At 49.5% G+C, this 57671-nt stretch carries 52 protein-coding genes, 1 tRNA gene and 4 pseudogenes; 23 read left to right on the forward strand and 34 right to left on the reverse strand.

The window, feature by feature from the left end; translation table 11 throughout:
* Together ACTHRE_RS05950 and ACTHRE_RS05955 are read left to right on the forward strand one after the other, a co-directional pair.
* Positions 1-1773: transferrin-binding protein-like solute binding protein (locus ACTHRE_RS05950; protein WP_440345062.1), on the forward strand; the 1773-nt coding region annotated here is incomplete at its 5' end.
* Positions 1774-1992: 219 nt separating this feature from the next.
* Positions 1993-3000 (forward strand): annotated as a pseudogene (locus ACTHRE_RS05955) (IS5 family transposase).
* Between the two features lie 211 nt (positions 3001-3211).
* On the opposite strand, the gene trxB reads toward ACTHRE_RS05955, so the two are convergent.
* From trxB to ACTHRE_RS05980, 5 genes are all read right to left on the reverse strand, one after another.
* Entirely contained in the window at positions 3212-4162 is a 951-nt protein-coding gene (gene trxB, locus ACTHRE_RS05960) for a thioredoxin-disulfide reductase (RefSeq protein WP_377072463.1), read from the reverse strand.
* 108 nt (positions 4163-4270) lie between these two features.
* Positions 4271-5566, reverse strand: coding sequence for an NAD(P)/FAD-dependent oxidoreductase (locus ACTHRE_RS05965; protein ID WP_440345063.1), 1296 nt, complete (start codon positions 5564-5566; stop codon positions 4271-4273).
* A 149-nt stretch (positions 5567-5715) separates the two neighbouring features.
* A complete protein-coding gene (locus ACTHRE_RS05970) occupies positions 5716-6603 on the reverse strand; it encodes an ABC transporter permease subunit (RefSeq protein WP_003679574.1) in 888 nt (295 codons plus the stop codon).
* Positions 6603-7568, reverse strand: a complete 966-nt coding sequence (locus ACTHRE_RS05975) for an ABC transporter permease subunit (protein ID WP_049335897.1) — start codon at positions 7566-7568, stop codon at positions 6603-6605. Before ACTHRE_RS05975 ends, ACTHRE_RS05970 begins: the two co-directional genes overlap by 1 nt.
* Positions 7569-7583: 15 nt before the next feature.
* Positions 7584-8708 (reverse strand): ABC transporter ATP-binding protein, encoded by a 1125-nt coding sequence (locus ACTHRE_RS05980; RefSeq protein WP_377072459.1) that lies wholly within the window; start codon positions 8706-8708, stop codon positions 7584-7586.
* A 476-nt stretch (positions 8709-9184) separates the two neighbouring features.
* Between ACTHRE_RS05980 and radC the strand changes: the two genes are divergently transcribed.
* Entirely contained in the window at positions 9185-9859 is a 675-nt protein-coding gene (gene radC / locus ACTHRE_RS05985; protein ID WP_070583317.1) for a RadC family protein, read from the forward strand.
* A gap of 59 nt (positions 9860-9918) precedes the next feature.
* Here the strand turns inward: radC and ACTHRE_RS05990 are convergent, their stop codons facing one another.
* The 4 genes from ACTHRE_RS05990 to ACTHRE_RS06005 all read right to left on the reverse strand — a co-directional run bounded on the left by ACTHRE_RS05990 (position 9919) and on the right by ACTHRE_RS06005 (position 14749).
* Positions 9919-10191, reverse strand: a complete 273-nt coding sequence (locus ACTHRE_RS05990) for an NF038104 family lipoprotein (protein WP_377072457.1) — start codon at positions 10189-10191, stop codon at positions 9919-9921.
* Positions 10179-10511: a hypothetical protein gene (locus tag ACTHRE_RS05995; RefSeq protein ID WP_004520787.1), complete on the reverse strand. Its 333-nt coding sequence runs from the start codon at positions 10509-10511 to the stop codon at positions 10179-10181. The genes ACTHRE_RS05990 and ACTHRE_RS05995 overlap by 13 nt, the downstream gene beginning before the upstream one ends.
* 147 nt (positions 10512-10658) lie before the next feature.
* A complete protein-coding gene (aqpZ, locus tag ACTHRE_RS06000) occupies positions 10659-11225 on the reverse strand; it encodes an aquaporin Z (protein ID WP_377072456.1) in 567 nt (188 codons plus the stop codon).
* Positions 11226-11695: 470 nt separating this feature from the next.
* Positions 11696-14749: a DNA translocase FtsK gene (locus tag ACTHRE_RS06005; RefSeq protein WP_440345064.1), complete on the reverse strand. Its 3054-nt coding sequence runs from the start codon at positions 14747-14749 to the stop codon at positions 11696-11698.
* Between the two features lie 164 nt (positions 14750-14913).
* Here ACTHRE_RS06005 and ACTHRE_RS06010 point away from each other — a divergent pair, with 164 nt between their 5' ends.
* Entirely contained in the window at positions 14914-15591 is a 678-nt protein-coding gene (locus ACTHRE_RS06010; RefSeq protein ID WP_377072472.1) for an energy-coupling factor ABC transporter permease, read from the forward strand.
* Positions 15592-15673: 82 nt separating this feature from the next.
* A complete protein-coding gene (locus tag ACTHRE_RS06015; protein ID WP_377072452.1) occupies positions 15674-16033 on the forward strand; it encodes a CrcB family protein in 360 nt (119 codons plus the stop codon).
* A 49-nt stretch (positions 16034-16082) separates the two neighbouring features.
* On the opposite strand, the gene ACTHRE_RS06020 is transcribed toward ACTHRE_RS06015, so the two are convergent.
* The 4 genes from ACTHRE_RS06020 to ppx form a co-directional block, all read right to left on the reverse strand.
* Positions 16083-16709 carry an NAD(P)H-hydrate epimerase gene (locus tag ACTHRE_RS06020; protein WP_377072450.1) on the reverse strand — a complete coding sequence of 209 codons (627 nt, stop codon included), beginning with the start codon at positions 16707-16709 and terminating at the stop codon, positions 16083-16085.
* A gap of 22 nt (positions 16710-16731) precedes the next feature.
* Entirely contained in the window at positions 16732-17646 is a 915-nt protein-coding gene (gene truB, locus ACTHRE_RS06025; RefSeq protein ID WP_107867618.1) for a tRNA pseudouridine(55) synthase TruB, read from the reverse strand.
* Positions 17647-17715: 69 nt separating this feature from the next.
* A complete protein-coding gene (gene rbfA, locus ACTHRE_RS06030) occupies positions 17716-18087 on the reverse strand; it encodes a 30S ribosome-binding factor RbfA (RefSeq protein WP_003685554.1) in 372 nt (123 codons plus the stop codon).
* Between the two features lie 87 nt (positions 18088-18174).
* Positions 18175-19683, reverse strand: coding sequence for an exopolyphosphatase (ppx, locus tag ACTHRE_RS06035; protein ID WP_377072448.1), 1509 nt, complete (start codon positions 19681-19683; stop codon positions 18175-18177).
* A gap of 173 nt (positions 19684-19856) precedes the next feature.
* Between ppx and ACTHRE_RS06040 the strand changes: the two genes are divergently transcribed.
* The 4 genes and pseudogenes from ACTHRE_RS06040 (at position 19857) to ACTHRE_RS06055 (ending at position 23712) form a co-directional block, all read left to right on the forward strand.
* Positions 19857-20480 carry a lytic transglycosylase domain-containing protein gene (locus tag ACTHRE_RS06040; RefSeq protein ID WP_107810815.1) on the forward strand — a complete coding sequence of 208 codons (624 nt, stop codon included), beginning with the start codon at positions 19857-19859 and terminating at the stop codon, positions 20478-20480.
* A 200-nt stretch (positions 20481-20680) separates the two neighbouring features.
* Positions 20681-22063 carry an MFS transporter gene (locus ACTHRE_RS06045; RefSeq protein ID WP_070461587.1) on the forward strand — a complete coding sequence of 461 codons (1383 nt, stop codon included), beginning with the start codon at positions 20681-20683 and terminating at the stop codon, positions 22061-22063.
* 1 nt (position 22064) lies between these two features.
* Entirely contained in the window at positions 22065-22592 is a 528-nt protein-coding gene (locus ACTHRE_RS06050; RefSeq protein WP_107792518.1) for a single-stranded DNA-binding protein, read from the forward strand.
* A 113-nt stretch (positions 22593-22705) separates the two neighbouring features.
* Positions 22706-23712 (forward strand): annotated as a pseudogene (locus ACTHRE_RS06055) (IS5 family transposase).
* A gap of 103 nt (positions 23713-23815) precedes the next feature.
* On the opposite strand, the gene ACTHRE_RS06060 reads toward ACTHRE_RS06055, so the two are convergent.
* Together ACTHRE_RS06060 and ACTHRE_RS06065 are read right to left on the reverse strand one after the other, a co-directional pair.
* A complete protein-coding gene (locus tag ACTHRE_RS06060; RefSeq protein WP_070461293.1) occupies positions 23816-24013 on the reverse strand; it encodes an ESPR domain-containing protein in 198 nt (65 codons plus the stop codon).
* 107 nt (positions 24014-24120) lie between these two features.
* Positions 24121-24270, reverse strand: a pseudogene (locus ACTHRE_RS06065) (RNA polymerase subunit sigma); the annotation flags it as partial.
* A gap of 358 nt (positions 24271-24628) precedes the next feature.
* Here ACTHRE_RS06065 and ACTHRE_RS06070 point away from each other — a divergent pair.
* A complete protein-coding gene (locus tag ACTHRE_RS06070) occupies positions 24629-24793 on the forward strand; it encodes a hypothetical protein (RefSeq protein WP_377072444.1) in 165 nt (54 codons plus the stop codon).
* A 54-nt stretch (positions 24794-24847) separates the two neighbouring features.
* Positions 24848-25339 carry a hypothetical protein gene (locus ACTHRE_RS06075; RefSeq protein ID WP_377072443.1) on the forward strand — a complete coding sequence of 164 codons (492 nt, stop codon included), beginning with the start codon at positions 24848-24850 and terminating at the stop codon, positions 25337-25339.
* Here the strand turns inward: ACTHRE_RS06075 and ACTHRE_RS06080 are convergent.
* The 12 genes and pseudogenes from ACTHRE_RS06080 to argB all read right to left on the reverse strand — a co-directional run bounded on the left by ACTHRE_RS06080 (position 25314) and on the right by argB (position 33960).
* A complete protein-coding gene (locus ACTHRE_RS06080) occupies positions 25314-25988 on the reverse strand; it encodes a hypothetical protein (protein ID WP_377072441.1) in 675 nt (224 codons plus the stop codon). The genes ACTHRE_RS06075 and ACTHRE_RS06080 overlap by 26 nt on opposite strands.
* Positions 25989-26271: 283 nt before the next feature.
* Complete coding sequence (locus tag ACTHRE_RS06085) at positions 26272-26808, reverse strand: hemagglutinin repeat-containing protein (RefSeq protein ID WP_440345268.1); 537 nt, start codon at positions 26806-26808, stop codon at positions 26272-26274.
* Between the two features lie 138 nt (positions 26809-26946).
* Positions 26947-27411, reverse strand: coding sequence for a hypothetical protein (locus ACTHRE_RS06090; RefSeq protein ID WP_377072431.1), 465 nt, complete (start codon positions 27409-27411; stop codon positions 26947-26949).
* 104 nt (positions 27412-27515) lie between these two features.
* Positions 27516-27926: a hypothetical protein gene (locus tag ACTHRE_RS06095; protein ID WP_377072429.1), complete on the reverse strand. Its 411-nt coding sequence runs from the start codon at positions 27924-27926 to the stop codon at positions 27516-27518.
* 80 nt (positions 27927-28006) lie between these two features.
* Positions 28007-28462, reverse strand: a pseudogene (locus ACTHRE_RS06100) (IS1595 family transposase); the annotation flags it as partial.
* A 46-nt stretch (positions 28463-28508) separates the two neighbouring features.
* Positions 28509-28934 carry a hypothetical protein gene (locus ACTHRE_RS06105; RefSeq protein ID WP_002231633.1) on the reverse strand — a complete coding sequence of 142 codons (426 nt, stop codon included), beginning with the start codon at positions 28932-28934 and terminating at the stop codon, positions 28509-28511.
* The gene (locus tag ACTHRE_RS06110; RefSeq protein ID WP_377072428.1) at positions 28931-29734 is read right to left on the reverse strand and encodes a hypothetical protein; all 804 of its coding nucleotides are present in this window, start codon (positions 29732-29734) and stop codon (positions 28931-28933) included. The genes ACTHRE_RS06105 and ACTHRE_RS06110 overlap by 4 nt, the downstream gene beginning before the upstream one ends.
* Positions 29735-29812: 78 nt before the next feature.
* Positions 29813-30520: an SIMPL domain-containing protein gene (locus ACTHRE_RS06115; protein ID WP_377072426.1), complete on the reverse strand. Its 708-nt coding sequence runs from the start codon at positions 30518-30520 to the stop codon at positions 29813-29815.
* 112 nt (positions 30521-30632) lie between these two features.
* The gene (locus ACTHRE_RS06120) at positions 30633-31124 is read right to left on the reverse strand and encodes a DUF1841 family protein (RefSeq protein WP_049335876.1); all 492 of its coding nucleotides are present in this window, start codon (positions 31122-31124) and stop codon (positions 30633-30635) included.
* A 101-nt stretch (positions 31125-31225) separates the two neighbouring features.
* Positions 31226-31501: a cell division protein FtsB gene (ftsB, locus tag ACTHRE_RS06125; protein WP_003679613.1), complete on the reverse strand. Its 276-nt coding sequence runs from the start codon at positions 31499-31501 to the stop codon at positions 31226-31228.
* Positions 31502-31524: 23 nt separating this feature from the next.
* Positions 31525-32811, reverse strand: a complete 1287-nt coding sequence (eno, locus tag ACTHRE_RS06130; protein ID WP_377072424.1) for a phosphopyruvate hydratase — start codon at positions 32809-32811, stop codon at positions 31525-31527.
* A 261-nt stretch (positions 32812-33072) separates the two neighbouring features.
* A complete protein-coding gene (gene argB / locus ACTHRE_RS06135; RefSeq protein WP_377072422.1) occupies positions 33073-33960 on the reverse strand; it encodes an acetylglutamate kinase in 888 nt (295 codons plus the stop codon).
* 174 nt (positions 33961-34134) lie between these two features.
* On the opposite strand from argB, the gene ACTHRE_RS06140 reads away from it, so the two are divergent.
* Both ACTHRE_RS06140 and lgt read left to right on the forward strand, forming a co-directional pair.
* The gene (locus ACTHRE_RS06140; RefSeq protein WP_377072420.1) at positions 34135-35265 is read left to right on the forward strand and encodes a M14 family metallopeptidase; all 1131 of its coding nucleotides are present in this window, start codon (positions 34135-34137) and stop codon (positions 35263-35265) included.
* A gap of 74 nt (positions 35266-35339) precedes the next feature.
* Positions 35340-36200 carry a prolipoprotein diacylglyceryl transferase gene (gene lgt, locus ACTHRE_RS06145; RefSeq protein ID WP_377072418.1) on the forward strand — a complete coding sequence of 287 codons (861 nt, stop codon included), beginning with the start codon at positions 35340-35342 and terminating at the stop codon, positions 36198-36200.
* A gap of 77 nt (positions 36201-36277) precedes the next feature.
* On the opposite strand, the gene trkA is transcribed toward lgt, so the two are convergent.
* The 5 genes from trkA to ACTHRE_RS06170 all read right to left on the reverse strand — a co-directional run bounded on the left by trkA (position 36278) and on the right by ACTHRE_RS06170 (position 42965).
* Positions 36278-37690 carry a Trk system potassium transporter TrkA gene (gene trkA, locus ACTHRE_RS06150; protein ID WP_377072416.1) on the reverse strand — a complete coding sequence of 471 codons (1413 nt, stop codon included), beginning with the start codon at positions 37688-37690 and terminating at the stop codon, positions 36278-36280.
* Positions 37691-37784: 94 nt separating this feature from the next.
* Entirely contained in the window at positions 37785-39236 is a 1452-nt protein-coding gene (locus ACTHRE_RS06155) for a DASS family sodium-coupled anion symporter (RefSeq protein ID WP_285071431.1), read from the reverse strand.
* 212 nt (positions 39237-39448) lie between these two features.
* Entirely contained in the window at positions 39449-40702 is a 1254-nt protein-coding gene (locus ACTHRE_RS06160) for a complex I 51 kDa subunit family protein (protein WP_070585536.1), read from the reverse strand.
* On the reverse strand, positions 40699-42327 hold the full coding sequence (locus ACTHRE_RS06165; protein ID WP_070585538.1) for an FAD-binding protein: 1629 nt from the start codon (positions 42325-42327) through the stop codon (positions 40699-40701). Before ACTHRE_RS06165 ends, ACTHRE_RS06160 begins: the two co-directional genes overlap by 4 nt.
* Positions 42327-42965 (reverse strand): 2Fe-2S iron-sulfur cluster-binding protein, encoded by a 639-nt coding sequence (locus tag ACTHRE_RS06170; RefSeq protein WP_070460283.1) that lies wholly within the window; start codon positions 42963-42965, stop codon positions 42327-42329. The genes ACTHRE_RS06165 and ACTHRE_RS06170 overlap by 1 nt, the downstream gene beginning before the upstream one ends.
* A gap of 852 nt (positions 42966-43817) precedes the next feature.
* On the opposite strand from ACTHRE_RS06170, the gene ACTHRE_RS06175 reads away from it, so the two are divergent.
* Positions 43818-45341 carry a fumarate hydratase gene (locus ACTHRE_RS06175; protein ID WP_003746217.1) on the forward strand — a complete coding sequence of 508 codons (1524 nt, stop codon included), beginning with the start codon at positions 43818-43820 and terminating at the stop codon, positions 45339-45341.
* 154 nt (positions 45342-45495) lie between these two features.
* Positions 45496-45572 (forward strand) — tRNA-Pro (locus tag ACTHRE_RS06180).
* Positions 45573-45725: 153 nt separating this feature from the next.
* On the opposite strand, the gene ACTHRE_RS06185 is transcribed toward ACTHRE_RS06180, so the two are convergent.
* Together ACTHRE_RS06185 and yciA are read right to left on the reverse strand one after the other, a co-directional pair.
* Positions 45726-46517 (reverse strand): formate/nitrite transporter family protein, encoded by a 792-nt coding sequence (locus ACTHRE_RS06185; protein ID WP_377072414.1) that lies wholly within the window; start codon positions 46515-46517, stop codon positions 45726-45728.
* A 245-nt stretch (positions 46518-46762) separates the two neighbouring features.
* The gene (gene yciA, locus ACTHRE_RS06190) at positions 46763-47197 is read right to left on the reverse strand and encodes an acyl-CoA thioester hydrolase YciA (protein WP_128582490.1); all 435 of its coding nucleotides are present in this window, start codon (positions 47195-47197) and stop codon (positions 46763-46765) included.
* A gap of 124 nt (positions 47198-47321) precedes the next feature.
* On the opposite strand from yciA, the gene pip reads away from it, so the two are divergent.
* The 8 genes from pip to ACTHRE_RS06230 all read left to right on the forward strand — a co-directional run bounded on the left by pip (position 47322) and on the right by ACTHRE_RS06230 (position 57507).
* Positions 47322-48251: a prolyl aminopeptidase gene (gene pip, locus ACTHRE_RS06195; protein ID WP_377072412.1), complete on the forward strand. Its 930-nt coding sequence runs from the start codon at positions 47322-47324 to the stop codon at positions 48249-48251.
* A 122-nt stretch (positions 48252-48373) separates the two neighbouring features.
* Entirely contained in the window at positions 48374-50662 is a 2289-nt protein-coding gene (gene cas3, locus ACTHRE_RS06200; RefSeq protein WP_377072410.1) for a CRISPR-associated helicase Cas3', read from the forward strand.
* A gap of 79 nt (positions 50663-50741) precedes the next feature.
* Positions 50742-52496, forward strand: a complete 1755-nt coding sequence (locus tag ACTHRE_RS06205) for a hypothetical protein (RefSeq protein WP_377072408.1) — start codon at positions 50742-50744, stop codon at positions 52494-52496.
* An 89-nt stretch (positions 52497-52585) separates the two neighbouring features.
* On the forward strand, positions 52586-53260 hold the full coding sequence (gene cas5c / locus ACTHRE_RS06210; RefSeq protein ID WP_440345012.1) for a type I-C CRISPR-associated protein Cas5c: 675 nt from the start codon (positions 52586-52588) through the stop codon (positions 53258-53260).
* Positions 53257-55035 (forward strand): type I-C CRISPR-associated protein Cas8c/Csd1, encoded by a 1779-nt coding sequence (gene cas8c, locus ACTHRE_RS06215; RefSeq protein ID WP_440345011.1) that lies wholly within the window; start codon positions 53257-53259, stop codon positions 55033-55035. The genes cas5c and cas8c overlap by 4 nt, the downstream gene beginning before the upstream one ends.
* 11 nt (positions 55036-55046) lie before the next feature.
* Entirely contained in the window at positions 55047-55913 is an 867-nt protein-coding gene (gene cas7c / locus ACTHRE_RS06220) for a type I-C CRISPR-associated protein Cas7/Csd2 (protein ID WP_440345010.1), read from the forward strand.
* 14 nt (positions 55914-55927) lie between these two features.
* Complete coding sequence (gene cas4, locus ACTHRE_RS06225; RefSeq protein ID WP_440345009.1) at positions 55928-56581, forward strand: CRISPR-associated protein Cas4; 654 nt, start codon at positions 55928-55930, stop codon at positions 56579-56581.
* Between the two features lie 17 nt (positions 56582-56598).
* Complete coding sequence (locus ACTHRE_RS06230; RefSeq protein ID WP_440345008.1) at positions 56599-57507, forward strand: hypothetical protein; 909 nt, start codon at positions 56599-56601, stop codon at positions 57505-57507.
* Positions 57508-57671: the final 164 nt, after the last annotated feature.

Here is a 57671-nt window from a genome sequence, read left to right on the forward strand (position 1 = left end):
GCTGAAGAAGCCAAGAAAGCTGAAGAAGCCAAGAAAGCTGAAGAAGCCAAGAAAGCTGAAGAAGCCAAGAAAGCTGAGGAAGCCAAGAAAGCTGAGGAAGCCAAGAAAGCTGAGGAAGCTAAGAAAGCTGAGGAAGCTAAGAAAGCTGAGGAAGCTAAGAAAGCTGAGGAAGCTAAGAAAGCTGAGGAAGCTAAGAAAGCCAATGAGGCCAATTCAGGTCAAGGTTTTGGCGGCGAAGGCAAAGTAATGGGCAAGGCTTTGGATGGCGGTGTCTTGGTAGCGAAAAAACGTGAAACCGGCGATTTGGAATATGCCAAAACCGAAGCTCCGACTGCCTCGGATAAAAACAGCGTCGTACTTGATGGTGTCGCCATTAATACCAAAGACGTTAAAGCGGGTGAGTTTACGTTGGGCGAAAAAAGTATGAACGGCGGTAAAACCGATGCAGCACAATATGCGGTACACAGCGGCGACCTGTTGCCTGACGTTCGTTACGGCGGTGTTGCCGATGTCAGTGATCTGCGTGATGTGAAACAGGCGTTGTTTGTCCAAGGCACGCCATCAGGCAGTGATACCGTTGCAGCCCAAAGAGGGGATGCAACCTATAAAGGCATCGGCCTGCATTTCCAAAACGGACTGCCGATCAATACAAGAGGTCTGCAAGAAATTTTTGAAACCGGTTCGCAAGCCAAGCTGGCCAATCTGTATCCTGCCGCCAAAGCAACCGATGTTACCGCAAAAGTCAATTTCGACCAAAAAACCATCAATGTCAGCATCAACCGCTATTCCGATCAAACGGTTGGCGGTGGTAGTGGTGGCAACAGGATTGCAGGTGTCGTCAAATCCAATGCGCGCGATATGGCGGAAAATCTGTCTTTCAATGGCGATTTGCACGGCAACACCTTCTCCAACAAGCAAGGTACGATGCAAGGCGGATTCTTTGGCGCGAAGGCAGACCAACTTGCCGGTACATATAGTGCGGCAGGCAAAAACCAACGTGATGAAGACGTAGTGGCGCGCGGTGTGTTTGGTGCAAAACGCCAAGATGCGGCAGCTCAAGCAGGCGGACAGCCTGATGCGCCGGTTGCCAAACCTGATGCGCCCGTAACCAAACCTAAAGATGATGCCGCCGCAGCCGAATTGAAAAAAGGTGAAACAGGCGAGCAATATATCTTATCGAATATCGCGAACTTGACCAAAGTCATTATCAACGGTACGACAATCGCTTTGGCACCTGTTACCAACAAGCTCCATCAAACTGAATTGGGTTCGGACTACAAATCGTTTGTTGCTTCAGGCAATTTGAGCAATGTTGTCTTCGGTGCGGCAAAACTTGCCGATAATGCCTACTCCTTGTTTGTTCAGGGGGTAATGAGTACCTCTCTACCGTCCGGTACGGCTAAATACGCAGGCGAGGTGTTGAATTTCCGTGCCCGCAACTTGGATAATAAGGAAAACTGGGTGGGTGATACAGGAGGCTACCGTACTGCCGGTTCGTTTACCGCAGATGTCAACTTCGATACTAAGACTATCGCAGGTAAAATCAATAGTGGTGACAGATGGTTCATGAATGAACGAGCCTTTACCGCAGGTATTACAGGCAGCAGCTTTAATGGTAAATGGGATTCCGGTGTGCAAGGTTCTATCTCAGGCGGATTCTACGGCGACAAAGCTGCCGAAATGGCGGGACGATACAGTTACAATGAAAAACCAGGTGATAATGGCTCTTCAAGTAACAACGCTTTCGGTGTATTCGGCGGTAAAAAGCAATAACCGTCTGTTTAAGCTGAAAACAAACCGCCTGAAAGGGCGGTTTGTTTTTGAGTGGGTAGGATTTTCAGACGACCTTTTACGGTAACAACAATCTAGAGAGCAATTTACCCGCTAAAAGGTCGTCTGAAAACCTTGAATCTTATTTTCAGATAATCTGAGACCTTTGCAAAATTCCCCAAAATCCCCTAAATTCCTACTAAGACATTTAGGGGATTTTCCATGAGCACCTTCTTCCAGCAAACCGCACAAGCCATGATTGCCAAACACATCGACCGCTTCCCACTATTGAAGTTAGATCAAGTGATTGATTGGCAACCGATCGAACAGTACCTGAATCGTCAAAGAACCCGTTACCTTCGAGACCACCGCGGCCGTCCCGCCTATCCCCTGTTGTCCATGTTCAAAGCCGTCCTGCTCGGACAATGACACAGCCTCTCCGATCCCGAACTCGAACACAGCCTTATCACCCGCATCGATTTTAACCTGTTTTGCCGTTTTGACGAACTGAGCATTCCCGATTACAGCACCTTATGCCGCTACCGCAACTGGCTGGCGCAAGACGACACCCTGTCCGAATTGCTGGAACTAATTAACCGACAACTGACCGAAAAAAACCTAAAAGTAGAGAAAGCATCCGCCGCCGTCATTGACGCCACCATTATTCAAACCGCCGGCAGCAAACAGCGTCAGGCCATAGAAGTCGATGAAGAAGGACAAGTCAGCGGCCAAACCACACCGAGCAAAGACAGCGATGCCCATTGGACAAAGAAAAACGGCCTCTACAAACTCGGTTACAAACAACATACCCGTACCGATGCGGAAGGCTATATCGAGAAACTGCACATCACTCCCGCCAATACCCATGAGTGCAACCACCTGTTGCCTTTGTTGGAAGGACTGCCCGAAGGTACGACCGTCTATGCCGATAAAGGCTATGACAGTGAGGAAAACCGGCAACATCTGAAAGAGCATCGGTTACCGGACGGCATTATGCGCAAAGCCCACCGCAACCGTCCGCTGACGGAAAATCAAACGAAGCGTAACCGGTATTTATCGAAAACCCGTTATGTGGTCGAACAAAGCTTCGGTACGCTGCACCGTAAATTCCGCTATGCCCGGGCAGCCTATTTCGGGCTGATTAAAGTGAGTGCGCAAAGCCATCTGAAGGCGATGCGTTTGAACCTGTTGAAAGCCGCCAACAGGCTAAGTGTGCCTGTTGCCGCCTAAAAGGCGGCCGGATGCCTGATTATCAGGTATCCAAGGGAGATTAAGGGGGGTATTTGAGTAGAATCAGTGGATATTCGAAACAAAAACAGCCGAAAACCTGTGTTTAGGTTTCGGCTGTTGGGGGAAAGGAATTTTGCAAAGGTCTCAGGCCGTCTGAAATTTCAGATGGCCTTTTGATTATGTTTTAAAGAATAGGACGTAGCTTAGAGGCTCATACGCCGTGGCGGTCGAGCCAACGTTCGGCATCAAGCGCGGCTTGGCAGCCGGAAGCTGCGCTGGTGATGGCTTGACGGTAGGTATGGTCTTTGACGTCGCCTGCCGCCCATACGCCTTCGATATTGGTTGCGCCGACATTATCACCGGTGCCGCCTTTGGTTTTCAGGTAGCCGGTTTCATCCATATCGAGCTGGCCTTTGAAAATATCGGTGTTGGGTTTGTGGCCGATGGCGATGAAAACGCCTTTTACAGCGATTTCTTCAGTGCTGCCGTCATCATGTTTCAGGCGTGCACCGGTAACGCCGCTTTCGTCGCCCAAGATTTCATCAACCGAGCTGTTGAGCTTGAGGATGATTTTGCCTTCTTCGACGCGTTGCATCAGCTTGTCCACCATGATTTTTTCAGCGCGGAAGCTGTCGCGGCGGTGAATCAGGGTAACGGTGTTGGCGATATTGGCAAGGTAGAGTGCTTCTCCCACAGCGGTATTGCCACCGCCGACTACGGCAACATCTTGTTTTTTGTAGAAGAAACCATCGCAAGTTGCACAGGCGGAAACGCCTTTGCCGGCAAAGGTTTCTTCGCTTGGCAAACCTAAATATTTGGCGGATGCGCCGGTGGCAACGATGAGCGCATCGCAGGTGTATTCGCCCATATCGCCTTTGAGGGTAAACGGACGGTTTTGCAAATCAACGGTGTGGATTTGGTCGAAAATCATTTCAGTGCCGAAGCGTTCGGCATGAGCTTGGAAACGGGCCATTAGTTCCGGACCTTGTACGCCTTCGGCATCGGCAGGCCAGTTGTCCACTTCGGTGGTGGTCATCAGTTGTCCACCTTGCTCAACGCCGGTAATGATTACAGGGTTTAGGTTGGCACGGGCGGCATAGACGGCGGCAGTATAGCCGGCAGGGCCGGAGCCGAGGATGATGAGTTTATGATGGTTGCTCATGATGGTTTCCTTGCTGATAAATGATTGAATTTTGTCGTATCTAAGCTTTCAGACGGCCTGAATTTTACTTGAATCTGCCGCCGTCTGAAATATGTTTGTTGCTTGGGTTTAGTGGCTGTCTTTCCATTGATAGTATTTTGAGCCGAGGAAAGAGCCGAGTTTGCGTAGGAAAGGCTGGGTAATAATGTTGCTGTGGCGCAGTTGCTCAAAAGGTTTCAGACGGCCGTCATCGCCCATGATGGCTTCGGCAATCGCCAAACCGGCAATGCCGGTAATCGCCATGCCGTGTCCGGAATAGCCTTGGGCGTAGAAAACGGTAGGGGCGAGGCGGCCGAAATGTGGGGCGAGGTTGCGCGTAATGTCGCATTCGCCGCCCCAGGAATGCTCGATTCTGACATCGGCAAGTTGCGGGAAAACTTTCAACATGTCTTGGCGGACGAGTTCGGTCATGCGGTCAGGATCGTCGATAAACTCGTTATCTTTGCCGCCGAATAGTAGGCGGCCGTCGGCACTGAGGCGGTAGTAGTCGAGGACGTGGCGGTTGTCGCAGATGGCCATATTGTTGCGGATCAGGTCTTTGGCGCGCTCGCCCAGGGGTTCGGTGGCGATGATAAAGGTGCTGACTGCAATGGCTTTTTGTTCCAATACTTTGAATTTTGGGTGCAAACCGGCATAAGTATTGACGGCATAAACGAGGTTTTTGCACTCAACGCTGCCATTGGGCGTATGAACCAGCCAGCCGTTATCGCATGGCTCGATACGTGTCATCGGGGATTGCTCAAAAAGTTGTGCGCCTGCATCGGCTGCCACTTTGGCAATACCTAGGGTGTAATTGAGCGGATGTAAGTGGCCGGATAAAGGATCAAATTGCGCGCCTTGATACATATCGCTGGCAAGTTGCTGCTTCAGCGTGGCTTTATCCCAAAGCTGGTAATGGCTTGCGCCATAATGTTTTTGAGCGTGTTCGTGCCATTGTTGCAATTCTTTCCAATGCTGAGGACGGACGGCGACGGTAGCGTAACCACGTTGCCAATCGCATTGGATATTGTGTTTTTGAATGCGAGAGTCAACCAGTTCAACGGCTTGCAGAGATTGCTGCCAGAACCATTGGGCCTGTTCCAAACCGACTTGTTTTTCGATTTCTTCCATGCTGCAGGCAAAGTCGCTGATGACTTGTCCGCCGCTGCGGCCTGATGCGCCGAAACCGATACGGGCGGCTTCAAGTACGATGACTTCATGGCCGTTTTCGGCAAGCGGTAGGGCTGTGCATAAACCGGACAGGCCGCCGCCGATAACGCAGGTTTCAGTTTTCAGACGGCCTTCCAGCGTTGGATAAGACGGATGGGGATTGGCCGTGCTGACATAGTAGGAAGGAAGGTATTCTTTGAAGCTGGGATTAATCATGATTTGAGCTTTAGGTTGGTTTTCACTTCATTGAAAATAGGTTTTCAGACGGCCTTAAATGTGGGCTTAGATTCAGGCCGTCTGAAAGGATAAGATGCAGTTAATAAAACAGGCTGTTCCGATGCTTTATCGGACAGCCTGTCTGCATATTAGGCGGCTTTCTCGGCTGCCAATTTTTCTTGGCGGTAGGCTTCGGCAGCCTCGCGTTCCCGTTTGGTTGCCTGACGCATCATCCAGTAGTTAACGACAATAACCAGCGTACCGATGATACCGATCAGGATGGTTGCCAAAACGTTCATCTGAGGGTCAAGGCCGAGTTTGATTTTGGAGAAAATCACTTGCGGCAATGTCGATGAACCCGGGCCTGACAGGAAGGAGGTAATCACCAAGTCGTCCAAAGACAGGGTAATGCCCAAGAGGAAGCCGGAAGCGATCGCAGGGGCAATCAGCGGCAGGGTAATCACGAAGAAAATCTTCAGTGGACGGGCACCCAAGTCCATAGCAGCCTCTTCCAAGGATTGATCCAATTCCACCAAGCGCGAGCGGATAACGACGGTAATGTACGCCATGCAAAGTGTGGTGTGGCCGAGGAAGATGGTGAAGAAGCCGCGATCGAAGTAGAGCGATTGCAACAATTCACTGCCTTGCAGGAACATTTGCACCTGAATAATCAACAGCAGCATGGACAAACCGGTAATCACGTCAGGCATCACCATAGGCGCGGAAATCATACCGGCAAACAGGGTGCTGCCGCGGAAGCGCTTGATACGCGCCATGGCGTAACCAGCCAATGTGCCGAGTGCTACGGCGGCAAGTGAGGAAACGATGGCGATACGCAATGACAGCCAGGCCGCTTCCAAGATGGTGTCGTTTTCCATTAATGCGCCGTACCATTTGGTTGAGAAACCGCCCCAAACGGTAACCAGCTTGGATTCATTGAAAGAATAGATGACCAAAACCACCAGCGGAATATAGAGGAATGCCAGCGAGAGCAGGAGCATCAGTTTCAAGAACCAGGATAATTTGGTTTTCTGCATTATTTGCCTCCTTCTTCCAATTCGCGGTTTTCATAGTGCTGGAACAGGGCAATCGGTACAACCAGCAGGGCAACCATAACGACGGCGACGGCAGAAGCCAGCGGCCAGTTGTTTTGGTCGAAGAATGCCTGCCACAATACTTTACCGATCATCAGGTTTTCAGAACCGCCCACCAATTCAGGAATCACAAATTCACCGACGGCCGGAACAAAGACCAGCATAGAGCCTGCGATGATGCCTGTTTTGGATAAAGGCAGGGTAATGGTAAAGAACGATTTGATCGGACCTGCGCCCAAGTCGGACGCGGCTTCGAGCAGACGGTTGTCCAGTTTTACCAGTTGTGTGTACAGCGGCAAAATCATAAACGGCAAATAGGCGTAAACCATCACCAAATTCAGCGAAAAAGCATTGTAGAACAGGTCTAAAGGCTCGCTGATGATTCCATATTTGATTAAGAAATTATTGATGATGCCGTTGTGACCCAATAAGCCCATCCATGCGTAAACACGCAACAGGAAAGAAGTCCAGAAAGGCAGCATGATTGCCAACAGCAGGCCGTTGCGCGCAGCCGGATTGGCGCGTGAAATAGCATAAGCGGTCGGATAACCAATCAACAGGCAGATGATGGTCGTCGTCAGCGCAGTCTTAATCGAAGACCAGTAGGTCATCAAATAGATATTGCTGTTTTCACTGTCGCCAAACGGATTGAGCGTATTCCAAAAGTTTTGGAAGATGTCGGCGTAGTTCTGATAGCTGATGGCAATGTTCAGACGGCCTAAGTCTTCATCAATCGTTGTCAGCGGCGTAAATGGCGGAATGGCGATTTCTTGTTCGGCAAAGCTGATTTTCAAGACGATGGCGAACGGAATCAGAAACAGCACCAAGAGCCAGATATACGGCACGGCAATAACTGCACGCTGGCCGGGGCGGCGAAACAGTTTCTTTTTCAGTTTTTTAAGGTCCATTGCATTTCCCTCAAATTAACTGTACAGAGGCGTAGGTTGGTTTTCAGGCCAGCTGATATAGACGGTTTCGTCCCAAGTCGGCGGCGTAATGTTGCGTACATACCAATAAGGTGCGGGAACTTGGCTTTTGACGACACGGCCGTTGGCGAGTTTGATGTGGTAAATCGCGAAGCTGCCCAGGTAGGCAATCTCTTTGACTGTGCCTTGGGCCCAGTTGTGCGCGCCCAAGTGTTCCGGTTTTTCTTTATGCAAATCAATGTCTTCAGGGCGAATACTGATCCAAATTTCATGGTCGTTCGGAACGCCCAAACCGTGGTCGATACGGACGTGGTTTTCCAAGCCATCACATTTGACGATGGAGAAATCGGCGCGGTCATCAATGACGACGCCGTCAAAAATATTGGTTTCACCGATAAATTCGGCAGTAAAGCGGCTATTAGGATAATCGTACACATCGCTAGGCGTACCGACTTGTCGTAGTTGGCCGTCAGACATAATGGCGATACGGGTAGCCATGGTCATCGCTTCTTCTTGGTCGTGGGTAACCATAATGCAGGTTACGCCGACTTGTTCCAGCGTGTTGACCAATTCCAGTTGGGTTTGTTGGCGCAGTTTTTTATCGAGTGCGCCCAAAGGTTCGTCAAGCAGCAGGATTTTAGGACGTTTCGCCAGGCTGCGCGCCAAAGCGATACGTTGTTGCTGACCGCCGGAGAGTTGGTGCGGCTTGCGTTTGGCGAATTTGGTCATTTGCACCAGGCGTAGCATTTCTTCCACACGGGCGTCAATTTCGCCTTTAAGCATTTTGTCTTGTTTCAGACCGAAAGCGATGTTTTGCTCAACGCTCATGTGCGGGAACAGGGCATAGCTTTGGAACATCATGTTGATTGGGCGCTCGTACGGAGCAAGCTTGGTAATGTCTTGGCCGTCGAGAATGATTTTGCCCTGATTGGGGCTTTCCATGCCTGCCAACATGCGCAGCAGCGTGGATTTGCCACTGCCTGAGCTGCCCAAAAGGGCAAAGATTTCATGTTGATAAATGTCCAAGTCGATGTTATCGACAGCGTAATTGTCACCAAACTTTTTCACCAAGCCTTGGATTTGCAGATAAGGTTTGGCTGAAGACGCAGTGGTTGCGGTCATAATGGCAATACTCCAAAAAGAAAGACGAGTACCGGCAAAACGGATTTTCGAATGGGTGATAAAAAGCTGTTTGATTGCTGGCGGGAGTCGGACGGAGGCCGTCTGAAACTCTTGTAAAGCGCACGGGCAGCGTGGATAGAAAGCAGTTTAAGCCTAAGCTTTTGCTCTCGGCAAACTCAATATTATATTAGCCTAATCCTGTTAGGGGCAATATGAAATTGCTTGTATCGGCTGATTTGAAGCAAATAGGAAAGGAAAGGCAGACAGGGAAACACGATAGTAAAAATGGGTAGCGTTGTTTTTCTGCACAAAAGGGGGTAATTATTATCTATATGTCTTAAATAATTATTCAAAATAGAATAAAATACGCAAATTACATTTATTTACTAAAACCATAATGGATTACGTTTTATATCGGGCGAGGCGGTTTTACTCGGAATTAAAACTAAATCCGCTATATAAATAAAAGGGAAAACATGAGTATCAAAGAATGGCCCGAAGGGGAGCGGCCGCGCGAGAAGCTCTTGGCGCACGGTGCGGCGGCGTTGAGTGATGCGGAGTTGCTGGCGATTTTGCTGCGTGTCGGAACGCGCGGTATGAGCGCGGTTGATTTGGCGCGTTATTTGTTGAGTGAGTTTGGCAGCTTGGGGAAGCTGATGAGTGCGGATGCCAAAACACTCGCTGCCTATAAGGGCATGGGCTTGGCGAGCTATACTCAATTTGCAGTGGTCAAAGAAATCGGGCGGCGGATTTTGGGTGAAGATTTGCAGGAGCAGATAGTTTTGTCAAACCCGAAATCGGTTGCGGATTATCTGCGCCTGCATCTTGGACATGAAAAAATTGAGGTCAGCGTTGCTTTGCTGCTCAACCGTCAAAATCAATTGATTGTGGTACGGGAATTGTCGCGCGGTACGGTGGCGGAAAACACAGTTTATATCCGTGAAATCGTCAAATTGGCATTGGATGAATACGCCGACAGTTTGATTTTGGCACACAATCATCCGGGCGGTTCGGCAAGGCCGTCTGAATCTGATGTGCAGTTTACAGAGCGTTTGAAACAGGCTTTAAGTTTGGTCGATATTACGCTGTTGGACCATTTTATCGTGACGGCAAAAGAAACCTGCTCTTTGCGCGAACAGGGCTATATGTAAGGATGAATGTTCAGACGGCCTCAGTAGGATTGATTACCTTGCTGAGGCCGTCTGAAGGATTATTGCGCTACTTCGTCAGAGGATTCTTTCTTATAGACGATTTCTTCCGATTTTGGCTTTTCTTTGCTCTTTTCTTTTTCTTTATCCTTGTCTTTTTTGCTGTCAGGAATGGCGGCATCAATCACTGCCCCCGTTCCTTTGACAACCAATTTCCCGGCAGTCAGGACGGTTGTAGCAGCCAAATCGACAGCCGCGCCTACAACGCAGCCGTTAAGCGTCAGACAAAGGGCAAGTGCCGGAAGCAGGCGTTTTGTGCATCTCAATGGCTGCATCCGCAGTGTCCTTCGTGATGATGGCCGCATCCGAGTGCTTCTTGCCAAGCATCATCATCGCCGTCAAATTCTTCAACTTCGTCAAATTCGCCGTTTTCTACCATGCTTACCAACTCTTCCAAGCTTTCTGCGCCTTCTACCCAAAAGCAGGGAATATCGGGTGGTGTGTCGGGGGCAAGCAGGGCGGCTTGTTGGTCGTGCCAAGCAATCCAATAGCCGTTTTGCGTTTGTACGAATACGGCATCGGGATGGATGGTTTCGTTTTCGGTATTGACCAGCATTCTGGCAGCGATATCGGTTTGAAAAGGTAAGGTTTGCATGATGGTTTGAGAATGTGAGAAAAGGAAGCATTGTAACATGGCAAAAACAAACGCACCGTCTGAGTCAGGCGGTGCGTTTGTGTCTCGGCAACTTGGGTGCAGTCAGTTTAGAGTGTCGGCCGCACCGGAAATGTTATTCCGTCAAGATTATTTGTCGTCGTTAGCCAAAACAAAGCGGTAAATAGCCGCGCCAACTGCTGCACCGGCAATAGGAGCCAACCAGAACAACCACAGTTGTTCAACAGCCCAGCCGCCTTGGAATAAGGCAACACCGGTAGAACGTGCAGGGTTAACGGAAGTATTGGTTACAGGAATGCTGATCAAGTGAATCAGGGTCAGACCCAGGCCGATGGCGATAGGGGCAAAGCCGGCCGGAGCCAGTTTGTCGGTAGAACCCATGATAATGATCAGGAAGAATGCGGTCAGTACGAATTCGATCAGCAAAGCGGCCATCATGTCGTAACCGTTAGGAGAGTGCTCGCCGAAACCGTTGCTGGCAAAGCCAGAGGAAACAGCATCAAAACCGGTTTTACCGGAAGCAATCAGATACAGAACGCCCGCGGCGGCAATCGCACCGATAACTTGGGATACGATGTAAGGCAACAGGTCTTTACCGTTGAAACGGCCGCCGATGAAGAGGCCGACGGAAACGGCAGGGTTGAAGTGGCCGCCGGAAATGTGGTCAACGGCGTAAGCCATGGTCAGTACGGTCAAACCGAATGCCAAAGCGACACCGGCAAAGCCAATGCCAAGTTATGGGTAAGCTGCTGCCAAAACCGCGCTGCCGCAGCCGCCGAATACCAGCCAGAAAGTGCCGAAAAATTCTGCAAAATATTTTTTCATTTGTTTTTCCTCGTAAAGGGTGGGGTGTTGCCGAAGGCATGAATCATAATAATATTGTTTCTAATCGAAAAATGGATTTATCTGTTTTTTCCGGTCTTGACAAAATGCCGTCTGAAAATGGCGACAAATGGATAGGGAGATATATCTTGTAGGTCGAGTTTTGTTTATTGAGGCTGGGTTTATTTAATAGTGAAGCAAATGCCGTTAATGTAAAAGCATTTGGTTTTGTAGGTAATATTATTTACAGATTATTAATTTGATCGGAATCTTTGAACCCATTATCTGATTGAAAAGGCCGTCTGAAAAGTTTTCAGACGGCCTTAATTTTAAACAAGGATAAATTAATCCAGATGGTCGCTGCTTTGCGCCAAGATGGTGCGGTTGCCGTTGTTTTCCGCCGGGGAAACAATACCGTCGGCTTCCATTTGGTCAATCAGGCGGGCGGCACGGTTGTAGCCGATGCGCAGTTGGCGTTGGATATTGGAAATGCTGGCTTTACGCGATTTTAAGACAACGGAAACGGCTTCGTCATACATGGGGTCGAGGTCGCTGTCGTTGCTGCGGCTGGTGCCGGTAAAGTCCTCGGTCGAACTGCTGCTTAAAATATCGTCGATATAGTCAGGCGCGCTGAATTGTTTCAAGTATTCCACTACGCGGTGTACTTCATTATCGGATGCGAATGCGCCGTGTACGCGTTGCGGATAGACGATGCCGGGCGGCAGGAACAGCATATCGCCTTGGCCGAGCAGATTTTCTGCGCCCATTTGGTCAAGAATCGTGCGGCTGTCGATTTTGCTGGACACTTGGAAGGCAATGCGTGTCGGAATATTGGCTTTAATCAGGCCGGTAATGACATCCACGCTTGGGCGTTGGGTGGCAAGAATCAAATGAATACCGGCTGCGCGGGCTTTTTGGGCGAGGCGGGCAATCAGTTCTTCAATTTTCTTGCCTGCAGTCATCATCAGGTCGGCAAACTCATCTACCACAACCACGATAAACGGCAGTTTCTCCAATGGTTCAGGGTTTTCAGGCGTGAGGCTGAACGGGCTGCCGATTTTTTCGCCACGCGCGGCGGCTTCGGCAATTTTTTGGTTGAAACCGGCAAGGTTGCGCACGCCCATAAAGCTCATCAGGCGGTAGCGTTTTTCCATTTCGTTGACGCACCAGTTTAAGGCGTTTGCTGCCAGCTTCATATCGGTCACGACAGGGGCGAGCAGGTGCGGAATGCCTTCGTAAATGCTCAGCTCCAGCATTTTCGGGTCAATCATAATCATGCGCACGTCTTCAGGCGTTGCTTTGAAGAGCATGGACAGAATCATGGCATTCACGCCTACGGACTTACCCGAACCGGTCGTACCGGCAACCAGCAGATGCGGCGCTTTGGCCAAGTCTGTCACAACAGGCTGGCCGGTAATGTCTTGGCCGAGGGCCAGGGTCAGTTTAGATTTGGATTCGGTAAACGCAGGCGAATTGAAGATTTCGCTCAAGCGGATCATTTGGCGTTTCGGATTGGGCAATTCCAAGCCCATGCAGGTTTTGCCGGGGATGGTTTCCACCACGCGGATGGAAGCCACGCCAAGCGAGCGCGCCAAATCTTTTTCAAGGTTCAAAACGGCACTGCCGCGCACGCCGACATCAGGCTCAATCTCGTAGCGAGTAATGACTGGGCCAGAATAGGAGTCCATCACTTTGACTTTAACTTTGAACTCGGCCAGTTTTTCTTCGATGGTAATGCTGTTTTCCAGCAACTGTTCTTCAGTTTGCGAGGCGCTTGGGTCAAACTGCGGCGGCAAAAGCAGGGCGGTAGTCGGTAGGTGTGCCTCGGTAAGTGTTGTTGAAGTCGGATGAACTACGCTTGGCGTACTCTCTTGAATGCTTGGTTCTACGGTTTGAACAGGCGTTTCAACGACTGTCTGTGTATATTCAGACGGCCTTGCGATTGTTTCAACAGATTCAACGGGTTCAATGGTTTCAACCGCTTGAATAGCTTCTGCTTCCGGTTGTACAGTTGCTTCCGGCTCACTATCGAATTCCGCTTCTTCGACGGCAGATTCGCTGATTAAATAATCGCGTATGCTGCGTTCAGGCTGGTTGCTGACATGCGCATTGACTTGTGCATCAAAAATCGGCACTTGGATTTTATGTTCAAAAGCTGGCGGCTCAGGGATATCAATCGGCGCAATCGAGGTTTGGAAAACAGGCGGTTCGGGAATATCGGTTTTAGCCATAGGGACAACCGGTACGGCAGGCGGCTCGACTACGATTGCGTTTGGCGCGGCAGGTCGGGAGATATAAGGGGATTTTTTAACAGGCGCAGCCGGTTTCGGACGGGACGGCGTTGCCGGTGCGGCAGGTTGTGGTGCAACGGCTTCCGTGGCAGCTTGTTTGCGCGCCCATCTTTCGGCGGCCGCTTCGGTATGGCGAACTTGACGGCGCAGGCTGGCAGGACGGCTGATTTGTCCCAAGTTGGCCAGAATTTCGTCATTTTCGATGGTGCGCGGAGAGTAGTCGCGCAATGGAGCGACGGCCGCGGCCAGTTTGTGGCGTGCGGCGGTACGGCGGGCAAGGTTGTCGTGAATATCTTCCGCTTGGATTTCAGAAGGGAATGCCTGCATGGAAGTATAGGGGAGGATGGCTTCTTTTTCGGCAGTTCTTAAGGCCGTCTGAACGGTTTCGATATGTGGTGCATTGGCTTCTGCCACGCGGACATTATTGGCGCGCGCCAAGGCACGCTCGCGTGTGCGGCGCAAGATAGGGTCGTTGTAGTCGATGATTTCCATGCCTGTCATCGGCAGGGATGAAGCACGCAACAATGGGGTTTCGACTTCGTCTTTGTAAATCGGCGCATTTTTTTCGGCCAAATGCTCGTTCCATTCTTCAACCGCTGCTTCATGCAGGGAACGTGTGGCTTCTTCTAATGTGATTTCTTCAAAATTGCTGTTTTGCACCAAAGACGGGCTGTATTCGGGCGTTTCCATTTGTGCAAACGGCGTGATTTTAGGAATACGTTCCGGTTTGGCAGATTTGCGGGTTTTAGGCGCAACTTTGATTTCTTCTTCGGTCGCTGCGATGTGTTCCGGCTCTTCGGTAACTGGCTCTGTTGTGTGCTCTTCATCTGTTTCGGCGTGTTGCGTTTTATTGTGTTCGAGCGCGGAAAGCAGGCGGATGCGGGCGATTTTATGGTTGTCGGCAGAGCGCTTGTTCATGCTAAACAAACGTTTCAGGCTGTTCAGTTGGTCGGAAAAAGCAGCTGAGCTGTCTTCTTCGTTTAATTCTTGTTCGTCGCCACTGAGTCGGGCCAATTCTTGGCGCCACTTTTGCTCTTGTTTCTGGCGCCACCAGAACAAGCCGGCTATGACAGCCAGCAGAATTAAAGCCAATATTGTCCAAAGCATGCGTCCATCCCCTTAATTAAACGGCAAAGTCCGTTATTCTAACGCTTTTTTCGGGTAAACAAAACCAGCCGAAACAAGCTTTAACGGCAAAGGCAGACAGGATTGTCAAAGCTATGGCTTGAGACGCGTATAATAGGCCGTCTGAACATTTTGCGGATGAGATGATGATTTTTCAAAACGGATGGTTTCCCGTTGGGGTCGTGATGGCGGCATGGCCTGTGTTGCTGGTGATTTTTGCTTTGTGTGCAAAGCAGGCATGGGTGTCGGTATCGCAGCATCGTTCCGCATTTTTGGTGGCTGCCGTGATGTTGCCGCTGGCTTGGAGTTTGAATGCCTCCCCGGAAAGCGGGCAACTGGCCGGCATGAGCTATCATCTGCTTGCTTTAAACCTGACGGCTTTAATGCTGGGCACCTCTGTCGCGTTCTGCCTTGGCGTTTTACTGTTTTTTCCATATTTGTGGCTTTGGGGCGATTGGCATATGTTTCCCATTAACGCCTTGTCCGTATTGCTTCCGCCTTTGTTGGTGAACTTGGGTTTCCGCCATTGGGTATCGCGATTGCCTGCCAATATCTTTATCTTTATTTTTCTGAATGGTTTTTGGGCTGCGGCGGTTGGCATGGTGTTTACCGGTGTCGTTCTGGTCGGTTTGTTGGACTGGGCGGTTGTATTTGATACGACGGTATTATGGAAAACCGCTTTTCCTGTTTTCTTCTTAATCGCTTGGGCGGAGGCATTTTTGAGCGGTATTTCAACAGCCATTTTCATCGCGCTCAAGCCACAATGGATTTGTACTTTCGATGACAACAGGTATTTGAAATCCGCGCCTAAGATTTGGCAATGAGGTATGAAGGCATCCTTGCTTGGTTTTCAGACGGCCTAATGACTGGATAGTCTGTTTTTTTGAATTGAATGTTTAACTTGTTATGTTTGCTTATATTTTTCCCATTGTTTGCGGTGCCGCTGTCGGGGCTGTATTGCGTTGGCTGTTTGGCTTAGTGCTGGTGTCTTCTGCGCCTTTTTCTATCGGTACATTGGCGGCAAACTGGCTGGGCGCGCTGCTGATCGGCGTATTGGCAGAACTCTTAACCGATCCGCAATGGCGTTTGCTTTGGATTACCGGCTTTCTCGGCAGCTTGACCACATTTTCAGGTTTTTCAGTGGAGATGGTGGGTTTGATGCAGGCACAACGTTGGGGCATGGCCTTGATGGTAACCTGTTTGCATGTTTTCGGTTCGTTTGGTTTGACGGCGCTGGGGATTAAATTGGCTCAGATTTGGAAGTAAGCAAAAATAACAGGGTGCAATTTTGCACCCTGTTATTTTTTATAGGCATTTAATCAATGCCAATAGGCAAACAGACGGTTTCTTGACAATAGGTTTGGCCGGACTCGCTTAAATGCGCCGGTTTGTAGGCGGCAAAGGTGTAAGTCAGGTCTGAGCGGAATGTGTCGGGATCGGCTTCGGCGGTGTCGCAGTTGAGGCCGGTGGGGATATCGAGGGCGACTTTCAGGCCGTCTGAATGATTGAGTTGGCGGCAGAGGGCGGCGATTTCGGTTGGAAGCGCGCCGCTGAAGCCTGTGCCGAATATGCCTTCGATAATGATGTCGTAACCTTTTTTCAGACGGCCTTCCAGTTCTTGTACGGATATCAATTCAATATGGGGTAAACCGTTGAGGCGTTCGCGATTGGTTTGAGCCAAGGGGGAGAGATTTTCTCCGAGTGAAAACAGAATGTCGATGTGCCATCCTTGCGCCTGCATATATCTTGCCATGACTAAGCCGTCTCCGCCGTTGTTGCCTTTGCCGCAAACGATCAGGGCGCGTCCGGCTTGAGGGTGACGCTGCATGAGGTCTTGGGCGGCAGAGCTGCCGGCGTTTTCCATCAGTTGGTCGAAGCTCGTGCCTTTATCGACGGCTGCTTGCTCGCGTTCGCGCATTTGGGCGGCGGTATAGACTTTCATGATCGGCTCTCTTTGCAGGAAGTTATTGGTCGGCGGTATTCATCAGGCGCAAGGCTTTCAGACGGCCTATTTCTTTTTGATATTCCACCAGCCCGATAAATGTGCCGTCTTGGTTGTACACACGGATAGGCTGTTCGGCGGAAATGTCTTCGGTAAACTGGGGGCGTTGGCCGTGTTTGAGCATGGTAACGGCGTAGTCGTTCAACTCCAGTTTGGGGAAATGCTGTACCAAGACATCGCAAGGCAGCAGCAGGGCATCGCGTTCGGCTTCGTCCAATTCTGCCAAGGCTTCGAGCGTGTGGCTTTGGGCAATGGTAAAGCCTGCGGTTTCGGTACGGCGCAGGGCGGTCAGGTGGGCGAATGTGCCGATGTGTTTGGCGATGTCTTCGCTGAGGGTGCGGATGTAAGTACCCTTGCTGCAGCGTACGTCTATCACGGCTTTGGGTGCATCAAACTCAGTAATATCAATGGAATAAATCGTAATATCACGCGCTTTGCGTTCGATAACAATGCCTTTGCGTGCGTATTCGTACAGTGGTTTGCCTTCGTGTTTGAGGGCGGAAAACATCGGCGGCACTTGGCGGATATCGCCTGTTAAGGCTTGGCAGGCCGTCTGAAATTCGGACAATGAAATATCGGTGCGAGCAGTGGCAATGATTTCGCCTTCGGCGTCGCCTGTACTGCTGGCTTCGCCCAGTTTCAGCGTGGCCGTATAGGCTTTGTCGGCATCAATCAGATATTGGGCGAACTTGGTCGCTTCGCCGAAGCAAACAGGCAAAAGCCCTGTAGCCAAAGGATCGAGTACGCCGGTATGTCCGGCTTTTTCGGCAAGGAACAAGCGCCGCGCTTTTTGCAGGGCAGTGTTGCTGGAAAGGCCTTCAGGTTTGTCGAGGAGAAGAACGCCGTTGACCGGGCGTTTGGTGGGTTTGGCTGTCATATTAAGTAGGGGAAGTGTTAATGTTCAGGCCGTCTGAAAGCATTCAGACGGCCTGTGTGTTTTAATCAATCAGTCTTCAACCGGTTTTTCCGCCGCCACTTGGTCGATCAGGCTGGAAATGCTCATGCCGCGTTCGAGTGATTCGTCATATTTGAAGTGCAGCTCGGGCGTTTTGAAGAGTTTGATGCGTTTGGCCAATTCGCTGCGCAAATGGCCTTTGGCGTGTTCCAAAGCTTCTTCGGTAATGTCGCGTGTGCTGTCGTCGAGGACGGTGTAGAACACGGTTGCGTGGCTGTAATCGCGGGTGACTTCGACTTCGTTGATGGTGATGAAGCCTGCGCGCGGGTCTTTCAGGCCGGTGCGGACGAGTTCGGCAAGCTCGCGCATGATTTGTTCTTTGACACGGTCTTGGCGGGCGTAGCCGCGTTGGGGTTTTCTCATGGTTTTCCTTGATGTATGGCAGGCTGTCGTTTTCAGACGGCCTGCGGTTTGGATTTTGAATAGCTGCCTATTATAACGGAGCGCGGTTTATTGTGCTTGAACCGAGAAAGGCATATCAATTTTCTGCCATTGCGCGCTTTCGTAGTCCAGCGCATCGGCAATGAGGGGGTGTTGCTCCAGCCATTGGGCGTTGATGCGCAAGATGAAGCTGTGGTTGTTTTCATCGACGCGAAGCTGGGTTTGCGGCGGCAAATCAAGCGGCAGGCGTGAGCGGCAGAAGAGGGCGGCCAGGCGCAGGGACAATACGGCACACCACATGATTTCGTTGTTGCCGATAATGTCCGCCATTTTCTTGAGGTCGCCGCGATGGCCGATAACCAGTTGCGCCAAAATGGTTTGTTCTTTGCGTGAGAAGCCCGGCATATCGGCATTTTCGAGAATATATGCGGAGTGTTTGTGATAACCGGTATGGGCGATATCCAAGCCGATTTCATGCAGACGGCCTGCGCGGCTGAGGTATTGGTTCCACAAGGCAAGTTCTTGAACGGTTACGTTTTTGGCATGGCACAGGCTGTTCATAAAGGCTTGCGCGGTATCGGCAACGCGTTTGGCTTGGTTGAGACTGACGTGGTAGCGTTTTTGGAACTCCGCCGTTGTCTGTTCGCGCATGTCGACATTGAGGCTGCGGCCGATTAAGTCGTAGAACACGCCGTCGCGGAGGGCGGCCTCGGTAACGGTCATTTTGGTCAGCGAGAGTTCTTCAAAAGCGGCCATCATCACGGCCAACCCGCCAGCAAAAACTTCGACGCGTTCAGGTTTGAGGTTTTCAAATTTGGCTTTTTTAACCGAACCGGCTTCGATAATCCTATCGGCAAGATAACGCATGCCTTGGGCGGTAATGTCGGCTTCTTGCGGCAATTCGGCTGCCAAAACGTCGCGTATGGATTTTGCCGAACCGGACGTGCCGATGGCGAAATCCCAACCGGTGCGCTTCATCAGTTTGCTGATACGCTGGATTTCGATACGCGCGGCGGAAACGGCAGCTTGGAAATCTTTGGCGGTCACTTTGTTTTGGAAGAAGCGCATGCTGTACGTTACGCAGCCCAAAGGCAGGCTTTCTGTGATCAGCGGTTGCAAATCCGAGCCGATGACAAATTCGGTCGAGCCGCCGCCAATGTCGATAACCAGCATTTTGTCGCCTTTGGGCGGCAGGGTATGCACTACGCCGGTGTAAATCAGACGCGCTTCTTCACGGCCGGCAATGACTTCGATGGGGAAACCCAGCGCCGCTTCGGCACGGGGCAGGAATTGGGCGATGTTTTTGGCAACACGGAAAGTGTTGGTGGCCACCACGCGCACGTTTTCGGGTTGAAATCCGCGCAGGCGTTCGCCAAATTTCGCCAAACATTCCAAGGCTTGTTCTTGAGAGGCTTCGCTTAGGTTTTTTTGTTCGTCCAAGCCGGCGGCAAAGCGAACCATTTGTTTGAACGAGTCGATGACTTTCAGCTGGCCGTTGTTGTTTTCACAAATTTGCAGGCGGAAACTGTTGGAACCCAAGTCGACGGAGGCTAAAACGTTGGCGGGAGTGGTGGTCATAAAAAATACCGGTTGATTAGAAAAACCTAAATGTTACTTGAGGCGGTATCACTTGACAATAAAAGGTATACAGCTCTTTGATTCTGCTCATAGATGTATTTTATAATGCCGATTTTAAGCCAATATATCAAAGGCCATCTGAACTTTTCAGACGGCCTAAAAAGAGAAAATACATGAAATCGGAAAACCAAGATTCCTTATTTTTATCGCGCCGCCGTTTATTGCAAGTCGGAGGAGCCATGCTTTTGACGCCTGCGACCGCATGGGCGGGGGCGCAGCGTGAAGAAACGCTGGCGGATGATGTGGCTTCCGTGATGCGCAGTTCGATCAATAGCGCCAGCCCTGCGCGGCTGGTGTTTGCCGATTCGAGGGAAGGGGAGCGTTGGTTGGCGGCGATGTCTTCCCGATTAGCACGTTTCATTCCCGATGAGGGCGAGCGCCGCCGCCTATTGGTTAATATTCAATACGAAAGCAGTCGTGCCGGACTCAACACTCAAGTGATTTTGGGCTTGATTGAAGTGGAAAGTGCGTTTCGCCAATATGCCATCAGCGGCGTGGGCGCGCGCGGTTTGATGCAGGTGATGCCGTTTTGGAAAAACTATATCGGCAATCCGTCGCACAACCTTTTCGACATCCGCACCAATCTGCGCTATGGCTGCACCATTCTGCGCCATTACAACAATATCGAAAAAGGCAATGTTGTCCGCGCTTTGGCAAGGTTTAACGGCAGCTTGGGCAGTAATAAATATCCAAATGCCGTGTTAGGCGCGTGGCGAAATAGATGGCAGTGGGGTTGATTGGGGATAATGGGATAGGGCAGATGTTGCGTGATGTTGTTTTTTGTTGAAACCGTTTTATACCGATGAAGCAGGTTTGCGATAAACGGCTTGCGATTTGACCCCATGCAATTCCTTTGAATCCTGTATAATCAGAAAATCTGTTAATTCACACTTTCAGACGGCCTTTCGCAAACTTAAGGCCGTCTGAAACATTATTTATGGCAAGAGATAACCGCATTCAAATGTTTCCGCACGAGTGGCGTGCCAGTACCACACTTTCCGGCGTTTACGCACTGCGTATGTTGGGGATGTTTTTGGTGTTGCCTGTTTTGGCGATGTATGCCGCTTCGTTGCCCGGCGCAGAAAATAATAAAGCATTGGTCGGTATGGCGATGGGTATTTACGGGCTGACACAGGCTTTGCTGCAGCTGCCTTTGGGCATGGCTTCCGACAAGTTCGGCCGTAAAAAAGTGATTTATGCCGGCCTGATTGTGTTTGCGGCGGGTAGTTTTTTGGCCGCAGTTGCCGACAGCCTGCAGATGTTGGTTGCCGCTCGTGCCATTCAAGGCGCGGGTGCCGTCAGCGCGGCGGTAACGGCTTTGCTTGCGGATTTGACCCGTAACGAAGTGCGGACGCGTGCGATGGCGATGATCGGCCTGAGTATCGGCTTGACCTTCTCCGTCAGCCTGGTGCTTGCGCCGATGATTGCCAGCTTTATCGGCGTATCCGGCCTGTTTGCGCTGACCGGTATTCTGACTGTAATCAGTATCGGTGTGGTTGCTTGGATGACGCCTGATCCCGAAGTGTCAAAAATGCACGAAGACACGCAGGCGCAGCCTTCACGTATGGGCGAGGTATTGAAAAACCGCCAACTGCTCAATCTTGACTTTGGTATTTTTGCCTTGCATGCGGCGCAAATGGCTTTATTTACTGCATTGCCGTTTGCCATGACGCAGTTGGGTTTGGAAAAAATCCATCACTGGCAAGTTTATCTGCCGTCAACCATTACCGGCCTGATTATTATGGTGCCGCTGATTATCGTTGGTGAAACGCGCAACAAACTCAAACAAGTGTTTATCCTTGGTATCATCTGCATTGCCGCGGCGCAAATCGGTCTGCTGTTTGGAATGCACTCGGTATGGTTGATTACCGCTTATCTGATTGTTTATTTTATTGGTTTCAATGTATTGGAAGCCAGCCTGCCGTCTATGGTATCGAAAATCGCACCGTCTGATTTGAAAGGTACGGCGATGGGCGTGTATAACACCATGCAGTCGGTCGGCTTGTTTGTCGGCGGTGCAACCGGTGGTTTATTGTTCCAAAAATACGGTTTTGTAGGCGTATTTGCCTTTTGTAGCGTATTGATGTTGTTGTGGCTGGTATTGGCAGTCATTTCGCCGGCACCTAAACCTGTCAAAAACCTCAGCTATCCGCTTAACGCCGAATGGCAACAAAATCCGGATTTGCTCTACCAAAAATTGACCGAAATTGAAGGCGTTGAAAGCATCAGCTTTAGCGCAGACAAACAAACCATTTATATCAAGGCCTTGCAAAAAGGATTCGACCAAGAGGCCGCCGAAAAAATTATCACAGGAGTGTAAAATGTCATTGAATAAAGTTATCCTCATCGGCCGACTCGGCCGCGACCCGGAAGTCCGCTATATGCCCAACGGCGAGGCCGTCTGTAACTTCAGCGTTGCCACCAGCGAAACGTGGAACGACCGCAACGGCCAACGTGTAGAACGTACCGAATGGCACAACATCACCATGTACCGCAAACTCGCCGAGATCGCCGGTCAATACCTGCGTAAAGGCAGCCAAGTGTACCTGGAAGGCCGTATCCAAAGCCGTAAATACCAAGGAAAAGACGGCATCGAGCGCACCGCTTACGACATCATCGCCAACGAAATGAAAATGCTCGGCGGCCGCAACGACAACAGCGGCGGCGCACCATACGATGACGGCTACAACCAAGGCGGTCATTCAAGCCAAAGCAGTTACCAACAAGCGCCACAACAGCAATACCAATCTGCTCCAGCTCAAGAACCCCCAGCCGCCCCAGCCCGTCGTCCTGCTCCGGTACAACCGACTGCTCCGGTTGATGATATCGACGACGATATTCCCTTCTAATCATTGAACAATACAAAAGGCCGTCTGAAAAATATACTTTCAGACGGCCTGAGACCTTTGCAAAATTCCCCAAAATCCCCTAAATTCCTACTAAGACATTTAGGGGATTTTCCATGAGTACCTTCTTCCAGCAAACCGCCCAAGCCATGATTGCCAAACACATCGACCGCTTCCCACTATTGAAATTGGATCAAGTGATTGATTGGCAACCGATCGAACAGTACCTGAACCGTCAAAGAACCCGTTACCTTAGAGACCACCGCGGCCGTCCCGCCTATCCCCTGTTGTCCATGTTTAAAGCCGTCCTGCTCGGCCAATGGCACAGCCTCTCCGATCCCGAGCTCGAACACAGCCTCATCACCCGCATCGACTTCAACCTGTTTTGCCGCTTTGACGAACTGAGCATCCCCGATTACAGCACCCTATGCCGCTACCGCAACTGGCTGGCGCAAGACGACACCCTGTCCGAACTGCTGGAACTGATTAACTACCAACTGACCGAAAAGGCCTAAAAGTAGAGAAAGCATCCGCCGCCGTCATTGACGCCACCATTATTCAGACCGCCGGCAGCAAACAGCGTCAGGCCATAGAAGTCGATGAAGAAGGACAAGTCAGCGGCCAAACCACACCGAGTAAAGACAGCGATGCTCGTTGGATAAAGAAAAACGGTTTATACAGACTCGGTTACAAACAACATACCCGTACCGATGCGGAAGGCTATATAGAGAAACTGCACATTACCCCCGCCAATGCCCATGAGTGCAAACACCTGTCGCCTTTGTTGGAAGGACTGCCCGAAGGTACGACCGTCTATGCCGACAAAGGCTACGACAGTGCGGAAAACCGGCAACATCTGGAAGAGCATCGGCTGCTGGACGGCATTATGCGCAAAGCCCACCGTAAACATCCGCTGTCGGAAGTGCAAACGAAGCGTAACCGATATTTGTCGAAGACCCGTTATGTGGTCGAACAAAGCTTCGGTACGCTGCACCGTAAATTCCGCTACGCCCGGGCAGCCTACTTCGGACTGATTAAAGTGAGTGCACAAAGCCATCTGAAGGCGATGTGTTTGAACCTTTTGAAAGCCGCCAACAGGCTAAGTGCGCCTGTTGCCGCCTAAAAGGCGGCCCGGATGCCTGATAATCAGGTACCCGGGGAGGATTAAGGGGGTATTTGAGTAGAATCAGTGGATATTCGAAACAAAAACAGCCGAAAACCTGTGTTTAGGTTTCGGCTGTCGAGGGAAGGGCTTTTTTGCAAAGGTATCTGCCTGAATGGGTTTTTAGGCTGCCGTTACCGCCACCGGCTTCTCCGCTTGAGCGCTCGCCGGAACTTTTGCCCTGCCCGATGGCAGTCTCGGCTACGGCCATCAGGATGCCGCGGGTGCGGTTGAAGACGGTTTTATGGCGGTGTTTGTTCATGGCGGGGGTATCCGTAGTGTGTGCGGGGGTGGGGAAAGGCAGCCTGAAAACGAGAAAAGGGGGCAGGCTGCCTGCGATGTAAACACACAGCAACTTAATCCTAAACTCTATTCGTCATTCGCAAGCGGCGGCAAACCCAAAGTATCTGTTTGGCCGGTGTAGTAATCCACCCAGTTTTGCAGGTATTCGTAAGGGAAGTCCAAATCGTAGGCACGCATAAAGTCGAAGGGATCTTGGTATTCGCCTTCAGGCAGCGGCGCATCAAACAACGCTCCGTTGCCGCCGTTTGTGCTGTTCAGACTGCCGCCCGCCGCACCCACCACCGAAGCAATCGCCCCGGTCTGCGCTTTAATCTCTTCTTTAATGTGCTCGGGTAACAGGTTGGGATTGAATTTTCCCGTTGTCGGGTCAATCGCGGTATGGCCGTCGTCGTATTGTTTGGCCAGATACCCGGCCGCACGTTCGGCAGCAACAGCAGCGCTGTCGCCGGCAAGCGGGTCGGCGCCGTTGGCGTAGGCTAAGGCGGCGCCGAGCATAAAGTGGGCGACGATTTGTGCGGCTGTGTTTTGGTGTCCGCCGTGGCCGAGGGTGCGGCCGATGGCTTAGGCTGAGATAGTGTTCGTAGCTGCCGTCGTTACGCTCTTTCAGGCTGCCTTCGTGGGCGGCCTGTTGTTTTTCCAGCTCTTCGGCTGCCGCTTTGGCACGGTTGCCCCTATAGGTGCCGACGGCACTGTGGATGGCGGCAGTAGATTGGGCGACGGTTTGCTGTTTGTCGAGTAGGTTTTGCAGATCGGGAACGCTGTCGGCACCGTGATGGGCAGTAGCCGAATCGGTATGGATGCCGAGGGCGCGGGCACTGGTTTTTTTGCCGCCGATGGTGATGTTGCCTTCGCTGAGTACGGAGCGGGTATAGCCTTGGCTGCCGCCGCTTTCATGCTGCGGCAGGGTGGGGCTGTAGTTGAGGCCTTTGTTCATGTTCTGGCCGGCGGTTTGGGACGCACGGCCGAAGGCGCTTTGATTGAAGCCGTTGCTTCCTTTCAGGCTGCCGCCATAACCGGCACCGATACCCATGCTTTGGGCACTGTAGCTGCTTTCGTTGCGGATGTCTTCAAAGCTGAAACTGCGGGCGGTGAGTTCGTTGTGGTCTTTGTCTGCGGCAGAAGCGATGGCACCGCCTTTGAGTCGGACGCTGTCGGCTGTGATGTGGTAGCCGCCTTCGCCGGCAAAGAGACCGCTCTGGCTGCCGACGTTAAAAGACAGCCTGAATATTTTTCAGACTGTCTTTTTGAAGAGATGGAAGTTATTTGTTTCTCAATATCTCAATAAGGGCGGCTTTGGACTGGTAGAAGTCCAAATCAAATAATGAAATGCCTAAATGTTTGCAATATTCTTCGATCATCTCCACAGTCAGCCTGTTTTTTTTGAGTCTTTCGGTATATTTTTCTGTCTGTTCAAACGGCAGCGGCGTGCCATATTCCATAAACTCGACACGACTGGTTTCTTTATGCAGCATAACATCTCTGGTTTCGCAGTCATGACGGGAAACCTGTTTGCTGCCCTCATATAGGGTAAATGAGACCGCACCGAATTCATCTTTGCCAAAATATGGGCGTAAGTACATAGTCAATAATCTGATTTTCCACAGCAAGGCTTCATACGGCACACTTGAAAAGTCTGTGCCGTTCCGATTATTGTCTATTAGTAATGACCAATCAGACTGCGTTTCCAACAATAAATATTTGGATGATCCGGTAATCTCAAGCGGATTCAAGAAATCCAATTTCTGACTGAGGGTATATTCCTCATCCAAATACGATAGTTTCGGTTTTAAATTCTGATAAAAGTCGCTTAAATCCATTAATCTTTTCAAATAGAGATCCAATGCTTTTTCAAATGGCGCGCCAATAAAATAAAACTGTTTCAGGCTTGGATGGCCGTCTTTTGCAAGAAAAAAATCTTTGTTTACATTCATCATCTAATCCACGGTTCTTAAAGTTACAATAGCATCCGGATCATTACTCAATGCTCTCGATGCATGTCCGGCTCCACGGTTCGAACTGGCGCGATCGTATTCGATATAAATTCGTTTATTAGAATCACGCAAGGTGGCTTGGACATCCGGGCGGCAGATCCCTACCCGGCACATTTGGTTGTTTACCTGCTGTTGGTTGATCCTAATATCTTTCGCTGCGGCTGTGGCCGCTGGCTTTGCTTTGGTTGTAGTTGCCGGATACGCTCCATGCGGTACCGAGCGCGACTTAGGCGCGGATGCCGCCGCCGCTTTGTTTGCTCTCCTGTTCGACAGTGTCCTGCGGGCTTTCGATGTGCAGTGTGCCGCCGACTTCAGCGTCGATGCGTTTTGCATGGGCTTGGGCACCGTTCAGCACGGTATTGCCCTTGCTGCTGAGCTGCAGTTTGTCCGATTGCAGCAGGGTGTTTTGATGGGTTTGGCTGTCGGTGCGGTTTTTGCCTTTGCCGTAGGCGGCTTCGGCGTAGATATAGACGCCGGTTTGGGCACCAACGGAAACCCCGACGCCGACCTGTACGCCGGCATTGCGGTTTTTGCCGTCCTGATGTTGGCTGTCTTGGGCCGACTGCAGCAGGATGTCGCGCGCGGAATCGAGGCGGATGGTGTCGCCCGCAGTAATGTTGCTGCCTTGGACGGTAATGTCGCCCTCGCGGCTGCGGATATTGATGTCGCCGCCAGCTTTCAGGCTGCTTTCGCGGCTTTGGCGGTAGTGTTGGTTTTGCTCTTTGCCGGCGGTTTTAAAGCCGAAGCCGGCTTCGACGGACAAGAGGACGGCGCCTTGCTGTCCGGTTTGGTTTTTGACGGCATCGGCTACTTTGCCGACGCCATCGGCCAGTTGGTAGGCTTGGGCGCCGGCGGCTAGACCCTGCAGGGCGCGGGTGCGGTCGTCGGCTTTGCTTTAAGATTAATTAATTTTTAATATTTTTAATATTAATGCAATTATCCCAAGTAAAATAGGAACTATTATTGGAATAATGGCGTCCTTAATTTTTTTAATGTAGTTATCTTCTTTTTGTTGCGTCTGCTCATAATCATCCTCATGTAGATATGCATTATTTATATCCTTGTAAGTCTCATTTTCATCACCAACAACTCTGGAACCATCCTTAAACGACCTTGCAATTTTTATCATTGATGATAGTAGATCATTGCTTGTGGTAATTGCAAGCAATTCTTCCCCATCATAAAAAAGAATGCTTTCCTCATCGTTTGGGTCATAAAAATATACTTCACCCATCTCGTTGCAATCTTCATGATAATTAAATTTTTCTCTTAAAAATATTGACAAGTTCTCCTTGTTTTTTAATATTTTATTTTCGTCTGAAATTTTTTTGCTGGTATTTATTATCCTAATATGGTAACCCATCATCTATCCTTTCTTGTTTGGTCATATAGTTCTTTTGCTTTATTATGTATTTCTCGCACCCCCTGAGCTGTGACTCCAATGCGTGCTGCGGCTGCGGCCGCCGCTGATCACGACAGGGGTGCCGGCGGCCTGGCTGGCTTTGGCTGAGGCGCTGCTGCGCTGCTGCGCTGCATCCAGTTACCGACGATACTGTCGCTGTACCCGCCGCCCTGCATGGCTTTGTCCCAGGCGTTTTTGCCGGCGGTATAGGGGTCGTAAGTGATGCCGACCGAGAAGCCGCTTTGTTTGCGCTGTGTCCGGCTGTGCTGTTCGCTGCGGTTATAGGCTTCGCCGAGGGAAACTTCGCGCCCCTGCAGATGCAGATCGCCGCCGGCATACAGTTGTGCGGCTTCGGTAGTCAGTTTGCCGCCCGCTGCTACGGTGGTGTTGCCTTTCAGGCTGCCTATCTGCGAGGAGATTACGGCAGACGATACGCTGTTTTGCTGCAGGTTTTCTTGGGTTTTGCCGTAACCGGCCATCGCCACGCCGTTTTTCAGGCTGCCGGTTAGGCCGGACTTTTTGCGCTCGTGGTTTTCCCAATCCTGGTAGCGGTTGTCTTGTGATTAATGCGGTGGTGGGTAAATCCGCTTACATCCAACACATCATAGCTACTCAAACAATCCGTATAGACAATACTGTCAGGCATAATTTTCTTTGTGATAACAGGAAATAACGTCTCTCTTTTAGCGTTCTCAATAACCACGGTATAAACCTTGCCGCCGCGTTTGAGAATACCAAAAACTGCCACTTTGTCTGCCGCACCGCGTCCACGTTTGCCTTTGCGGTGTCCGCCAAAATAGCTCTCGTCCAACTCAACTGAGCCGTCAAAAACCGTATCGGCTTCCAGTGAAAGATGATGGCTGATGACTTCGCGAATCTTGCGGTAAAACAGCACTGCCGAATTGGGGTGGATGCCCGATAAATCAGCTGCTGAACGGGCGGTAACTTCGAGTACAAAAAACTGGAGCAGTTTCTTTTGAATACTCTTTTTTAGTTTACAATGGGTTATCTTCATTTTTGCAGTCTAACATGACTGCTTATCTAGTACAGCCCCTAAATTTTTATTCATGGAGATTTTCATTTATTAAAAATTCGGGTAAGTTTTTAAACAAAAAAAATTCATCTCCCCAATTAATCATATTCAACACTGATTGGGAAAAAATTAGCCGAAACCCGATTTCATCATCATCAAGATATAGTTTTCTCATTTCCAATAGGTCTTCATCTTTAAGGAAACCAAAAAAATCAAAATCGGTTAAATCGAATATTTTAAGCTCTCCATAACTACCTAAAGATACGTTTTCAGCTTCCTTGTTGATTTCATAAGACAGATTCGGTTCGCTGCCATTACACTTAAATAAAACAGGGATCCCTTCCAAATCAAACTGTATTTCATCGGGACGTTGGACATCAATATCAAGATCCGTTTCGTCATATATGAAGAAAAGCCCCTTTACTGATAAAATCCTTCCATTTAACTCATTCATTTATTTACCCTTATCCCTTCTTTTACTGATGGATTAGTTAAGCCATTTTTCAAAATTGTTATAAGCTCTCCTTCAGGAGATGTTACTACTACATTATTTCCTTTAATTCTAAATAAAACTGATCCACGTGCATGATTTGCACCTTGCCTGATTCCCTGCCCGTTAAAAGTTCCTACCCTTAACTCATCTGGCCGTTTAGCAATTTCATAAATAAATTTTTTAAAACTTTCTCTTCCGCTAGAAGTTTTCATATCAAATCCATGTTCAGTAGCATGTCTTCCTACTTTGTGACCAAATTGGTTATCGGCTAAAGAAAATCTTTGCGGGTTCCAAGATGCTTTTTGAAATTCCTTAGGAATTTTAGCAAAATCAATTTCTAATCTTGCCAACTCTTCTTGTATCTTGCTTACTTTAACCTCAAGTTGTTCAAATCTTCTAGGCGAGCCTTTCGCATCTTTGGCTAATTCAAACAATTTCTTGGCTGTGCGCAAATCCCCCGCTTCTTTGGCAGCTTCGTAGGCCTTTCTGAAATCGCGGACGGTTTCTAGTTTTTTAGCTACTTTCACTCCCGGAATGGCAAAAATAGTTGCAACAGCATAATCTCTAAACGTGTCGGCCTGTTTGAAATCTTTAATCGTTCCGACAACCGTCATATTGGTAAGCAGTTCGCTGCCAATCCGCATCATTTTTGCATTGGCGGCAATTTCTTCCGGTGATTTACCGTAAGACATTAACACAACAGTATCGGTTTTGCCGAACTCTTCGCTATGAGCCTGCCTTCTTTCGGGATTAAATGCCATTTTAATCATTGAGTAATATAAAAGGCCGTCTGAAAAATATACTTTCAGACGGCCTTTAAAATGATTTAAATGAAAATCCTACATCTGCACCGAGCCGTTGACGGTCAGGCTGATTTCTTCTGAACCCGGAGAGGCTGGTATGCCATCTTCTATTCCTGCCGCTACTTCTGCAGCGGGGATTGCACGAAGCATTTTGGCGTGTGCAAAATCGCCGCCTACTTGGCGGTTGCCGATGTGGCCCAAGTTGAGTTTAACGATTTTGTAGCTGGAGAAGCCAAGCGTTTGGGCGAGGTTTTGGGCGCGGTCTTTGAAGCGCAGGATGACGGCCTTGCTCAGTTGATCGACGGTTTCTTCACGTTTTTCTTTGGATACGGAAAATGAGGAGCTTTCCAAAACGGCGATATTGATACTGTCGGCAATCAGGCGGTTGAGTGCTTCAAAGTCTTTGCTTTCTACTTTGAAGTAGGCGTGTTCTTCCCAGCCGGTTTGGGTACGTTTGCCGTTGGTGTATTGATAGCGCGGGGATGCGTTGCGCTCCATCAGCTCTGCTTTAAATTTGTTGTTTTGAGAGATTTTGTTGAACTGGTTAAATTTTTTCATGAAGACTTGGTTGACGGCTTGACGGTCTTTGCCTTCTGCGTTGATACTGAAATGCGCGGTCATGGTATCCCGCGGCACTTCCATGTTGGCGGATTCGGAAAATTCAACGATGTTGTAGTTGAGGCTTTCTGCTGCTACGGGCAGGGAGGCAGCTAGCAGTAGGGCGGTAAGGGCTGGGCGGAGCATTTTGGTTTTCCTTGTAATGCGGATTTTAAAAAAATAATTTAGCATGAAATATGGAAACGTTGGCTTTGGTAAGCGTAAGGATTTGTATGGGTTGAGGCCGTCTGAAAAGAAGTTACTTTGTATCCATCAGGCCGACTTCATGGGGATTGAGGCGGGCTTTTTCTTCTTGGCCTAAGCCGACCAATTTCCGCAAGCGGGTCATGTAGGCATTGACGTCAAGGCCCCGTCCGTAGCGTTGTGCTTCCCAGATGGTTTCTGCCAAGGCTTCCATCATATCGTGTTCGGCTTTGACCCAGTCGCCGTTATAACGGGCGCAAAGTTGATGGTGGATGGCACGGATGCCTGGTGGCTGGTCGATGGCGCTTTGCTCTTGTAGGGAAAGGTGTAGCGACATATGCAGGAATGGGTTGCTTTCGCCGTCTTCGGGCAACCATTCTTTATCTAAATATTGTTCGATGTCTTCGAGATAGTGTCCGTATTCGGGATGGGCTTCGATAATGCGCAATGCTTTTTGTTGCAGGCCGTCCAATTGGAGCGGTGCAAGCCTGTGTTGCCAGACGTGGGCAAAGAATCGGCGGACATCGTGGGTGTTTACGTCATACATGATGGGTGTGATTTGATTTTGGGATATGTGATTATATAGCGATTGCGATAAAAAAGGCCGTCTGAAAAATATGTTTTCAGACGGCCTTTGTTTTGCAGGGTTTAGCGGCGATCGATGATTCGGTAATACACTTCGCCGTCTTGGACATAGCCCAATTCGACGCGGGCAATTTCGGCGATGGCCTCTTGTCCGTGTGCTAAGTCTTCAACTTCCGCATTGAGGAAATTGTTGCGTAAAGTGAGCGTTTGGTTTTTTTCCTCCTGACGGACGAGCTGTTCCTGCAATTCTTCCGTATGCCCGACACTGCCTTTGCCAAACCAAAGGCTGTACTGACAGCACAACAGTGCGAAGGTTAAAACAAAAGTCACCCACTTCATACAATCAATATCCTATATTTTGCTTATTTGCCCAATTGGTAGAATGCGGCTTTGCCAGGGTAGTAAGCGGCTTCGGCCAATTCTTCTTCGATGCGCAACAATTGGTTGTATTTCGCCATGCGGTCAGAACGGGACAGGGAGCCGGTTTTGATTTGCATGCAGTTGGTGGCAACGGCCAAGTCGGCAATGGTGCTGTCTTCGGTTTCACCGGAACGGTGGCTCATTACGCTGGCGTAGCGGTTGCGTTTGGCCAAGTCGACGGCTTGCAGGGTTTCGCTCAATGTACCGATTTGGTTCACTTTAACCAGCAATGCGTTTGCCACGCCTTTTTTGATGCCTTCGGCCAAGATTTTTGGATTGGTTACGAACAAGTCGTCGCCGACCAATTGAACTTTTTTGCCCAATTTTTCGGTCAGCAGTTTCCAGCCTTCCCAGTCGTTTTCGTCCATACCGTCTTCAATGGAAATGATTGGGAATTCGTTAACCAGGCCCTCCAAGTATTCGGCAAATTCTGCGCTGGTGTAGGAGCGGCCTTCGGCTTCCAGATGGTATTGGCCGTCTTTGTAGAACTCGCTGGATGCGCAGTCCAGGGCGAACAATACGTCTTCGCCGGCTTTGTAGCCTGCGGCTTCGGTTGCTTCAACGATCAGTTGCAGAGCTTCTTTGTGGCTGTTCAGGTTAGGTGCGAAACCGCCTTCGTCGCCAACGGTAGTTGGGAAGCCTTTGGCATCACACAGTTTTTTCAGTGCGTGGAAAATTTCGGCACCGCAACGCAGGGCTTCGCGGAAAGATTTTGCGCCGACAGGCATAATCATGAATTCTTGGATGTTCAGGCTGTTGTTGGCATGTTCGCCGCCGTTGATAACGTTCATCATCGGAACAGGCAGAGCCATTGGGCCTGCGCCGCCCAAGTAACGGTACAGAGGCAGACCTGCATCTTCAGCGGCTGCGCGTGCTACGGCCATGGAAACGGCCAAAGTGGCGTTGGCACCCAAGTTGCCTTTGTTTTCAGTACCGTCCAATTCGATCATGATTTGGTCGATATAAGATTGTTCGTTGGCATCGATACCGATGAGGGCTTGCGCGATTTGGTTGTTGACGTGGTCAACGGCTTTCAATACGCCTTTGCCCAAGTAACGGGATTTGTCGCCGTCACGCAGTTCCAAAGCTTCTTTTTGGCCGGTTGATGCGCCGCTTGGTACGGCTGCACGGCCCATGACGCCGGATTCCAACAATACGTCACACTCTACGGTAGGGTTGCCGCGAGAGTCCAAAATTTCGCGTGCAAAAATATCAACGATTGCGCTCATGAATATCTCCAAATAGGATAGTAAAAGAAAAGTAGCTTTGTTACGTTTCAGACGGCCTTAAGGATGATTGCCAAAGTCTGATGAATGCAGACATTATACCGTCTTTGCCAAGTATGGCATCGGAGTTGGTATGAAACCGACTGTAAGTTTGTTTCACGTCAATATCGCTCAAACAAACATAAGCTGTATAGTGTAACATTTTTTACCCTTTTTAGGGTGAAAAGCTGATTAAATAAGGCATAAGGCCGTCTGAAAAACGGATTAGCCTGCTCCCAAAATCATTGAGCCTACGCCGTCATCGGTCAGCACTTCCAAGAGCAGGGCGTTTGGAACGCGGCCGTCTATGATATGTGTGGCTTTGACGCCGCTTTTGGCGGCTTCGACGGCAGAGGCAATTTTAGGCAGCATGCCGCCGTACAGCGTGCCGTCTTCAATCAGTTCGTCAATGCGGCTTGGTGTCAGGGTGGTCAATAATTTGCCTTCTTTATCCAGTACGCCGGGGATATTGGTCATCATCAGCAGTTTTTCGGCCTGAAGTTTTTCCGCCAGTTTGCCGGCAACCAAGTCGGCATTGATGTTGAACGCTTCGCCGTTTTGGCCTACGCCGATGGGGGCAATGACCGGAATGCAGCCGCGCTCGACCAAGCCTTCCACCAAACGGGTATCGATGTCGGCCACTGTGCCGACTTGGCCGATGTCCACACCTTTTTGTTCGGGCGTATCGATCAGGAGTTTTTCCGCTTTGATGAAGTGGTTGTCCCGGCCGGTAATGCCGACGGCGCGACCGCCGAAGGTGGTAATCATGGAAACGATTTCTTTATTGACGTGTCCGCCCAAAACCATTTCTACGATGTCCATGGTTTCGCTGTCGGTCACGCGCATGCCTTGAACAAATTCTCCTTTTTTGCCGACTTTTTCCAACATCTCATTGATTTGCGGGCCGCCGCCGTGAACGATGACGGGATGCAGGCCGATCAGTTTGAGCAGGACGACATCGCGTGCGAAGCCCTCTTTTAAGGCAGGTTCGGTCATGGCGTTGCCGCCGTATTTGATGACGATGATGGAGCCAGAAAAACGGCGGATATAAGGTAAAGATTCGGCAAGGACGTGAGCCTTGATGGCAGGGGAGACAGATTGTTGCTGGGTCATGGTTTCAACCTTGTTTCATGATTTCTGCCTTTATCTTAATCCCAAAGGCCGTCTGAAACAATATTTCCAGGCGCTTGAAATCCTGTTAAATCAGTTAAATGGTTGAAACCAGCCTCATGCAAACGGTAAAATGACGGTTTGCTTCGGCCTCTTCGCCGATTACTAAGGATACCCATGATGAAAATCAGCACCCAATTCGATGCCGGTTCGGTTGTTGTCAAAGACTTGAGCAACCCTGCCGATATCCGCCTCGCCCTGCGTCCCGACAATGCTTCGGAGTTTGCCCAATGGTTTTACTTCCGTTTGCAGGGTGCGGCCTATCAAAACTGCGTGATGCATTTTGAAAATGCGGCGGACGCTGCGTATCCTTTGGGCTGGGAGGACTATCAGGCTTGCGCCTCTTACGACCGCCAAAATTGGTTTCGCGTGCCGACCAGCTACGAAAACGGCGTGTTGACCATCAACCATACGCCTTTGTCCAACAGCGTTTACTACGCTTATTTTGAGCCTTATTCCCATGAGCAGCATTTGAACCTTTTGGGCGATGCTCAGGGCAGTGGTTTGTGCCGTATCGACGACTTGGGCAGTACCGTTCAAGGTCGCGATATCAATCTTCTGACCATCGGCAACCAAGTCGAAAGCGACATGAAAGTCTGGATTATCGCCCGTCAGCATCCGGGCGAAACCATGGCGGAATGGTTTGTCGAAGGTTTGCTGGGCCGTCTGCTTGATCCGCAAGATCCGACCGCGCGTATGCTGCTTGACCGTGCGACTTTCTATATTGTGCCGAATATGAATCCGGACGGTTCGGTTTTGGGCAACCTGCGCACCAATGCCGCCGGCGCCAACCTCAACCGCGAATGGGAAACACCGACTTTGGAGCGAAGCCCCGAAGTCTTTGCCGTCCGCGAAAAAATGATGGAAACCGGCGTGGATTTGTTCTTGGATATTCACGGCGATGAAGGTCTGCCGTTTGTCTTTGTGGCCGGTACCGAAGGCGTGCCGAACTACAACGAGCGCATCGAAGCCTTGGAAGACCAATTCAAACTCGCGCTGCTCAATGCCAGCCCCGATTTCCAAGACGATTACGGCTATGACAAAGATGCGCCGGGTCAGGCAAACATGACTTTGGCGACCAACTGGGTCGGCAATCATTTCAACTGCCTTGCCTATACTTTGGAAATGCCGTTTAAAGACAATGCCAACCTGCCGGACGACGATTTCGGCTGGAACGGCCAACGCTCGCTGCGCTTGGGCGAGGCCATGTTGTCTGCTATTTTGAATGTGGTTGACGAATTGCGTTAAACCATCCGACACTGCATACAGGCCGTCTGAAAGTTCAGGCTTTCAGACGGCCTTTGAGATAAGGAACACACATTATGATGATACATCCCCAGTTTGATCCGGTGCTGATCAGCATCGGCCCGCTTGCCATCCGCTGGTATGCCTTGAGCTATATCGTCGGCTTTATCCTGTTTACGATTTTGGGCCGCCGCCGTATCGCGCAGGGCAATTCTGTGTTTACCAAAGAAACACTCGACGATTTCCTGACTTGGGGTATCTTGGGCGTCATCTTGGGCGGCCGTATCGGCTACGTTTTGTTTTATAAATTTTCCGATTATCTTGCCAACCCGTTGGATATTTTCAAAGTTTGGGAAGGAGGCATGTCGTTTCATGGCGGATTCTTGGGTGTGGTCGTTGCCATGTGGCTGTTTGGCCGCAAGCACAACATCAGTATCTTGAAATTGATGGATACCGTTGCGCCGCTCGTACCGCTGGGCTTGGCTTCCGGCCGTATCGGCAACTTTATCAACGGCGAACTTTGGGGACGCGTGACCGAGCTCAATGCTTTCTGGGCGATGGGTTTCCCGCAAGCGCGTTATGAAGATGCGGAAGCTGCGGCGCACAATCCTTTGTGGGCCGAATGGCTGCAACAATATGGCATGCTGCCGCGCCATCCGTCTCAGCTTTACCAGTTTGCCCTTGAAGGCATTTGCCTGTTTGTTATCGTTTGGATTTTCTCGAAAAAACCGCGTCCGGCCGGTCAAACGGCGGCATTGTTCTTGGGCGGTTACGGTTTGTTCCGCTTTATTGCCGAATTTGCCCGCCAGCCTGACGACTATCTCGGCCTGTTGACTTTGGGTTTGTCCATGGGTCAATGGTTGAGCGTGCCGATGATTGTATTGGGTGCTATTGGTTTTGTTTGGTTTGGCCGTAAAAACAGCGTTACCAAAGCATAAATAAAACAATGAATAAAGGCCGTCTGAAAAGGTTTTCAGACGGCCTTTTTATCGCTTCAAGCAAACGGATTTCGGGTTTAACCAAAAAAGCCCATTTTGACTTGAATGAGTTTTTCCAGCTCCGGCAGAACGCGGCGGCGTGAAACGAAGAAGATAATGTGGTCGCCGTCTTGGAGGATGGTTTCGGTGTGGTGTCCCATGATGACCTCGCCGGTTGCGCCGCGGACGATGGCGGCGATGTAGCAGTCGCTTGGCCATTTGATGCCGCTGATGCGGCGGCCGACGATGGCGGAAGTATTTTTATCGCCGTGTACCACCACTTCAATGGCTTCGGCCGTACCACGGCGCAAAGGATGGACGGCAACGATGTCGCCACGGCGGATGTGGGCGAGGATGGAGCCGATGGTAATCAGGTGGGGGGAAACGACGATATCGATTTTGTTGCCTTCGAGCAAATCGACGTAGCTTGAGCGGTTGACGATGGTAATCACGCGTTTGGCACCAAGGTTTTTCGCCAACAGGCTGGACATGATGTTGTTTTCGTCATCATTGGTCAGCGCGCAGAAGACGTCGATTTCGTCGATGTATTCTTCGTCCAGCAGGGTTTCGTCGGTGGCGGAACCTTGCAGGACGAGGGTGTTGTCCAGATTCTCGGCCAGCCATTCGGCGCGCTGGGGTTTGTATTCGATGATTTTGATGTCGTATTTGGATTCAAGCTGCTTGGCGAGGCGGTAGCCGATGTTGCCGCCGCCGGCAATCATGATGCGGCGGGTACGCGCTTCTTTCGGACGCAATTCACGCATGATGGCTTCAACGCTGTTGATGTCGGCAGCAAACAGGACTTCATCGCCTTCAATGATGACGGTTTGCGGCGTTGGGACGATCAGGCGGTTGTTGCGGTAGATGGCGCAGATTTGGCAGTCCGCACCTTCGAGCAGGTGTTGGTTGATATCGGCAATTTCACGGCCGATCAGCAAACCGCCTTTGCGTGCTTGAACAATCACCATGCGGACTTTATCGTTGGCGAAACTGAGTACCTGCAATGAGCTGGTGTAGTTGAGCAGGCCGACAAGTTGTTCGGTAACCAGTTGTTCGGGGCTGATGGTTTCGGTAATGCCGAAAATGTTGAGGCTGCCTTCTTCGGGGTTATCGCTGCCGTCAACCGGATATTCGAGGTATTCGCTTGAGCGCACGCGTGCGATGCGGCTGGGGATGTTGAATAGGTCGGCGGCGATTTTGGAGGCGACAATGTTGGTTTCGTCGCTGCGGGTCAGGGCAAGCAGAAGGTCGGAGTCCGCCGCGCCTGCCTGTTCGAGGGTAAAGGGCGATGCGCCGTTGCCGACGATGGTTTGGACATCGAGGCGGCTGCTGATGCGGTTGAGCGCTTTTTCGTCGATGTCGATGATGGTAACGTCGTTGCTGGGAACAGAGGCGAGGTTTTGGGCGACGGTCGAGCCGACTTGGCCGCTGCCGAGGATGAGTATTTTCACGGTAATCGAGTGTGTTCGGTAAAAATGAAATTGTAACAAAAGGCCGTCTGAAATTGGAGTTTCAGACGGCCTGATTTTTCAATCGGCTAAAGGATTACCAATAGCCCAAGGCTTTCCACCACAAGATGCCGACAGTGCTGAAAATCAGAATTTCGACCACGCTCATGATGAAGCCGGCTTTCCACCATTCGGTCATGGTCACATAGTTGGAGCCGTAAATGACAGGTGCAGAACCTGTGGCGTAGTGGGTCAGCGACATCATGATGCCGGTAGCGGCTGCCATAATCAGGGCAAACAGCATCGGTGGTGCGCCCAAGGCCAAGCCTGCGCCGTAGAATGCGCCGAACATGGCGGTAACATGTGCCGTACCGCTGGCGAAAACGTAGTGGGCGTAGAGGTAGGCCAGCATCAACAGGGCGCAACCGGCTTCCCAACCCAAGCCCATGTGGGCGATACCGCTTTGCATGGAGTCGGACAACCAGCTGATGAGGCCCAGTTTGTTGAGGAAGTTTGCCATCATAACCAAGGCAGCAAACCAAACAATGGTGTCCCACGCGCTTTTTTCTTTCAGCGCATCTTCCCAAGTCAGTACGCCGGTCAAAAGGCACAGGCTCAAGCCGAGGAAGGTGGTGGCGGTAGCATCAACTTTCACGCCGAACAGCATCTCAGGAATACCCGCCCACAACAGCAGCAGAACCAGGAAAATGCCCAGCATGATTTTTTCTTCACGCTTCATCGGCCCCATGGCAGCCAAATGCTCTTTTGCCAATGCAGTGGCGTTAGGGGTTTGTTTGATTTCAGGCGGATACAGGAAGTACAGCACCAGCGGCATCAGTAGCATAGCAAGCAGGCCGGGTACGATCATTGCCAAGAACCAAGTACCCCAAGAGAGTTGGATTTGCGAATTGGTGGCTTTGGCAACCAATTCGACTACCAGCGGATTGGGTGCGGTGGCAGTGATAAAAATCAGACAGGTAATTACGTTGGAGTGGAAGTTGACCAGTGAAAGGTATTTACCGATTTTACCTTCCGTACCTTTTTCAGGGTCAGAGTCGAAGCTCAGGGCAATGGATTTCATAATCGGATGTACGATGGCACCGCCGCGCGCGGTGTTGCTCGGCGTTACCGGACCGATGACCAAGTCCGCCAAAGCCAAACTGTAACCTACGCCCAGCGTGCGTTTGCCGAAAAGGGAGATCAGCAGGTAGCCGATACGCATCCCTAAGCCGGTTTTCAACAAACCGCGCGAGATGATGATGGCGATACCGATCATCCAGATGAGTGAGTTGTTGAGGCTGCTCAAAGCGTCTTTGGTTGCGTCTGCAGCTTTTTCGTTGGTCACACCGGTCAGTGCAACCAAGGTAATGCCCAAAATCGCCATTGCGCCGATAGGCATGGCTTTGCCGATGATGCCGGCAATAATGCCGACGAACAATGCCAAAAGATGCCATGCGTCAGGCGATACGCCTTGAGGAACGGGGATAACGAACCAGATAAGCAGCGTCAGCACAAGTGCGACCGCAGCAGGAATTGGCTTGAAGCCCATGTTGAATCTCCTAATTTGAGGATTGAAGTATTGGGAAATCGGTTTTCAGACGGCCTGAGTGTTGCTGAAGCCTGTCTGAACGTATTTTGGTAGATTCGGAAGGTATTTTCTTATTGGGGTTTCTCTTCCATCTTGGAAAGAAGAGAATGGGAGGCGGGTATCGTTTTTCAGACGGCATTTACAGTGATAGGCCGTCTGAAAACAACGCCGTTTTACTCCTGTTCTTGCGACAGGCCGTATTCTTCGGGGAAGGTACGCAGCGAGCTTTGCAACACGGTAACCGCGCCGTCAATCAAACCGCAACGGCCGCTTCGTGGCAGCAGTTGGCACAGGCTTTGCAAGGCGCGCAGGTCGTCGGGAGTGCCGATGCCGGTGTCCACACGGTTGAGCAGGCGGGAAAGCTGGAATGTGCCGCCTTTGCAAGGCGGGCATTGACCGCATGAGTTGGAAGCAAAAAATTCCACATATTCGGCTACTTTGCGCACCACGCTGGTGCCTTCGGAAATCACAATCATCGCGCCGGTACCGAGGCTGGATTTGCGTTCGCGTACGGAAACGAAGTCCAAAGGCACATCCAAATCTTTTACGGTCAAAAGCGTGTTTGACGGGCCGCCGGTAAATACGGCTTTAAACGTACGGCCTTCGAGCATACCGCCGCCGTGATCGTAAATCAGCGATTGAAGGGTCGTACCCATCGGCAGTTCGTACAGGCCCGGATTCAATACGTCGCCGGAGAGCGAGTAGAGTTTCGTGCCTGCGGCATCGCCAAAACCCAAAGATTTGTACCATTCCGCACCTTTGGCAAGGATTTGCGGAATATTGGCGAAGGTTTCGGTATTGTTGATAAGGGTCGGCTCACCGTTGACACCGCTTTCGGCTGGGAAAGGCGGCTTGCGGCGGGGGAAGGGGAAACCGCCTTCCAGCCATGAAATCACGGCAGTTTCTTCGCCGCCGATATAACGGCCTGAAGTTTCAACCAGTTGCAAGTCCAAAGGTTTACCCAAGTAGTTTTCGATGCGGATAAACAAATCGCTGTTTTTCCATTGCTCGATGGCCGGTGTGATGGAAGCGATGGATTCGGTTTGATGAGGGTTGACGTACAGAATCGCTTTGTTGGCACGGCAGGCAACGGCGGCAATTAGGACGCCTTCGATGACTTGGTGCGGGGTATTTGCCAATAGTACGCGGTCTTTAAATGTACCCGGTTCGTCTTCGTTGGCATTGCAGACAACGTATTTATCGCCATTTTTGCTTTGGGCGGCAACGGCGGCCTCCCATTTGCGCCAAGTCGGGAAACCTGCACCGCCCATACCGCAAAGATTGGCATCTTGCAGTTTGGAAACAATGCTTTGAGGATCGGCAAGCGCAGCCAGCAAGCCTTCGCCGCCACCGACTTTGCGCCAGGCGGCTAAATCTGCGCCGACTTGGCGGGAAGGATGCAGTAAGTTTTGATTGGCTTGGTTCATGATTGTTGCTCCTGCAAACCGGCGTGTTCGCGCAAATCGAATTTGCCGTAGTCGGGATATAAAACGGGGGCTTTGATGTCGCTGGTCAGACCGGCGCGGGTCATTTCGCGTTGCAGGTCATGGACGTGTCCGACACCGCCGCGTACTTTTTTCAGCGGCAGGCCGCAACCTGCGGCGGCTTTACCGGCACGGCGGCCGAAGCTGATGATGTCCAAAAGCGCATTGCCCATCAGGCGGTTGCGGCCGTGAATACCGCCGGTTACTTCGCCGGCGCAATAGAGGCCTTCAACGCAGGTTGCGCCGTCGCCGTTGATTTCGATACCGCCGTTTTGATAGTGCAGGGTCGGATGAATCATGACCGGCTCAACGGCAGGGTCGATGCCGCATTTGTGGGCAACGTGGCCGAGTGTTACCAAACGGTTTAATACGTCAGGATCGTTGGCAATCAGGCGCGGGGTGTCGAGGAATACGCCGACTTGTCCGTCGCGTACCACGCCGCGGCCTTCGCGGCATTCACGCAGAATCGCAGCGGCAACAACGTCGCGCGGTTGTAATTCGTCAACGAAACGTTCGCCCAAACCGTTGACCAGTTTGGTGCCTGCGGAGCGCACGGCTTCGGAAATCAGCGCGCCTGCCAAGTGTGGAGGGTGGGCAACGCCGGTCGGGTGGTATTGGAAAGAATCGACATCGCGCAGTTTGGCGCCGATACGGTAGGCCATCACCAGGCCGTCTGCAGTCGCGCCATAATGGTTGGAAGTGGCAAAACCCTGCAAATGCAGGCGTCCGCTGCCGCCGGTTGCCAATACCACGGCTTTGGCGTGAACCAACACCAAAGAGCGTTTTTCCAAATCGTACAAAATCGCGCCGACGCAGCGGCCGTGTTCGTCTGATAATAATTCGATGGCGGGGTGGCGGTTGAGCTGGGTAATGTTTTCGTCGAGTTCGACTGCCTCGCGCAGTACGCGCATCATTTCAAGGCCGGTAAAGTCGCGGTAGCTCAGAATGCGCGGCACGGTCGTACCGCCTGCACGCTTGCGGCTCAACATGCCGTTGCTGTCTGCGCCTTTAGTCAAGTCAAAAGTCATGCCCAAGCCAATCAGCCAGCGGATGGCAGATGGTGCATCGGTAACCATTTGTGCCACCAATTCTTTTTTGCCGACGTTGTGGCCGCCTTTGATGGTGTCGTCAAAGTGTTGTTGCAGGCTGTCTTCTGCGCCGACCGCTGCTTGAATGCCGCCTTCGGCCATCACGGTATTGCTGTCGCCGATACGCAGTTTGTTCGCCATGATGACGCGTGCGCCGGCTTCAGTCGCAGACAATGCCGCCGCTGCGCCCGCACCGCCGCCGCCAATTACCAATACGTCAGTGTTTAAATGTTCAGCGCCTGACAAATTATAGTCGTCAATCAGAGGCTGACTGATTAAGAGTTTGGCTAAATCAGGATGGCAGTAATCGCCTTGGTTTGGACCGATAGGCAGTTTCACACGGGCATTTGCCTGATAGTCAGGGTGAAATTGGCTCAGTAATTCGTTTTTTTCAGGTAAATCGCCGCGCAGCTCCAATGAGGACGCACGCAGGTTGGCAAGGGCGGTTTCGTAGTCTATGCCTTGGATTTTGTTAACCATTACACTGACTCCTCTTCAAATTCGACTTTCATTTTGCCGCTGTCGATTTCGCGTAGGCGGCGCATCAAATCCACAGGACGCAATGTGCGCGCTGCTTTCATACGGCGAGCGAACAGGCCCAAGTGGTTCGGACGGATGTGTTCGGGGCAGGAGAGGGTGCAGAGGTTGCACATCACGCATTGGTCAAAGGTCAGCGCAGCCGCGCCGAAATCACCGGAAACTACCTGCGCTACGCCGTTTTCTACTTGTAAACCTTTAGGACAGGCGCGATTACAGCCGCCGCAATGACGGCAGTTTTGCGCTTCTGGGAAGGCTTTGGCGGTATCGTCCAACCAGTTCCAGCCATCACCAATCTCGCCGACGTCGTAATATTGGATGTGCTCCGGAATAAAGTAATCCAAGAAGCTGACCTGCATACCTTCTTCAACTTTGGTCTCGCATGCCAGTGCGGTGGTGACTTCGCGCTCGCCTTCTTTACGAATCATGCAGCGGCAGGAACCGCATACGCCTTGACCCATACAGCCGACATTGGCAGTAATCGCATTGCCTGAACGGGCATAGGCTTGGATGATTGACGAGTCGGCGGAAGCTTTGATTTCATGGCCGTCTATGGTCAGGGTTAACAAATTTTCACTCATGGTTTGTTCCTGTGAAATTGGAAGGTGGAATAGTGGGTAATTTGATTAATTGTATTTTTATTACATTTGTGCGTATGAGGAAAATATTCAAGTGATTTACTCAGAAATTCTTTTAAAATCAATGTTTATATATATAAGGCGAAGTGTATCAGAATTTGTTGGATTTGATGATAGGGAGGGATTAGCCTTGCTTAAGGAAAAGATTGTAAACAAAATATGCCTATTATTTAGACAAATTTATTACAAATACTTGATTTTAAAAGTAAAATAAAATTACTTTTTTAGTGTAAATTTTAAAATATTCGTATATTTACTAGTAAAAATCATTATTATATATCAGTTAATTTTGCATAGATTGTTGTATATATTGAATAATGTTCTGACAGGCAAGCAAGTGAAAAATTGTTATAAAATTTCAGAAAATCAAACAAGTTTGATATCAGTCAAGAAGATTGAGGGAGGAAATGACACGGATTTTACAATTGTGTATTGTATTGGAAAGTAAGAAAGGCTATCCAAAATTTAGATAGTTCTCTTTTAAATACAGGCTATTAAATTTACTATCTAAATGCTTAAGGCAAATATTTTCAGACGGCTTATAATAAGATTATCATTTAAAAATAATGTAGTTTTATTTCTATATAAGCGAATAGCCAGTAGATATGGGTTATCAATAACCAAGTGATTTAATATGTTATTAAATTCTATTTAAATCAATAAGGTATGAAAATGATATTGTCTGGGTCATTCATTTGAAAGCACTATTACACTATTGAAGGCCGTCTGAAAAAATCGGTCTCTTAAGAAATAAACAAATCCTCCCTACCATGACTCCCGAAAAGGAACACAATCATGACCGTCATCAAGCAAGAAGACTTTATCCAAAGTATTTTCGATGCTTTCCAATTCATCAGCTACTACCATCCTAAAGACTACATCCAGGCTTTGTATAAGGCTTATCAAAAAGAAGAAAACCCTGCCGCCAAAGATGCGATGGCGCAGATTTTGGTCAATAGCCGTATGTGTGCTGAAGGCCACCGTCCGATTTGTCAGGATACCGGTATTGCGACCGTATTCTTGAAAGTAGGCATGGATGTACAGTGGGATGCCGAGATGAGTGTACAGGAAATGGTTAACGAAGGCGTACGCCGTGCATATACCTATCCTGACAACAAACTGCGCGCCTCCGTATTGGCCGACCCGGCTGGTAAACGTCAAAATACCAAAGACAACACGCCTGCCGTAGTACATATGGAAATCGTAAAAGGCGACAAAGTCGAAGTCACTTGCGCAGCCAAAGGCGGCGGTTCTGAAAACAAAACCAAAGTTGCCATGCTCAATCCTTCAGACAATATCGTTGATTGGGTATTGAAAACCGTCCCTCAAATGGGTGCCGGCTGGTGTCCTCCGGGCATCTTGGGTATCGGCATCGGCGGTACGCCTGAAAAAGCAGTGTTGATGGCCAAAGAAAGCCTGATGAGCCATATCGATATTCAGGAACTCAAAGAAAAAGCCGATTCCGGTGCAGAATTGTCTACAACCGAAGCCCTGCGCTTGGAACTCTACAAAAAAGTAAATGCCTTGGGCATCGGCGCACAAGGTTTGGGCGGTTTGAGCACTGTACTGGATGTCAAAATCCTTGACTACCCAACCCACGCAGCTTCCAAACCGATTGCCATGATTCCAAACTGCGCAGCTACCCGCCATATCGAATTTGAATTGGACGGCTCAGGCCCGGCCAAACTGGAAGCCCCATCTTTGGAAGACTGGCCGGATCTGACTTACAGCCCTGACAACGGCAAACGTGTCGATGTCAACAATCTGACCAAAGAAGAAGTGGCCACATGGAAAACTGGTGACGTATTGTTGCTGAACGGTAAAATCCTGACCGGCCGCGATGCCGCGCACAAACGTTTGGTTGATATGCTCAACAAAGGCGAAGAATTGCCGGTAGATTTCACCAACAAACTGATTTACTACGTTGGCCCGGTTGATCCAGTCCGTGACGAAGTTGTTGGCCCGGCCGGTCCGACTACTTCCACCCGTATGGATAAATTTACCCGCCAAATGCTGGAACAAACCGGCCTCCTAGGTATGATCGGTAAATCCGAACGCGGCGCAGCAACTTGCCAAGCCATTGCTGATAACAAAGCCGTTTACTTGATGGCTGTCGGCGGTGCGGCATATCTGGTGGCCAAAGCCATTAAAGCATCTAAAGTTTTGGCGTTCCCAGAATTGGGCATGGAAGCGATTTACGAATTTGAAGTCAAAGACATGCCGGTAACCGTTGCAGTGGATAGCAACGGCGAATCGGTTCACGCCATTGCACCAAAACAATGGCAGGCCAAAATCGGTATTATCCCGGTTGAAGCTTGATATTTGACTGAATAATCAAAGGCCGTCTGAACGATTTCAGACGGCCTTTTTTTGCTTACAAATAATTCAAATGTTTTCAAACGAGTAAATTTCCCTTTTTAAAAAGCACTTGTCAAAATCAGTGTTTGAAACTAAAATTCACAGCTTATCGAGTCGGAGTGTGGCGCAGTCTGGTAGCGCACTTGCATGGGGTGCAAGGGGTCGAAGGTTCGAATCCTTTCACTCCGACCAAAGAATTGGAAAGAGCCGTTTTGAAAACGGCTCTTTTTTCGTTTGAATGATTTATCTGAATAATGTGTCCGAATGGATTTTAAAACTTAATACCAATGCCGTCTGAAACAAAACCTGCTTTTTCAAAGCAGGTTTTGTTGTTTATAAAGCAGGCTATTCGGCACTATCTTTCAGCATGTCTTTATAAGTATAAAGATAAGACGCGCCGACAAAGGATGCGCCACCGACGACATTGCCCAAGAATACGGGAATCATGTTGAAGAAAAACTGCCCCCAAGTGATGTTTGCGCCTGCCAAAATACCTGCGGGGATAACGAACATATTGGCGACAAGGTGTTGGAAGCCGTTTAATACGAAAATCATGACGGGGAACCAAATGGCCAGCATTCGTCCGGTTGTGTTTTTAGCAGCAAAGTGCAGCCATGCGCCCATGCATACCATCCAGTTACATGCGACTGCTGATACAAAAGCGCGGCCGAAATCCATATGGACTTTTGCTTCCGCCACGGCAATGGTTTTTTCTGCCATGCTGCCTTCAATCATGCCGACATAGTATCCGAGGAAAAAAGCCATTGCCAGCGTGCCCACCAAATTGCCTATGCAGACGATAACCCAGTTGCGCAGCAGCATTTTGGAGGAAATCCGTCCGGCCAATCTGCCTAAAGACATGATCATCATGTTGCTGGTTACCAGCTCGCCTCCGCCAAGCAGGATACAAATCAAGGCGATTGGGAACACGGCGGCGCCGAGTAAAGTTGCAACTCCGCCCCATTCGTGCGGAATGCCGCTGACTACTTTTAAATAGGCAAGATATCCGAAGCCGATGTATCCGCCGGCCAAAACGCTCAAAACCGCCAGCGTAGGGATGCTGGATTGTGCTTTGGCACAGCTTTTGTCGAGAACAACCTGTAAAATTTCCTGTGGGTATAAATCGCGCGAAGCCATGATGTTCCTTAAAGTGGGTTGAGGAGGAAACGCCGTTTCAAAAGTGGCGCAAACTGTCGCGGTAGGGCAGTGTTATAGGAAGCCGGTGTACGGTCTTTGTTTTATCAATCAGCCTGAATTAAACCTAAAAAACAGATACTTCGCCTTGCTTTAGCTCAAAAGAAATATTATTACATTTTGCTTCTGTATTAAAAAAGACCGTCTGAACGTTGAGGTTTCAGACGGCCTTGTTTTGATTTTTAAACTTACAAATGAGCCAGCTTTGCATTGCCTTCGCGAGGAATAGGGCGCGGATTGCCTTGTGCATCGATGGCGACGTAAGTGAACACGGCTTCGGTGACCAGTTGGCGGTCTTCCGTTACCATATCGTTCATCAAAGTCTTCACCCACACTTCGATTTTCAGTTGCAAAGAAGTATTGCCTACGCGGACGCAATGACCGTAGCAGCACACGACGTTGCCGACCTTTACCGGTCTGATGAAATTCATTTCTTGAACAGCCACGGTTACAATTCGTCCCTGTGCGATTTCTGCTGCCAAAATACCGCCGCCCAGATCCATTTGCGACATAATCCAGCCGCCGAAGATATCCTGATTAGGATTGGTATCGCGCGGCATGGCTACCGTACGCAATAAAAGTTGTCCTTCGGGTGCAACATGTGTTTGTTTGTTGTCAGCCATAAATAATCCTGTCAAAAAAGTGTTATTTTACGCCATTTGTGGCGATAAACCTATGTAGGCCGTCTGAAAAATCAGCAGGCAAAGTGTTACAATCAACATCTTCATCAGACAAAGGAGAAAGTTCATGCATCCGATTCAAGAACCAAGAAATAGCGGCCTTTTGCGCGTATCCGACATTCACGAAATCTACTGGGAAGAATCAGGCAATCCTGATGGCCACCCCGTGATTTTCCTGCATGGCGGCCCCGGAGCAGGCGCATCACCGGCCTGTCGAGGCTTTTTCAACCCAGAGCATTTCCGCATCGTTATTATCGACCAACGCGGTTGCGGACGCTCCAAACCCTATGCCTGTATCGAAGACAACACAACATGGGATTTGGTTGCCGATATTGAAAAAGTACGCGAAATGCTCGGCATTCAAAAATGGCTGGTTTTCGGCGGCTCATGGGGCAGCACCTTGTCGCTGACTTATGCCGAAACCCATCCCGAGCGCGTCAGCGGCTTAGTTTTGCGCGGTATTTTCCTGTGCAGGCCGTCTGAAATGGCATGGCTAAACGAAGCAGGCGGCGTCAGCCAAATTTATCCGGCTCAATGGCAAAAATTCATTGCCCCCGTAGCCGAAAACAAACGCCAAGCCCTAATCAAAGCCTACCATGAAATGCTGTTCAGCGAAGATAAAGCCACACGCCTCAAAGCGGCTAAATCATGGGCAGACTGGGAAAGCTACCTTATTCAGTTTGAACCTAAAGATGTAGATGAAGACCCGCAAGCCTCCCTTGCCATCGCAAGAATGGAAAACCATTACTTCGTGAACGAAGGCTGGCTGCAGGGCGATAAGGCTATTTTGGCAAACATCGACAAAATCCGCCATATCCCAACCATTATCGTCCAAGGCCGCTACGACCTATGCACCCCGATGCAAAGCGCGTGGGAACTCTCGCAAGCCTTCCCAGAAGCAGAATTGAGAATCGTCCAAGCAGGCCATTCTTCTTTTGATCCTTCGCTTTCCGAGGCTTTAGTGAAAGCAGTGGAGGATATTAGAAGCAAGTTATAAAGGTTAATAAATGACAATGCCGTCTGAAAAAGTTTCAGACGGCATTTTTTCTATTTACATATTAAATTTAATATCATATTATCATTGCATGATATCAGTTTGAATTTTTTTAGAATTTCAATATGAAACCCCTAATTTACTACGCCCATTCCGCACAAGATAAACTCGGCAATCTCTTACCTTACGAACATTGGCAAACCTTACAAAGTCATTCGGTAAATGTTGGCGAAATGGCGGCGGAGTTTGCTCGGGTATTCGGTGCACAGGAAATTGCCTGCCAGACGGGACAGCTTCATGATGTAGGGAAATATTCGGAACCCTTTAATCAGCGATTGCATGGAGGCCCATCAGTCGATCATGCCACCGCCGGAGCCAAAATTGCCGTCGAACGCTGGGGAAATGTGATTGGCAAGCTGATGGCGTTTTGCATTGCGGGACATCATGCTGGGCTAGCAAATGGAAACGGCGAAGGTGATAACCGCCGCACATTAAAACAGCGTTTGGCGTTGCAATTCGGCGTAGATATTCCCGCTCTCGATAATCTGTGGCAACAAGAAATCAAGCCCCCTCAAAACCTGTCCGCACCGCCACTCAAAGCCGACGCGCATCATCCTTTTTTCTCCTACGCCTTCTTCACCCGAATGCTCTATTCCTGCTTGGTGGATGCTGATTACCTCGACACCGAAGCCTTTTATTTAAACCTAGAAAACAAAGCCAGCGAGCGTGGCGGTTATCCCGATTTAAACTCCTTACAACACAATTTCAATCAATTTATCAACGCTTTCAGACAACGTATCGCCCAAGCTCCAGCGCAAACCGAAGCCGAAAAACGCAATGCTGCCTTAAACCGCTTGCGCAGTGAAATTCTTGATCATGCCATAGAACAAGCGGCGCAACCGCAAGGGCTGTTTACGCTCACCGTGCCGACCGGCGGCGGAAAAACTTTCACTTCCATGGCATTCGCGCTGGAACATGCCAAACGGCACGGTATGCGGCGCGTGATTTACGTCATTCCGTTCACTAGCATCATAGAACAAAATGCCGCTGAATTCCGCAAAGCCTTTGGCGAATTAGGCGAACAAGCCGTGTTGGAACACCACAGCACCTTCAACGACGGCAAACTGCAAAATGAGGCCACCAAAGACAAATTGCGCCTTGCCTCGGAAAACTGGGACGCGCCGATTGTCGTGACCACCGCTGTGCAATTCTTCGAATCCCTCTTTGCCGACCGCTCCTCGCGCTGCCGCAAGCTACACAACATCGCAGGCTCCGTCATCATCCTCGACGAAGCGCAAATGCTGCCGCTTAATCTGTTGCTACCTATCATGCAAGCCATCAAAGAATTGGCGCAAAACTACCGCTGCAGCGTCGTCATGTGCACCGCCACCCAGCCAGCAGTGCAAGCCGAAAACGGCTTCTATCGCGGCTTTGAAAACGTGCGCGAAATCGCCCCAAAACCGACCGCACTTTTCGACAAACTGCGTCGCACCACCGTGCACCACATCGGCACACAAACTGACGCCGACTTGCTCGCCAAACTTGCCGAACACCCGCAAATGCTCGTCATCGTCAATAACCGCCGCCACGCCCGCAGCCTGTATGACCAAGCCAAACACCTTGACGGCACGTTCCACCTGACCACCTTAATGTGTGCCAAACACCGCAGCCAAAAGCTTGATGAGATCCGAGGTCGTCTGAAAAACGGCGAATCCTGCCGTGTTATCGCCACCTCCTTAATCGAAGCCGGCGTTGATGTGGATTTTCCGCTGGTGATGCGCGCCGAAGCAGGTTTAGACAGCGTTGCCCAGGCCGCAGGACGCTGCAACCGCGAAGGCAAAAGGCCGTCTGAAAACAGCTTTGTCTGGATATTCACGCCCGAAGAACAATGGAAAGCCCCGCCTGAACTTGCCGCCCAAGCCGCCATTATGCGCTTGACTGCCAATGAGTTTTCAGACGACCTCTTATCCACCCAAGCCGTCGCTGCCTACTTCGCCGAGCTTTATCAATTAAGAGGCAGTGAACTGGACAATAAAAAAATTCTGAAAATGCACAACGATACAGGGCAAAGCCTCGATTTCCCATTCCAAACCATCGCCGACAAATTCCGCATGATCGAAAGCCACATGCAGCCGCTGATTATTCCGTTTGATTTTGAGGCTGAAAATCTCATCAGCAGCCTGCGCTACGCCGACCACATCGGCGGACTGCTACGCAAACTGCAACCCTACACCGTCCAAATCCCCGAAAAAGCTCTCGCCGCTTTGTATAAAGCAGGGCGTATTGAACCGATTAACGAGAAAAACTTCGGTAAACAGTTTTATACACTGATTGGACTGGATTTGTATGATGACGTGGCGGGGCTTTCTTGGGAGGATACAGAGTTTTTGAAGGGGGAGAGTTTGGTGTTTTGATAAGAAATTTTATGATTTAAAAATTGATAGTGAGTGTACTAACTCATTTTTAAACCAAATATTGCTGAGAGAACTAATTATGACTAAAGATTGGATTTTACAAACAAAAGAAACTCGCCGTAAATTTGTCAATTCTACTTGGATTCCATTGAAGGCAATTTGTAAACGTGAAAAGGGAGATGTGCAAAATATTGGTTATATATCTGAATTTTTTGGATGTAACTCACTTGCTTTTCCTTCTGACCATAAAGATTTGGCTGAAAATTTAGGGTGGTCGGATATAGGAATAATTTTAGAGGCACATCCGTATGCCTTTGACAGTGGACATTACAAAACAATCGATCAGTATGAGTGGAATGAAAAAGAACCCGTTGGCGTACATCTTATTTTTGATCATCCTCAACCTGTAATTGGAGGACGTAAGTGGATTATAAATCCAGATTTAATAGTAGCTCTTAGATTAATCAAAGCAAAAAATAGCTGGGTCAGACCAGAGGAAGATTTCGTTGAAGTGATTCGTGAGTCTTTTGATGATGAAGGAAATCATGTGCAAATTGAGATTAAAAAAGAATTCTTAATTGATTATTTGGCAGCAAGAAACCTTTCTCTTCGCCTCACTTATTATCGTCAAAGAGTAGAAAATGTTGAAGAAGTCGAGAACAGTGAATATGCAGGCTTAGAAAATTATCAAGAGGAGCGAGATCAAGGGCGATTTGAATTACTTATTCGCAGCTTAAACGATGTTTATGGCGGAAGTTGGGCTTCCTTTCGTGTATGGCGAACTGATATAGATGAAGAGGATGATGCTCCAGTAATGGGGCAAGAGACGAATGAAAATACTGAATCTGAAAGTTCTCAAGGTTTTCATGATGGTTATAGAGGGATAAGAGTAGAAGGAGAATTTTGGCGAGATGAATGGATTGAACATCAAGGTATAAGTACCCGAGTTCGCTACGATAAAGAGCCAAATCTACCAACATTCATTGTAGAAACTGATGGAACAAGAATACCTTCTGCCGAATTAGATAATGAAGATATTGGGAGATGGCTGTTTTTTCGCTCTGGTATCGTAAATGAACTACTTCAACATCGTGGATTTTCCCTAGAATGGTACACTTCGGAGACAGGCTGTATCCATTCTACATCTGGTTGTCATACTCATTTTGGAATTAATAGTGCCGATTTAATTACCGTCTATGCTTATGATGTTGCCAAACTTCCATCATGGGAACAACATATTTGGGCAGCGCATAATGTTGCCCCTGAAGGAAAGGTCTCTGCTGAATTATTAGCTTCTCAAGTTAGAGTTCAGCCTGCATCCACCCATGCTGTTGAAGACTTGTTATTTCAAGTCATGCGAATGCTGGAAGCAAGTTTTAAACAGAAGTTGAATGTTGATTTATTTTCTCATGACATCAATGATTCAGAGCTTTTGCAGCAGATTTCACGTTTTTCAAGTACTGATAAAACATCATTATTAAGGCTGGCAAAAGATTTGGTTCGTATTTTTACCGATAGACTTAATGTTAAAGCTCTTCGTGAATTATCTAACCACAAGGATAAAAACAAACTAGGTTCTAATAAATTATTACAAAACATCGTAGCTCAAAAAATTGGAGAGGATTATGCCCATAAGATTTTTGGTGTCATTGTTGGTGTTTATGAAATGAGGCTTGGAGATGCGCATCCTACTGGCTCAAAAATTGAAGAGGCAATAAAACTTGCTGGAATAGATGAAAATCAGTCTTTTTTAAGACAAGGTAAGCAGCTTATTTCTAATTTCGGTCGAGCAATTTGGCATATCGGAAGCATTCTGTTTGGAGAATCGGAATAAGAGTTGAAAACTATTTAAGTGTGGTCAATTCTCCCAACGTTTTCAAAACGTCGTCTGAAACCGCACTTTCCAACCAAAAGGAGAACCAAATGAACCAAATCCGCCTACATGTTTGGGGCGATTATGCCTGTTTTACCCGTCCGGAGATGAAGGTGGAGCGGGTGTCTTATGATGTCATCACGCCGTCGGCGGCGCGCGGGATTTTGGCGGCGGTGCATTGGAAGCCGGCGATTCGGTGGGTGATTGATCGGATTTATGTGTTAAAGCCGATTCAGTTTGAGTCGGTGCGGCGCAATGAGTTGGGCGGCAAGATTTCGGCGGGTAAGGTTAGCGGCGCGATGAAGCGTAAGAGCGTTGCCGATTTATATACGCTGATTGAAGACGACCGTCAGCAGCGCGCGGCGACGGTGCTTAAAGATGTGGCTTATGTGATTGAAGCTCATGCGGTGCTGACGCCAAAAGCAGGCGCGGATGAGACCGTTACCAAGCATATCGAGATGTTCAAACGCCGTGCGAAAAAGGGGCAATGCTTTCAGCATCCTTGTTTGGGTGTGCGTGAATTTCCTGCCGATTTTGCGTTGATTGACGAAGGCGAGCCGCTGCCGCCGTCAGCGTTATCGGAAAGCGAGGCAAACCGCGATTTGGGCTGGATGCTGCACGATATTGATTTTGACCATGACAACACGCCGCATTTTTTCCGCGCGCAAATGAAAGAGGGCGTGATTGATGTGCCGCCGTTTTACGCCGAGGAGGTGAAAGCATGATTCTTGCGTCCCTTGCCCGCTATTACCGCCGTTTGGCAGCGGAAACCGATGAAATGGGCAACCCGAAAGTGCCGCCTTATGGCTTTAGCGAGGAAAAAATCGGCTGGATTTTGGTGTTGGATAAAGAAGGCCGTCTGAAAACCGTTGTGCCGAATCTGACCGCCGATAAAAAGCCGCAGCCGAAGCTGATGAGCGTGCCGCGCCCTGAAAAACGCACGTCGGGTATCAAACCGAATTTTTTGTGGGATAAAACCGCTTACGCGCTTGGCGTGGAAGCCAATAAAAACAAAGCCGAAGCGAAAGAAAAACCCTTTACGTCGTCTGAAAAAACTTTTGACGCCTTTAAGCAATACCATCTCGATTTACTGCAAAACAGCGAAGATGAAGGCTTGCAAGCCTTGTGCCGTTTTCTGCAAAACTGGCAGCCTGATAATTTCGCTACCGAAAATCTGCCTGCCGAAATGCTCGATGCTAATATTGCATTTTCTTTTGAAAAACCGACCGCTTGTATTCATAAGCGAGAAGCAGCACAGACCATATGGGCTAAATGTCTGAAAAGTGATGAGGCTGAAGAAGGCTTGTGCCTGATTAGCGGCGACACCGCCCCGATTGCACGGCTGCATCCGGCGATTAAAGGCGTGTTTGGCGGGCAAAGCTCCGGCGGTTCGATTATTTCATTCAACAAAGAAGCCTTTGCCTCTTTTGGCAAAGAGCAAGGCGCAAATTCGCCTGTTTCCGAACAATCCGCGTTTGCCTACACCACCGCGCTGAACTATCTGTTGCGTCGCGAAAATGATCACTGCCTGACCATAGGCGATGCCAGCACGGTCTTTTGGGCGGAAGCGGACGATAATGCGACGGCGCAGACTGCCGAAGGCTTCTTCGCGCAAGTGTTCACGCCACCAGATGACGAACAAGAAAGCGCCAAAGTTTTCAACGTATTGGAACAAATCGGCAAAGGTCGTCCGCTGCAAGAAATTGCGCCCGAACTCTCTCCCAATACCCGTTTTTATATCTTAGGGCTTGCCCCCAATGCCGCGCGGATTTCTGTTCGGTTTTGGCTGGACACCACCTTTGGGCAGTTGGCGGAAAATTTGGCGCAGCATTGGCAAGATTTAGCCCTTGAGCCTTGCGCATGGAAAACGCCGCCGTCTATTTGGCGACTTTTATTGCAAACTGCCGTATTGGGCAAAAGCGAAAATATCTCCCCTGTATTGGCAGGTGAAATGACCCGCGCCGTGATTTGCGGTACGCCGTATCCCTTAAGTTTGTTGTCGCAACTGATTACCCGAATCCGCGCCGATGGAGACGTGAACGGTCTGCGCGTGGCAATGATAAAAGCCGTATTAGAGCGGCGTTTTAGAAAAGGTTTTATCGAAGAAGGAGTTCCTATGAGTTTGAACAATGAAAGCCCGAATCGCGCTTATCTTTTAGGGCGGCTGTTTGCCGTGTTGGAGCGCATTCAATATCAGGCGTTGGGAGAATTAAACGCCGGCATCGCCGACCGCTATTACGGCTCTGCATCCGCTGTGCCGTTTTCGATTTTTCCGCGTCTTTTGTCGGGTGCAAAACACCATTTATCGCGTCTGCGTAAAGACAAGGCCGGCATGGCGGTGAATTTGGATAAAGATTTGAGCGAAATCATTGCCAAACTGCCCGAAACCTTTCCGCGCCATTTGAGCATTGACGAGCAAGGCCGCTTCGCCATCGGCTATTACCATCAAAAACAAAGCTATTTTGCTAAAAAAGAAACCGCTGAAACCATTGAAAACTAAGGAGCCAGAAAATGTCTGCCATTCAAAACCGCTATGAATTTGTTTACTTTTTTGATGTCACCAACGGCAACCCCAACGGCGATCCCGATGCGGGCAATATGCCGCGTCTTGACCCCGAATCCAGTAAAGGTTTGGTAACCGATGTCTGCCTGAAACGCAAAATTCGTAATTTTGTCGAAATCAGCAGCGAAAACGAAGCCGGTTACGAAATCTACGTTAAAGAAAAAAGCGTGTTAAACCTGCAAAACAAACGCGCTTATGAAGCGCTCGGCATTGAATCTGAAGCCAAAAAACTGCCCAAGGACGAAAAAAAAGCGCGCGATATTACCGCGTGGATGTGCAAAAACTTCTTCGATATCCGCACCTTTGGCGCCGTGATGACCACCGAAGTCAACAGCGGACAAGTGCGCGGCCCGGTGCAGCTGGCGTTTGCCCAATCCATCGACCCGATTGTGCCGCTGGAAGTTTCCATCACCCGCATGGCGGTAACCAACGAAAAAGACTTGGAAAAAGAACGCACTATGGGGCGCAAATACATCGTACCTTACGCGCTCTACCGCGTGCACGGCTTTATCTCCGCCAACCTTGCCGCCAAAACCGGTTTTTCAGACGACGACTTAGCCAAACTCTGGCAAACCCTGACGTTGATGTTTGAACACGACCGCTCCGCCGCCCGTGGCGAAATGGCAGCACGCAAACTGATTGTTTTCAAACACGACAGCGCACTCGGCAGCCAGCCTGCACATAAACTGTTTGACACCGTGAAAGTCGAACGCGTAAACGGCGAATCAGGTACGCCGGCAAGCGGTTTTGGCGATTACAAAATCAGCGTGGTTTCAGACGGCTTAAATGGCGTGAGTGTGGAAGAATATTTGTAAAAATGTCTGAAAAGATGACCGCTTGTATTATAGAAGCAGAAAAGGAAAATCAGGACACGCGCCTGATTCCTCTTTCCGCCCTGCAACACTACGCCTTTTGTCCGCGCCAATGCGCGTTGATTCACAACGCGCAGGCGTGGGCGGAGAACTATTTGACCGCGCAGGGAAAGGCGCTGCATGAGCGGGTGGATTCGGGCGAGCCGGAAACGCGCAAGGGCGTGCGCTTTGAGCGGACGGTGCATGTGTCGGCGGAGAAGCTGGGCATCAGCGGCGTGTTGGATTTGGTGGAAGTGGATACAAAAACAGGCCGTCTGAAACCCGTGGAATACAAACGTGGCAAGCCCAAACCCGACCCGATGGACGAAATCCAGCTTTGCGCCCAAGGCTTGTGCCTGGAAGAAATGACGGGGCAAATCGTCTCTGATGGCGCGCTGTGGTATATGCAAACCCGCCACCGTATCCCCGTCGTGTTTTCAGACGACCTACGCACTCAAACTCTCGCCACCATCGCCGCCGTGCGCGAACTTCTAAACAGCGGACAAACTCCGCCGCCCGACTACGGCAAACGCTGCAAAGCCTGCTCGCTGGTGGAGATTTGCCAGCCGGAGTTGCTGGGGAAACGGGATAGGAGTGTGGGGTATGTGGAGGGGTTGTTTGGGGAAATTTAAATATAGAGGTAATAAACATGGATTTTATGAAAATTATAAATAGAGCAATAGTGAAGTTTTCCAAAACTAAAACTGTTTATTTTTTAGATAGAAATATCATTTCTATAATTAAAGATGCGAATGTAGGGAAAACAATAGATGATCAAAATAAAAAAGATATTTTAAGTCATTTATACAAAATTGATTCTATTAACTCTATTATTACTCCAATGTTCTCTTTATTTGAAGGGCAGCATGGACGTATAGAGTATACTAATGAAGTTTTTGATACCGTAGATAAGGAGTTGAATGTATTAAAAAACTTTTTTAAAAAGGCTAAAGTAGATGATTCATTTATAAGTAATTTTAAATTATTTGAGCAAGCTAAAGTTAGTATTGAATATAAAAAGAATGTTGAAGATAAAATAAGCTTTTTAGAAGAGATTAATGACTATTTGTATCAGCCTCTATCTTCAGATGGGAAGTCCAATGCAATAGAGAAAATCTTGCGCATTCAAGAGGAAAAGTATAGCGTCTGTTTTGAGAAGTTGAACCCAGTTGTTGTTGCAAGTTTGTGCTGTGTTTATGGAAATAATATTTGCAAAAAAATACTAAAACCTAAAAAGGAAGTTGAGAAGACAAATTACTATAATGCAGTGATGGATCTTCAGCACTTTACTTTTTTTACTATGCTTGTTGGTCAAATAGAGGGTGAATATAGTAAACGACATAATGCAAATATTCATTGCGAATTTCTATCTGGTGATAAATTCTTAAACGAATTTTTTAGCTGGTATAAGGTTAATGAATCATCCAGTTTTCTAGGTAATGGAGAATTCAAAATAAATGCAAAACTTAGTGACAAGGGTATTGAAAATATACCTATAGAATTAAAAGATCTTTTGGGTATTGATATGTCAAGCGTAGATGACCAGAATAATTCGTAAAACTAAAAGGCAGACGTAGGTCGGATACTTGTATTTGACAACCATTTGATATTTATGAATTTTAAAATCATTCCTGTAATTTTCAAAATGTCGGATTCGAGAATCCGACCTACCATTTTTCAGGTAGCTAAACTCTGTTAAATGCCCCAAAACTGCGGCCACCC

It is taken from the genome of Neisseria sp. P0001.S007, assembly GCF_051963655.1.
Lineage (GTDB): Bacteria > Pseudomonadota > Gammaproteobacteria > Burkholderiales > Neisseriaceae > Neisseria > Neisseria subflava_A.

Coding starts and splice junctions, on each gene's coding strand:
- trxB (WP_377072463.1), bottom strand. CDS start 4,162: ATGAGCAACCATCATAAACTCATCATCCTCGGCTCCGGCCCTGCCGGC.
- ACTHRE_RS05965 (WP_440345063.1), bottom strand. CDS start 5,566: ATGATTAATCCCAGCTTCAAAGAATACCTTCCTTCCTACTATGTCAGC.
- ACTHRE_RS05970 (WP_003679574.1), bottom strand. CDS start 6,603: ATGCAGAAAACCAAATTATCCTGGTTCTTGAAACTGATGCTCCTGCTC.
- ACTHRE_RS05975 (WP_049335897.1), bottom strand. CDS start 7,568: ATGGACCTTAAAAAACTGAAAAAGAAACTGTTTCGCCGCCCCGGCCAG.
- ACTHRE_RS05980 (WP_377072459.1), bottom strand. CDS start 8,708: ATGACCGCAACCACTGCGTCTTCAGCCAAACCTTATCTGCAAATCCAA.
- radC (WP_070583317.1), top strand. CDS start 9,185: ATGAGTATCAAAGAATGGCCCGAAGGGGAGCGGCCGCGCGAGAAGCTC.
- ACTHRE_RS05990 (WP_377072457.1), bottom strand. CDS start 10,191: ATGCAGCCATTGAGATGCACAAAACGCCTGCTTCCGGCACTTGCCCTT.
- ACTHRE_RS05995 (WP_004520787.1), bottom strand. CDS start 10,511: ATGCAAACCTTACCTTTTCAAACCGATATCGCTGCCAGAATGCTGGTC.
- ACTHRE_RS06005 (WP_440345064.1), bottom strand. CDS start 14,749: ATGCTTTGGACAATATTGGCTTTAATTCTGCTGGCTGTCATAGCCGGC.
- ACTHRE_RS06010 (WP_377072472.1), top strand. CDS start 14,914: ATGATTTTTCAAAACGGATGGTTTCCCGTTGGGGTCGTGATGGCGGCA.
- ACTHRE_RS06015 (WP_377072452.1), top strand. CDS start 15,674: ATGTTTGCTTATATTTTTCCCATTGTTTGCGGTGCCGCTGTCGGGGCT.
- ACTHRE_RS06020 (WP_377072450.1), bottom strand. CDS start 16,709: ATGAAAGTCTATACCGCCGCCCAAATGCGCGAACGCGAGCAAGCAGCC.
- truB (WP_107867618.1), bottom strand. CDS start 17,646: ATGACAGCCAAACCCACCAAACGCCCGGTCAACGGCGTTCTTCTCCTC.
- rbfA (WP_003685554.1), bottom strand. CDS start 18,087: ATGAGAAAACCCCAACGCGGCTACGCCCGCCAAGACCGTGTCAAAGAA.
- ppx (WP_377072448.1), bottom strand. CDS start 19,683: ATGACCACCACTCCCGCCAACGTTTTAGCCTCCGTCGACTTGGGTTCC.
- ACTHRE_RS06040 (WP_107810815.1), top strand. CDS start 19,857: ATGAAATCGGAAAACCAAGATTCCTTATTTTTATCGCGCCGCCGTTTA.
- ACTHRE_RS06045 (WP_070461587.1), top strand. CDS start 20,681: ATGGCAAGAGATAACCGCATTCAAATGTTTCCGCACGAGTGGCGTGCC.
- ACTHRE_RS06050 (WP_107792518.1), top strand. CDS start 22,065: ATGTCATTGAATAAAGTTATCCTCATCGGCCGACTCGGCCGCGACCCG.
- ACTHRE_RS06060 (WP_070461293.1), bottom strand. CDS start 24,013: ATGAACAAACACCGCCATAAAACCGTCTTCAACCGCACCCGCGGCATC.
- ACTHRE_RS06075 (WP_377072443.1), top strand. CDS start 24,848: ATGGATGCCGAGGGCGCGGGCACTGGTTTTTTTGCCGCCGATGGTGAT.
- ACTHRE_RS06080 (WP_377072441.1), bottom strand. CDS start 25,988: ATGATGAATGTAAACAAAGATTTTTTTCTTGCAAAAGACGGCCATCCA.
- ACTHRE_RS06090 (WP_377072431.1), bottom strand. CDS start 27,411: ATGATGGGTTACCATATTAGGATAATAAATACCAGCAAAAAAATTTCA.
- ACTHRE_RS06095 (WP_377072429.1), bottom strand. CDS start 27,926: ATGGCCGGTTACGGCAAAACCCAAGAAAACCTGCAGCAAAACAGCGTA.
- ACTHRE_RS06105 (WP_002231633.1), bottom strand. CDS start 28,934: ATGAATGAGTTAAATGGAAGGATTTTATCAGTAAAGGGGCTTTTCTTC.
- ACTHRE_RS06110 (WP_377072428.1), bottom strand. CDS start 29,734: ATGGCATTTAATCCCGAAAGAAGGCAGGCTCATAGCGAAGAGTTCGGC.
- ACTHRE_RS06115 (WP_377072426.1), bottom strand. CDS start 30,520: ATGCTCCGCCCAGCCCTTACCGCCCTACTGCTAGCTGCCTCCCTGCCC.
- ACTHRE_RS06120 (WP_049335876.1), bottom strand. CDS start 31,124: ATGTATGACGTAAACACCCACGATGTCCGCCGATTCTTTGCCCACGTC.
- ftsB (WP_003679613.1), bottom strand. CDS start 31,501: ATGAAGTGGGTGACTTTTGTTTTAACCTTCGCACTGTTGTGCTGTCAG.
- eno (WP_377072424.1), bottom strand. CDS start 32,811: ATGAGCGCAATCGTTGATATTTTTGCACGCGAAATTTTGGACTCTCGC.
- argB (WP_377072422.1), bottom strand. CDS start 33,960: ATGACCCAGCAACAATCTGTCTCCCCTGCCATCAAGGCTCACGTCCTT.
- ACTHRE_RS06140 (WP_377072420.1), top strand. CDS start 34,135: ATGATGAAAATCAGCACCCAATTCGATGCCGGTTCGGTTGTTGTCAAA.
- lgt (WP_377072418.1), top strand. CDS start 35,340: ATGATGATACATCCCCAGTTTGATCCGGTGCTGATCAGCATCGGCCCG.
- ACTHRE_RS06155 (WP_285071431.1), bottom strand. CDS start 39,236: ATGGGCTTCAAGCCAATTCCTGCTGCGGTCGCACTTGTGCTGACGCTG.
- ACTHRE_RS06160 (WP_070585536.1), bottom strand. CDS start 40,702: ATGAACCAAGCCAATCAAAACTTACTGCATCCTTCCCGCCAAGTCGGC.
- ACTHRE_RS06165 (WP_070585538.1), bottom strand. CDS start 42,327: ATGGTTAACAAAATCCAAGGCATAGACTACGAAACCGCCCTTGCCAAC.
- ACTHRE_RS06170 (WP_070460283.1), bottom strand. CDS start 42,965: ATGAGTGAAAATTTGTTAACCCTGACCATAGACGGCCATGAAATCAAA.
- ACTHRE_RS06175 (WP_003746217.1), top strand. CDS start 43,818: ATGACCGTCATCAAGCAAGAAGACTTTATCCAAAGTATTTTCGATGCT.
- ACTHRE_RS06185 (WP_377072414.1), bottom strand. CDS start 46,517: ATGGCTTCGCGCGATTTATACCCACAGGAAATTTTACAGGTTGTTCTC.
- yciA (WP_128582490.1), bottom strand. CDS start 47,197: ATGGCTGACAACAAACAAACACATGTTGCACCCGAAGGACAACTTTTA.
- pip (WP_377072412.1), top strand. CDS start 47,322: ATGCATCCGATTCAAGAACCAAGAAATAGCGGCCTTTTGCGCGTATCC.
- cas3 (WP_377072410.1), top strand. CDS start 48,374: ATGAAACCCCTAATTTACTACGCCCATTCCGCACAAGATAAACTCGGC.
- ACTHRE_RS06205 (WP_377072408.1), top strand. CDS start 50,742: ATGACTAAAGATTGGATTTTACAAACAAAAGAAACTCGCCGTAAATTT.
- cas5c (WP_440345012.1), top strand. CDS start 52,586: ATGAACCAAATCCGCCTACATGTTTGGGGCGATTATGCCTGTTTTACC.
- cas8c (WP_440345011.1), top strand. CDS start 53,257: ATGATTCTTGCGTCCCTTGCCCGCTATTACCGCCGTTTGGCAGCGGAA.
- cas7c (WP_440345010.1), top strand. CDS start 55,047: ATGTCTGCCATTCAAAACCGCTATGAATTTGTTTACTTTTTTGATGTC.
- cas4 (WP_440345009.1), top strand. CDS start 55,928: ATGACCGCTTGTATTATAGAAGCAGAAAAGGAAAATCAGGACACGCGC.
- ACTHRE_RS06230 (WP_440345008.1), top strand. CDS start 56,599: ATGGATTTTATGAAAATTATAAATAGAGCAATAGTGAAGTTTTCCAAA.